Below are 57671 nucleotides of genomic sequence, written 5' to 3' on the forward strand. Positions count from 1 at the left end.
GAGCTTCTCCGCAGACCTCACCCCCGGGGGCGGATACCCGCCGCTTCCGGCAGACTTCGGCTCCCTGATCTCGTTTGAGATCACGTACACGAACACCGATTCCTCGCCGATCATCGCCGGGGCCGAGACCTCGATCGAGTTTGGCGTGACCGCCGCCGAGGGGCTGGCGAAGGACACCAAGATCGACAACGTCGTGGGTGTGACCGGAACCAGCGTCGACGGCACGGACGAGGCCAACGATAAGGCCAAGGACACCCTGACCATTGACGAGCGTCGGGTCGAGCTGAATACCGAGAAGACCATCAGCCCCGGCAAGATCTGGGGCTATAAGGGCGAGGTTGCCACCGTTAAGCTCCCCACCACCGTGGGGTTGAACTCCACGACCAACGCCCAGCAGATCGTCGTGAACGAGCCCGAGCTGGGTGCTAATGGCAACCCGGCCGCCTCTGACTGGTGGGACCACTTCACCCCCACGGCAATTACCAAGACCGATGTCCCCGAGGACACCACCCTGGTGGTGCGGTACTTCGATAAGGTGTCCGGCACCTGGCAGACCCTGCGCGGCGGCACCCTGGAGGGTGCTGACTCGCTGACGGTGATCATCCCCGAGAACCTGCGCGACATCATCGGTGGCCTGCAGTTTGAGTTCACCAACACCGCGGACGGTTTTGCTCCGGAGACCAAGGTGCAGCCGAACATCACGACAGAGCTGAAGGAGAGCCTGCCCGGCACCGATCAGGGCGGGAAGGACATCAGAGTAGAGAACTGCTCGAGCGCGTCCGCCACGGGCGGCCCGGGTGTTACGCCCGCCGAGGCCACGGTGGGAAACCCGTGCCCCGCGATCGACATTCTGGCGCCGACCCCCGGCGAGCACGACCTCCTGGATAAGCACTGGACCTCCCCGGCCGACGGCCTGGTGGTTGCCCGCTCGGGTGATCACGCGATTTCCCGGCTGAACTGGTCTACCGATGGCCGCAGCGGATTCGACCGCGTGGTGATCGCCGATACCCGCGTGAGCCAAGACCTGAGCGCTGGGCCGATTGATCCGGTAGAGAAGACCACCTATCAGGCGTTCAACCTGGTGAAGATCCGGGCGATCACCGCCGAGATGGATCCCCACCTTCGGTTCGACCGCATCGCCGCGGTTCAGCTGTGGAACGGGAGCAGCTGGGCGAACGTCAAGAGCTCTGCCGTCGACGGATACGATCAGGGCTTCCTGCCGGAGCTCGCACTGGATGCGCAGGAGCAGGCGACCACCCTCGCGGTGCGCCTGATCGTGGAGGAGAACGCGGCCGCAAGAGAGGCCTCGAACGAGCCCGATGCCCCTCCGGTGGGCAGCGGTGTCGCCCGCTCAAACGGCAACGACCGGGCGTTGGATCTCGAGTGGGAGGTTCGCGACACCAAGCGGGTACCCGCCGATGGCTCGCAGCCGGTGCTCGGCAGCGAGCTGTACAACACGGACACCAAGGGCGACGTCAACAACATCGCCGGCGCTACCGCCTATGTGGATGGTGCTCCGGTGGCTCACGATCAGGACTCGGACATCATCTCGATCCTCGATCGGCCCCTGAACGTCAGCATCACCAAGGGCTGGAGCGGCGGCCCGCTCGGCATCCCGCCGACCGGCACCGCCACCGAGCTCTACCCGAGCGGGCGGGTAACCATCACCGCCACCAACGCGACGGTGGCCAAGGTGGATACCCTGAGCATCGTAGACCCGTCGCCGGGCGCGCTGACATCCAGCCCGTTCGACACGTTTGACCTTGCCAAGATCGTCAACATCACGGTGCCAAGCGGAACCACCAGCACAGCGGTGCGCTTCATTCGTGTTGGCGGTGCCGACCTGCGGCAGTACACGGTGGCCGAGGCGAAGGCGCTGACCGCGGCCGAGCTGGCCGACGTGGTCGGAATCCAGGTTGCGCACGACGGCCGCATCGTCTCGGCGGGGAAGTCGACGCTGACGATGGATCTGCGTCTGCGTGCCACTCACCGCAGCGATAACACTCCGGTGACCGTGGTGAACTCCCCGGTTGCGAATGAGGCTTCCGCTCGGGTCACCGATCCGGGCGGCGTCGGCGGGGTCCACGAGGTGACGGCGAAGGGCAGCGCTCAGATTGCCCTGGCCGAGCTGCGCATCGGCGTGCTGACCACGAAGTCGTTCGACCCGGCCGTGCAGTACGCGGAGCTTCTTCCCAGCGAGCCCGGTTACGACGAAGCTCCCTGGGATGCCATCACGATGACGCTTTCGGCGCGGCCGAGCGGTTCCGCGCGCCCCGCACAGATGGTGGTCACGGATGACACGCCGACCTTCTGGAACGCCTACCGTTTCGAGGGTTTCAAGACGGACTTCACGCCGGCAAAACCGATCGATCGGGTGAAGGTGGATGCCCTTGTGGGCGGCACGTTTGTGGAGGGCCCGGGTAACACCCTGACCCTCAGCGGAGGGCAGTGGATCGAGGGTGAGGCGGGTACCTCGTTCACCCTGCCGGACAGTGTGAACAACGCCGACGTACAGGGCCTGCGCTTCACGTTTGACCGTCAGGACGGCCAGCAGTGGGAGAACCCCTCCAACCCGAAGCAGGAGATCCAGCTGAGCGTCAAGCGACGCCCCTACCTGGCGAGCAGCACGACCGAACCGCGCATACCGGTGCCGTCGGACGCCCAACCCGCGGCCCCGGGTGAGGGGCTCCGTGAAAACGGTGGACACTTCACCAACACGGTTAACTCCGTGGTGACCGGGGCCGCGGTGTCGGAGGGGCAGCCCGCCCTGACCGCCGAACACTCGACGACCGCACAGGCGTTCTATGAGGCCGGTGGTACCGAGGTGTCGGTCAAGAAGACCCCGATTGGTGCGCAGATTCCCGGCCAGACGATTCCGTTTGTGCTGACCGTGTCAAACCCCGCCCCGGAGTCTGCGGGTATCGCCAAGGCGATCCTCAACCCCGTGATCACCGATGTGCTGCCCCTCGACGATGCGCCGGTGGAGGCGGACCGCAAACCGTGGCTGGTCTTCGACCCGGAGAGCACCGATCCTCGCTACGCGTATGCGTATCAGTCCGGTGCCACCCCCGGGGCTCCCAACCTCCCGATGCCGACGGACCCCGCGCAGATCACCGTGACGGAGTCGCGAAACTCTCAGGGAGAACCGACCGTTCTCGCATTTACGTTCCCAGAGGGAACCGTGCTGATGCCGGGCGAGAGTTACTCCATCACCATCAACATGATGTTCAGGCCCGGAATCAGGGCCGAGCAGCACGTGACGAATACGTTCGAGGTGATGGCGGATGAGCCCTTCAAGTTCTGTAACGGACGGGAGGACGTGGTGTTTGGTTGCGCGGCCGATACCGAGGTGTACCCGTCGGCGATCGGTGCCCTGCGCGGTCAGAAGTTCGTGAAGGCCGATGACACCGAGCTGGGTGTGACCAACGTCACCAACCCGGCCGCGACCTGCGCGCCGACCCTGGGTGACTTCTACTCGGGCGACTGCGTTCCGATCACGAAGCCCCTGGGCACCGAGACCTGGCGCGAGCGGGTGCAGAACACCGGCACGCTCGAGATGGATCGGGTGGTCACGATTGACCGCCTGCCCACCCCGGGCGACCAGGGCGCGCTCGTGCTCCTGCCGCGTGGCAGCCAGTGGCAGCCGCTCTGGACCGGCCCGGTGACCCCGGTGACGGAGGCCGGATACCGGGTGCCCGATGGCGTGGAGTACTACTACTCCACGGCCGACAACCCGTGCGTGGCTGATCTCAGCCCCGCGCATCCGGCCTGCCCGCCGGGAGCATGGATGCCGCTGGCCGAGGGCGTGGACGCGACCACGGTCAAGCACATCAAGACCGTATTCCGCTTCGATGAGAATCACTTCCTGCCCGGTGATCAACTGGGCTACACCTTCCAGACCCGGACCCCGGCGGTCTCGCCGGTGGCCACGGCCGACACCGTGGCGTGGAACTCCATCGCGATCGGTGCCGGTACCGTCCAGACCGATGGCGCCCCGATCGGCGATGTGCTGCCGACCGAGGGCCGCCGAGTGGGTGTGGCGCTCGCCACCGGGCCGCTCGCGGTGGAAAAGACCGTGACCGGGGTCGGGGCCGCACTGGCCCCGGCAGAGTTCCAGCTCACCGTGCTGTGCACCGTGGGGAAGGGCACCGCGTTTGAAACGGAGCTCGACCCGCGCACGATCACGGTGAAGGCGGGGGAGCGCTACCTCCTGCCGGAGCAGCTGCCCTGGGGCGCCGAGTGTGAGGTGCAGGATGTTCCGGGAGCAAACGGTGAGTCTGGATCCTGGTCGCCGAGCGGCCCCGTGACCATCGCGCGCTCGACCGAGGCGGTCCAGGTTGCAACCCTGGCCAACCGTTATGACCACACCGCCCTCGTGGTGGACAAGAAGGTCACGGGTGCCCTGCACGAGAACGGTGAGCCGGTGGACTACGGCTCGTTCGAGTTCTCGGTGGCCTGTACCTTCCTGGGCAACCCGGTACTCGCCGCGGGCTATGAGTCCTCGCCGATGGTGTTCACACTCGAGGCCGGGGATAAGCACCGCCTGGATGGGTTCCCGGTGGGTGCCGGCTGTGCCGTGACCGAGGAGACTCCGAGTGGTGCGGCGGTGTCGATCGAGGTGGCACCGGAGGGCGCGGCCGAGTCCGTCGAGGGCGGTACGGCGAACGTGATCCTGGCGCACGAGTCGGAGTTCACCCCGGCCGTGCAGGTGTCGGTGACCAACTCCTTCCCGCTGGGTGGAATCGACCTGCTCAAGAACGTCGTCGGTGATGGCGTGGCGGCGATTTCGGACGACACCACGTTCGAATTTGATCTCACCTGCCGGACCGAGCAGGAGGAGGTCTATCACGGCCTGCTGACGATGACCAAGGCCGAGGCCGTGGCGCAGAAGCGCGTACACGTCGGGGATCTTCCGCTCGGTGCGCTGTGTAGTCTCGAGGAGACCGATTCCGGTGGTGCCACCGAGAGCGTGGTGAACGTGGAGCGCGGCGTCCGAGTGACCCTGCCCGATAACGATCGCGTCTGGTACGTCGTGGGTGATTCCCGTGCACCCCTGGTCTTCCACGCGGTCAACCGCTTCGCCGCGGGTGAGCTGAGCGTGACCAAGGAGATCGTGGGTGCCGGTGCCGAGCGCTGGGGAACCGGACCGTTCGAGGTCTCCCTCGCCTGCACCCTGGAGGGTGCCGCGGTGAGTGTGCCCGACGGGGCGACCCGCGAGCTGACCGCCGCGAACGGTTTTGCCGCCGGATACTCGGGGCTGCCCGCGGGTGCCGCGTGTGTGCTGAGCGAAACCCGCACCGGTGGCGCGACCTCGAGCGCGATTGTGACCGCCGGCGGCGAGCCCGTCAGTGGCCCGATCACGATCGAGAGCGGTGCGGAGGTCGCACTGCGCGTGATCAACACGTTCGATACCGGTGACCTCGCGGTGATCAAGAAGATCGAGGGCGACGACGCTGAGCGTGCTCAGGATGCCCAGTTCGAGGTGGCCCTTGCCTGCACCGTCGACCGTGACGGCACGATCACCCCGATCGAGATTCCGAACGGTGCCACCCGCACGCTCTCGATCACGGATGGCCTGCGCGCAACCTACACCGAGCTGCCCGTGGGGGCCGCGTGTGAGCTGCGCGAGACCGAGACCGGCGACGCGACGAGCACCGAGATCACCCCGAACGCGGGCGACTCCGCGGTGGGCGTGGCCACGGTGGCCGCCGGCAGCACGATCGAGTTGAGCGTGGTCAACACCTTCAGCAAGACACCGCCGACGATCACCCCGACCCCGAGCCCGACCCCGTCGGTGCCGGGCGGAACCGGAACGCCGAGTGTTCCGCCGACCGTGCCGCCGACGGATGGACCGGGAGGCACCCCGAGTGTTTCGCCGACTACCCCGGGTGGCGAGCTCGGTAACACCGGTGCGCAGCTGCCCTGGCTGTGGCTGATCGGTGCCCTCGGCCTGCTGATCGGTGGCGCGGCACTGCGCATCCGCACCACGAAGCGCCCGGGAACGAGCGCCTAGCGGAAACGAACGAGCGGGGCGGTGGAGAAATCCACCGCCCCGCTCGTTGTTTTCAGTTGTGCGCAAGGCGGGACTTGAACCCGCACGCCCGAAGGCACAGGAACCTAAATCCTGCGTGTCTGCCATTTCACCACTCGCGCTGACGGACACCAGTCTAGCGTGCACGCTGCGCCGATGTCGCGTGCCCGGTAGGATGGATGGATATGTTAGATCTTGATCTGGGCGAGGAAATCGCCGCGCTGCGCAGCACGTTCGCCACCATCAGTGACGTGCTGGACCTCGAGCGGCTCCGCGCGGAAATTGCCGACCTCAGTGAACAGGCGGGCGCGCCGGACCTCTGGGACAACCCCGAGGCCGCGCAGAAGGTGACGAGCGCCCTGAGCCACAAGCAGGCCTCGCTCGGCCGAGTGACCCGGGTGGCCAACGGCCTCGATGACCTCGAGGTCCTCATTGAGCTTGCCAACGAGGAGGGCGACGAAGCCTCCGCGGCCGAGGCCCGCGCCGAGCTCGAGAAGCTGCGCACCGCCATCGGCGACCTCGAGGTTCAGACCCTGCTGAACGGCGAGTTCGATCCGCGCCCCGCCGTGATCACCATTCGTGCGGGCGCCGGTGGCGTCGACGCCGCCGACTTCGCCGAGATGCTGCTGCGCATGTATCTGCGCTGGGCCGAACAGCACAGGTACCCCACCCAGGTGCTCGACACCAGCTACGCCGAAGAGGCGGGCATCAAGTCCGCCACCATCGAGATCGATGCCCCCTACGCCTTCGGCACGCTGAGCGTCGAGGCCGGCACGCACCGCCTGGTGCGGATGAGCCCGTTCAACTCGGCCGGCAAGCGCCAGACCAGCTTCGCGGCGGTCGAGGTGGTGCCTCTGATGGAGGTTACCGAGTCCATCGATATCCCGGATAACGACATCCGGGTCGACGTCTTCCGCTCCTCCGGCCCCGGCGGCCAGTCGGTCAACACCACCGACTCCGCGGTGCGCATCACCCACCTGCCCACGGGCATCGTGGTGAGCTGCCAGAACGAAAAGTCGCAGATCCAGAACCGCGCCGCCGCAATGCGCGTGCTGCAGTCGCGTCTGCTGCTGGTGCAGCGCGAGCAGGAAAACGCCAAGAAGAAGGAGCTCGCCGGTAACATCACCGCGAGCTGGGGCGACCAGATGCGTTCCTACGTGCTGGCGCCGTACCAGATGGTGAAGGACCTCCGTACCGAGTACGAGGTCAACAACCCGAGTAACGTCTTTGATGGCGACCTTGACGGCTTCATCACCGCCGGTATTCGCTGGCGCAAGAGCACCCCGCGCGACTAACCCTCGCGGGGTAATCCCGAGAGTGTGTCCCCCCTTGGCGTGTCAACACGCAAAAAAGGCGGGGCATGCTTAGGCTCGAAACGTCATGATTCGCTATGAGAACGTCACCAAAAAGTATCCCGGGACCAAGCGTCCCGCGGTAGACGGGATCGACCTTGAGGTTGAGCGCGGGGAGTTTGTGTTCCTCGTTGGCGCCTCCGGGTCGGGAAAGTCCACCTGTCTGCAGCTGATCCTCAAGGAGGAGCGGCCCACGACCGGCACGATTCACGTGCTCGGAAACGACCTCGGTTCGATTTCGAACCGCAAGGTGCCCTACTTCCGTCGGCAGTTGGGCGTGGTGTTCCAGGACTTCCGTCTGCTCCCCAACAAGACCGTGTACCAGAACGTGGCGTTTACGCTGCAGGTCATCGGGAAGTCGCGCGGCTTCATCCAGGAGGCCGTCCCCGACGTGCTCAAGATGGTGGGCCTTGACGGCAAGGCCGAGCGCTACCCGCACGAACTCTCCGGTGGTGAGCAGCAGCGCGTGGCCATCGCCCGCGCCGTCGTCAACAAGCCCCCGGTACTGCTCGCCGATGAGCCCACCGGTAACCTCGACCCCGCCACCAGCGCCGGCATCATGCAGCTCCTCGAGCGCATCAACGCCGGTGGCACCACCGTCGTGATGGCCACCCACGAGGCCGGCATCGTCGACAAGATGCAGCGTCGCGTGATCCAGCTGCACGAGGGCCGCATCGTTCGTGATGAGCGCTCCGGCGGATACGGCAACACCGGTATCGTGCCCGAGCTGCGTCCGCAGGAGGTCAAGGGTGAGTCGGCTCTGGCCGCCCAGGCCGCCGTCGTGTCCGCCGCCGAAACCGCCGAGCGCGAAACCCAGGCCCTGCCGGTCGTGCCGGTTGCCCCGGCCCCGGCCGCCCAGAACCCGCACACCGCCGCGATCATCCTGCCTCAGGTAGAGACCCCGGACGCCGCCGACCACCTCGGTATCGCCGAGAGCCTCGGCCTGCGCCGCGCGGAAACCGAGCGTGGCGATGACGAGCAGAACGTAGGACCGGTCAAATGAGAATGTCGCTGATTTGGGGCGAGGTTTTCACCGGCCTGCGTCGCAACCTGTCCATGGTGGTATCGATCATCCTGGTGACCTTCATCTCACTCACCTTCGTGGGTGCCGCCGCGCTCATGCAGATGCAGATCGGGCAGATGAAGGGCTACTGGTATGACCGTGCCCAGGTGGCCATCTACCTCTGCCCCGAGGGCTCGCTGAGCGAGTCCTGCGCGGGCGGTGCCGTCACCGATGATCAGCGGGCGGCGGTGGAGGCTCAGCTCAAGGGGGCCGCACTGACCCCGATCATCGAGAAGTACTACTTCGAGTCCAAGGACGAGGCGTATAAGCGCTTCCAGGAGAAGTTCTCCGGCAACGAGATCACCAAGTATGTGACTCCGGATCAGCTGCAGGAGACCTTCTGGGTCAACCTGAAGGACCCGGCGCAGTCGAACGTGATCACCGAGGCGTTCTCGAGCGTCCCGGGCGTGGAGGAGGTCACCGACCAGCGGAAGTACCTCGACACCATCTTCAGCGTGCTGAACGTCGCCTCGTACACCGCAATCGGTATCGCCGGCCTTATGCTCATGGCTGCCGTGCTGCTGATCGCGACCACCATCCGCCTGTCGGCGTACTCGCGTCGCCGCGAGATCACGATCATGCGTCTGGTGGGTGCGTCCAACAGGTTCATCCAAACGCCCTTTATTCTCGAGGGTGTGATCTCCGCATTCATCGGATCGGTGCTCGCGGGTGGTGCCATCTTCGCGATCGTGCACTTCTTCGTTCAGGGCTATCTGAAGGAGGCCGTGCCGCCCTCGATGTCGAGCCTCGTGGGGCTCGGAGACGCGGCCCTCGTGGTGCCCGCACTCATCCTCGTGGGTATGATCCTGGCGGCGCTGTCGGCGAACTTCGCGATCAAGCGCTACCTAAAGGCGTAATCTCCGGCTCCAACCGGATATACTGATGGGCTGCCTGGGTTTCCCAGGCAGCCCGAGTCATTTATCGGGCCAGCCGTGCCCAAAGAAGGAGGACCCCGTGCCCAAGGAACGTGGGGAAAAGGTTGTTGCCACCAATCGGAAGGCGCGCCACGACTACCTCATCGAGGACACCTTCGAGGCGGGGATGGTCCTCAGCGGAACCGAGGTGAAGTCGCTGCGGATGGGCCGCGCCTCGCTCGTGGATGGCTACGCCTTCGTCGAGGGTGGAGAAATCTGGCTCGACGCCGTACACATTCCCGAGTACTTCCAGGGCAGCTGGAACAACCACAGCGCCCGCCGCAAGCGCAAGCTGCTGCTGCACCGCCAGGAGATCAACAAGATCGCCCACAAGGTTGCCCCGGGCGGATACACGATCATCCCGCTGAAGATCTACTTCAACAACGGCAATGCCAAGGTGGAGATCGCGATCGCCAAGGGTAAGAAGGAATACGACAAGCGTCACGCGCTGCGCGAGCGGCAGGACACTCGTGAGGCCGCGCGGGCCATGGCCACGCGCAACCGTCTCGGCGAGTAGCGTCCGCAACCACGAACGGCGATCCCGATCCGGGGTCGCCGTTCGTGGTTGCTGCCGAACCAGATCGGACTTTTTCCTTGCGCCGCGGGGTGGGGCCCCGCAAAGATACTCTTATGACCGCATCCACCGCATTGCCCGTGCCCGGTACCTACAACTTTCGCGACCTGGGAGGCTATCCGGTTCCCGGCGGCCATACCCGCACCGGCGTGATCTATCGGTCGGACGGCCTGCACTCACTCGGCGACGCCGGTAAGGAGGCGCTGCGCGAGCGGGGCATCCACTCCGTGATCGATCTGCGCGACGATCCCGAGCGCGAAATCATGCCGGATGACCTCGATGGCCTCGACGTTCGCGAGCTGCACCACCCCGTCTTTGAGGGCTCGGTTGATGCCGCCGCCACTCCGGGCCTCGGCCTCGGTGACCTCTACCGTGCCATCGTCTTCCGCCACACCGACGTCGTGAGTGCCGTGCTCACCGAGCTCTCCGATGCCGCCGTCACGCCGTCGATCATCCACTGCACCGCCGGTAAGGACCGCACCGGCGTGCTGAGCGCCCTCGTGCTCCTCACCGTTGGTGTCGACCGCGAGGACGTTCTCGACGACTATGAGGCCACCCAGGACAACCTGGCCGGCGAGTGGGTGGAGGGCATGGCCGCGATGGCCCGTAGCCAGGGTATCGAGGTGACCCCCGAGCTGCAGGACATCATGTCGCTGAGCCCGCGCTCGGTGCTCGCGGGTGTCCTCGATGACCTCGATGCGTCCCCGGGTGGTCTGGAAGGCTACCTCGACTCGATCGGCGTGACCGCCGAGATCCGCGATCGTCTGCGCGATCACCTGGTGGTTCGCGACGCAGCCTAGGGCGTTTTCCATACCGCTGATCGCCTCGCGCGAACGCATTTCCCCGAGCGGGGTTCCTCCGCGTATACTGGAGGCATCCCCTCGGGGATCGTCGGCCTCGGCCGTTGAAAACTCAAGAGCGTGTGACATGACCCATTCTTCACGAATGCGCATGGGGATGATCGGTTTCGACATTGCCTGTAAAACTGCGAGAAGCGGGTCGAGGATTCAGGGTTATCTCGTTAACGATCTCTGAAAAACCAATAAGTGCCAACTCTAAGCGCACTGACTTCGCCCTCGCTGCCTAAGCGAGCCCGAATAGTCCGTCAGTCCGGGTTTGTTTCCGCCCCGGATCCTGGCGTCATTTAGGAAACTTGCTGTGTGCTGACGCCTGAGCGGTACGCGGGACTTAAACTCTGGCTGGGCCTGTCGATCTAACCGCCTTCGGTAAAGATCGGGGCCGAGAAAACGCCTTCGAAGGATACACCCGTAGAAGACGCAGAATTGCAGCAGTGGACCGGGGTTCAATTCCCCGCATCTCCACCATCGGTCATGTCGCATGCTCTTGAGAAGAGTGCTCTTGAGAAGAGTGCTCTTGAGAAGAGTGCTCTTGAGAAGAGTGCTCTTGAGCAGCTCGCTTGCGAGTACAGAAGCCCGGTTCCCGTTGTGGGACCGGGCTTTTGTCGTTTACGCGCCGTGCACCTCGGGGATCACGGGATCGCGGGTCAGAACGATCTCGCGGCCGCTCCAGCGAGTGAGCATGACCTCGAGGTTACTGGTCACCGTCTCGAAGAGGTCCATCTCGGGTTCCAGCCGCCACTGAAGCTCCACTCCGTCGAGCAGCGCAATGAACCCGCGCGCCTCAAACTCGAACCGTTCGGGCGGCACACCGGGGAGATCGCCCGCGGCATGCGCGATCTCCAGCTGGGCCACACACTTGGCGACAAACAGGCGGTAGCGCTCGACCATAAACTCGCGCGCCGGATGGGTGGGGCTGGAAGCCTCGGCGGCGAGGGTGAGGAGGAGGTCGATGAATCCGGGGCGCTGAAGGTGGAACTTCATCAGTGGCGAGTACCAGGTGAAGAATTCGATACCAACACCGTCGTTGGGCATCGCCTCATCACCCTCGTCAGCAAGGTGCTTGAGGATCGCGATCAGCAAGCCCTCCTTGCTCCCAAAATGGGCGATGAGGAGGGCCGCGGTCACGCCCACCTCATCGGCGATCTGACGCAGCGACGCTCCGGCGTATCCGTACTCGCCAAAGACTCGGCCGGCGGTGCGGAGAATTTCTGCGCGGCGTTCGATGCCCTTGCGGTACGGGCCACGTTTGGTGGTCGTCATCCGTGTCCTTTCGTCGTTTCAAAAAAAGTCTTGCACAAAATTGAATATTCGTTCAATATATATGAATATTGAACAAACCTAAAACTTTCGTGTAATGGTGCACAGAGTATCGACGCGAAACAGGGTCCATCGCTATCGAAGGACACATCCCCGTGCAGGACCAACTCACGCCGTCTCATCATTCCGACGCCCCCGCACGCGCCCCCTGGGGCGTGGGCATTCTCGGTGCCGGACCGGTGACCCAGGCAATTCATCTCCCCACCCTCTCCCGTCTCCAGGAGCACTTCACCGTGCGCGCCATCATGGACGTCGACCCGGCCGTGGCCGTCTCGGTGGCCGCCCGTGTGGGGGCGCGCGTCGCCCCCACGATGGCCGATCTGCTGGAGGATCCCGCGGTCGAGGTCGTGGTGATCTGCAGCCCCCATCGCTTCCACGCCGAGCAGGTGATCGCCGCCTGCCGCGCCGGTAAGCGTGCGATTCTCTGCGAGAAGCCCTTCGCGATGACGCCCGAAGAGGCCCGCGAAATCGCCGAGGTCTCGGCCGAAACCGGTGTTCCGATTCTGGTGGGCGCGATGCACACCTATGATCCCGCCTGGCTTGCCGCCCGCGCTGCCTGGGGCGAATTCCCGGCCGGGGTACACACCGTGCGCTCCTCGATCGTGCTCCCGCCCAACGCCTATTTCGAAGACTCGGCCACGGAGGTTTTGGGGCGCCCCGCCTCGGTCCCGGCCGACTTCACCGACCCCGAGCAGGTCGCCGAACGCGTGCTCGGCGGGGTCATGGGCCTGGCAATTCATGATCTTCCGCTGGTGCGCACGTTCGTCCCCGAGGGAACCGAGCTCGAGGTGGTTCGCGCCGCCGCCCTCGCCCCCGGCGGGTATCACATCCTGCTGCGGGCCGGGGCGCTGGACATCGAACTTCACGCCGCACTCACCGACAACTGGGAACCCTCCTGGTTCTTCGAGGCCATCGGTGAGGACTCCTCCATCGCGGTTGATTTTGGTCCGTCGTACATCCACGCTGGATCGGCCGTGGTCACCCTGGCCGAGCGGGGCCGTCGCACCATTTTTGGGCGGGATATCCACAACGGCTACGCGGGGGAGTGGCTACACCTGGCCGAGGTCGCCGCGGGAGCCACCCCCACCCAACCGGCCGAAACCCTGATCGAGGATCTTCGATTCGCCCTGAACATCGCCGAAACGGCGTCACGCCTCGCCCGCAACACAGTGAAGGCAGCCCACGCATGAGCACTCAACTCTCCCTCATTACCGAACCCTCCGCCAGAATTCCGGGCATGATCGACCAGAGCATCGCCGCACTGCCGATTTCTCTGCGACCCGGGGACATCGACTCTGCCGGAACCCACGCCGCATCCCCGGCCTCCTCAAACCCGGCACTCGACGGAACGGATCTGCTGGCCATCGCCGGGGACCCCGGGTGGACCGGCCGTGCCGGCGAGGCGATCGCCGCGGGCTATCGTGGCCTGCTGATCGTGCGCCCCCGTCCCGAGGACGCCGGTGAGCTGATCGCGCTAGCCGCGTCCACTCCGGTGGTAATCCTCACCGACTGGGCGAGCAATGCCGCCGTCGGTGCCCACCATGCGGCGGCCACGGAGCTCATTGCGGCCCGAGCATTCGTGGAGGTGAGCGCCGATCTTCCGCCCGAGGAAGACCTCGAGCTCGCGCTCGCCGCCCAGCTGGCACTGCTTCACGCGCTGGGCGGAGAAATCGCCTCGATCACGCTGCACGAGCACGGTGCGGGTGGATTCCGCGTGGTTGGTGCGCTGGAACAGGGCGGAGAGTTTCAACTCTCGGGCCGCCTCACGACCTCCCGCCCGCGCGGAGCACGGGTGCGTTTGATCGGCGCCGACACCACCGTCGTATTGGAACTTCCCGACCCGGCGATTGCGCTGCGGGCGCGGGTAGACATCTGGTCGCCGGGCCACCACGATGACCGGGCGACGCTGTGGGAAAATGCGCCGCGCACCGCCCTTCGTCGCCTGGTATCCGCCGTTCATACCGGGACGGCAACCGTCGACCTCACCCGCTACGAGCACGAACGTCGCATCCAGATGGGCCTGTTCCCAACCTCGTAGTCACAGACTTTCTCTCCCCTCCCCTCAATGCCGAGATAGTGGGGTGCCCCGCGGGCGCACCCCCGGAAAAGGAAAAATCATGAACAGTATCGAATCGGTCTCCCGGTTCCAGATGTCGCGACGCGGATTCCTCGGAGCACTGGGTGCTGCCGCAGTCATCCCCCTGCTCGCCGCATGCAGCCCCGGCGGTGTCGCCGGGGGCGGAGGCGGTGCTGGCGGCGGCGGTGGTGCCGGCACCATCAAGTTCTGGGACATGCCCTGGGGTCAGGCGAACTACTCGCGTGCCGGGAAGGACCTGATTGCCAGCTACAAGCCCGCCGCGGGTCTGGGCGCAGCGAGCTATCAGAGCATCCAGTGGAACAACTACTATCAGACCTTCAGCTCGGCGATCGCCTCGAACACCGGTCCGGCGGTGAGCTCGGGTTCCGGGTTCCAGGCCTTCCAGTTCGCCGAAGCGGGCAAGATTGCCTATGCGGACAGGGTGGTGGACGCGCTGAAAAAGAGCGGCTCCTATGACGACTTCCTCCCCGGGGTTTTTGACGCGCTGCGCACCAGTCAGGGGCAGGTGGCCATTCCCTGGCAGATGGATCTGCGGGTGCTCTGGTACCGCAAGTCACTGCTGGAAAAAGCGGGTGTGGACGTCCCCACCGACTGGGCCTCCTTCCTGAGCGCGGGTAAGGCGCTGAAAAAGATCGGGGTGGTGGGTTTTGCCACCGGCGCCGGATCGGGCTTCAATCTCGGCGGTCACGCGATTGTGTCGATGATGATCAACAACGGTGGCGGAATGTTTGACACCGAGGGAAACCCCGATCTGGTGACCGACCGCAACATCGAAACCCTCGAGTTTTTCAATGAGATGGTGTCCGAGGGGATCATCGACCCGGCGGCGGTGAGCTACACCTCGGAGAACCTGCTGACCCAGTGGAAGGACCGCAAGGCCGGCATGGGCATCAATACGCCGGGATGGAATGCCTCGGTGGGGGATACCGAGAACGATGTGTTGGTGGGGGAGCCGCTGGTTTCGCCCAACGGCACCAAGGGGTCGCTCTACTACGTCAACAACCTGATGATGTACACGGCAAGCCCCAACCAGGAGGCCTCGGAGGCATTCCTTGAGTGGTATGTGGACAACATGAAGACCTACTGGCAGCAGAAGGTCATCACCGCGATTCCCGTACGCCGCTCGATCGCGGATCTGCCCGAGTTCCAGGAGAACGCGCAGAACGTCAAGATCGTTGATGTCTGGCAGCCGATCTCGCAGACCTACAGCGCGCGCTCAACCAGCTCGTTTGGTGCCCTCGCCGCGGTGGATGGTGGGCAGGGCATGCAGACGTTCTCGCAGACGGTGCTGGCGGGGAAGAGTAACCCCAAGCAGACACTGACAACCTTCCAGGCGGCGATCGAGTCGCTGATGAAGAAGAAGTCATAATGGCGACCTCGACGCTTCCTCCGCGCACGCGGGCGAGAACCAAACCCACCGGCAGGGCTCCGGGGCCCGCCGGGGATCTGCGCCGCCCGCGTCGACGCATCACGCCGATGAACCTCACGCTGGTGCTGTTTGTGGTGCCCTCGGTACTCCTCCTGCTCCTGCTCAACGCGTATCCGCTGGGGTTCGGTCTCAACCAGTCGGTGCGGGATGGCTCGCTGCTGGACGATGGCCAGTTTGTTGGTCTCGCCAACTACACGGATGCGCTGACCAGCACCGCGTTCTGGGAGGCCGCCCGCTTCACCCTGATCTTCACCGTGGTGGGGGTGTTCGGCAGCTGGATCGTGGGTCTCGGTCTCGCCCTGTTGCTGCGGACCCGGACGCCGGCCCGGGGCCTGTTCAAGGTGCTCCTCCTCCTGCCCTGGGTTGTGCCGATCGTGGTCTCCTCGACCGCCTGGAACTGGCTGGTGGCCACCCCGTCGAGCCCGGTACCGCAGCTCTTTGACGCGTTGGGCTGGGGAACCCCGCTCTTCCTCGCGGATCCCACCCTCGCGGCGATTACCGTGTGCATCTTCAAGGTGTGGGTCAGCTTCCCGTTCATGATGATGATGAGTGCGTCGGCACTTGCCAGCGTTGATCCGGTGGTTTACGAGGCCGCGCGGATGGATGGTGCGAGCCCGCGTCAGCAGTTCACCCAGATCACGCTGCCCCTGGTGGCGCGCTCCACCTACATCAGCTGGATCCTGATGACGATCTTCTGCGTCAATGACTTCCCGACCATCTACCTGCTGACCGGTGGTGGGCCGGTTAACGCCACCACGTCGCTGGTGGTCCTGGCCTACCGTTCGGTATTCCAGAACTTTGAGACCGGATCGGGTGTGGCGATCGCCTTCCTGATGACCGCGGTTCTCGTTGCCGTTTCGGTTGTGCTTTACCGTCAGATTCGAAAGGTGGATACCGCATGAGTGCGTCCGTAACCCTGCCCGCGCGGTCGGGAGCTCAGCCGGCCCTCGCCCGGCCCTCCCGTGCTCCCGAGGAAAAGGGAAAGTGGTGGCGGTTTGCGCTGCTGATCGTGCTGACGGCGCTGACCCTGATCCCCATCGCGGTGGTGATCGGTCTCTCGCTGCAACCGAGCGCGGCCAGCACCACCACCGATCCGATCACCCTCGAAAACTTCGCCACCGTCCTGACCGAGACCTCGGTGCTGGTGTGGCTGCGCAACTCACTGGTGGTGACCCTGGCGACCGTTCTGGTTTCGGTGCTGGTGGCGGCACCGGCGGGCTACGTCCTCTCTCGGGGCCGCGGCCGGGTGGTATCCGGGTACTCCCTGCTGCTGTTTGTGATTCAGTCGCTGCCGGTGATTGTGTCGGTGGTTCCGCTGTTCATTCTGTTTGCGGGCTTCGGTCTCTCGGACAGCCTGTTTGGCATCACCCTGGTGTACGTGGGCAGCACCATCGCGGTGGCCACGTGGATGATGGCGGCCTATATTGATTCGATCCCGATCGCCCTGGAGGAGGCGGCCTGGATCGACGGTGCCTCGGTGTTTGGCGGGTTTGTTCGAATCATTCTGCGCAACTCGCTGCCGGGTATTCTCTCCACCGCGATCTTTGCGTTCCTGCTCGCCTGGAACGACTACCTCGTGGCGCTGGTGTTCCTCCGGTCGGAGCTCAGCTTCACCCTGCCGGTCGGTGTGCAGTCGTTTGTGCAGCAGAACATGACCGATTGGGGGTCGATCATGGCGGTCTCGGTCATCATGATGATTCCGCCCATCCTGCTCTTTGCCACCCTTAACCGCTACTTCAGCGTGGGTGGGATCGGCGGATCGCTCGCCGGTCGCTAACCGTCACCCACCAGATCGAAGGAGATCACCATGCTTGCAAACCTTTCAGGATGGCACATGATCGCGCTGGTTGCGATAGTGCTGCTCCTTTTTGGCGCACCCCGGCTTCCCGCGCTGGCGCGCAGCCTGGGGCAGTCTGCTCGGATTCTCAAGAGCGAGATTCGAGAGGCGCCCGCTACACCGGGAGCCGCCGACGCCGCCGCTGAATCGATGACGCCCACGGATTCCGCCGGGACTGGGACTGGGACCGGTCCCGCATCGTCGCATCCCGCGAGCGTGACGCGTCACGAATAGCGTCAACTCACGCCGAACGCCTCGACCCGCAGGGTCGAGGTGTTCGTGTGAGTCGCGGTGGATCTAGCGGCCGACGATGCTGAGCACCTGCTCGTGCAGCAGGCCGTTGGTGGCCAGGGCGCTGCGGCCGGCGATGGTCTCGGTGCCGTCAATCGCGGTGAAGCGTCCGCCGGCTTCGGTGATGATCGCGACGAACGGGGCGATGTCGTACTCCTTGACGTCAAACTCGGAGACGATGTCGATGAGCCCCTCGGCCAGTAGCCCGTAGGACCACATGTCACCGTAGGCGCGGTCGCGCCACACGGTCTCGGCGAGGGTCAGCAGCTGGGGGAGGTAGCCCGCATCGCGCCACTGCCCGATGGACTGGAAGCTCAGCGAGGCATCCTCGATGCTGCGTACCCCCGACACGTGCAACCGGCGCGGGGCGGCATCGCCCTCGACGAGCCAGGCTCCGGCACCCGGTGCCGCATACCAGCGTTTGCCAAAGGCGGGGGCGCTCGCGACGCCCACCTTCGGAACGCCGTTTTCGGCGAGGGAAATGAGGGTGGCCCAGTTGGGTACGCCGCGCAGGAAGTTGGCGGTGCCGTCGATCGGGTCGAGGATCCACTGCCGGGCGGTGCTTCCCTCGGTGCCGTACTCCTCACCCAGGATGCCGTCCTCCGGACGCTCCGTCGCGAGGATCTCGCGCAGCGCGCGCTCTACCGCGAGATCGGCGTCGGTGACGTGGGTGCGGTCGGGCTTGGTGTCCACCCGCAGGTCTCCCGCGCGGAAGCGCTCGAGGGAAATGGCGTCGGCCGCATCGGCGAGACGCTGCGCCAGGGCGAGGTCTTCTTCCGGGGTCCAGGTGGCGTCAAGAGTCATGCAAATCAGCCTAGCGTTTTCCCCCGGGGAACCGCGCAATGCGGCGCGACACGGCGACACACCGGCCGATTGGAAAAGTGCTCGCGGCACTGGTAATGTCTTCTCTTGTCCGGTTCTCCGGGCAACGCACCTCTAGCTCAATCGGCAGAGCAACTGACTCTTAATCAGTGGGTTCTCGGTTCAAGTCCGAGGGGGTGCACCACCAGCCCCGGTCAGAAATGACCGGGGCTTTTGCGTTGCCGGAAAACGGCCACGAGAAACCCGCTGACGCGCTGACGTGGCCGCGTCAGTGTCGCGTCAGCGCCCCCGGGCATTCTGTTCACAGAGTCGTTGAAAGGACACCTGTGAACACACACTCCGAGTGGGCCGTAGAGGCCAATGGGCTCGTAAAAACTTTCGGAAGCAACCGTGCCGTGGATGGCGTTGACCTGCGCGTCGCCACCGGCACCGTCTATGGCGTGCTCGGCCCGAACGGCGCCGGCAAGACCACCACCATCTCGATGCTCGCGACGCTGCTGCGTCCCGACGCCGGATCCGCCCGCATCTTTGGGCACGACGTGCAGCGTGAGGCGCAGGTTGTGCGCCAGCTGATCGGCGTCACCGGGCAGTATGCCTCGGTGGATGAGGGCCTGTCGGCCACCGAGAACCTCGTGCTGTTCTCGCGCCTGCTGGGCCTCGGTCGCCGCGAGGCGCGGATCAAGGCGCAGGACCTACTCGAGGAGTTCGGCCTGACCGAGGCGGCCTCCCGCCCGCTCAAGAACTTCTCCGGTGGCATGCGCCGCCGGCTGGACCTCGCCGCGAGCCTGATCTCGCAGCCCCCGCTGATCTTCCTCGACGAGCCCACCACCGGGCTCGACCCGCGCACCCGCGCACAGATGTGGGAGACCATTCGCCGGCTCGTGGCCGGGGGATCCACCGTGCTGCTCACCACCCAGTACCTGGATGAGGCCGATCAACTGGCCGACCGCATCGCGGTGATCGATCGCGGGCGCGTGGTGGCCGAGGGTACCGGCGATGAGCTGAAGGCCCAGGTGGGCTCGTCCTCCCTGGAGCTGCGCCTCGGCGACCCACTGCTCGCCGATCGTGCCCTGAATATCGCCGAGCGCGTGCTCGGCGTGGCCGGCACCCGCTCGGCCGAGGCCGCCCGCATCACCGTGCCGCTGAGCGACCCCGAGCGCGTCACCGACCTGCTGATCGAGCTGCGCGGAGATGACATCCGCCTGGAGGAGTTCAGCGTGCACAAGCCGAGCCTCGACGATGTGTTCCTCAGCATCACCGGCAAGCCCACCGAGGACACCGCGGAAGACGCCGCGGACTCCACCACTTCGACCCGCGAGGGAGCACACGCATGAGCACCACCACCGCACCGCAGAAGCGCGCGCGCACCAGCGCGGGCACTACCATCGTCCCCGCCCACGAGCGCGCCCTGAAAAACCGGGTGAGCCTCACCGAGACCGTCCGGCACTCGCTGACCATGGCGTATCGCGGGCTCCTCAAGATCCGCCGCACACCCGAGCAGCTGTTCGATGTGACGCTGCAGCCGATCATCTTCACCGTGATGTTCACCTACATCTTCGGCGGCGCGATCTCCGGAGACGTCGCGAGCTACCTCCCGGTGATCATCCCGGGCATTCTCGTGCAGACCGTGATCACCACCTCGATCGTGACCGGAACGCAGCTGCGGGAGGACATGGACAAGGGTGTGTTCGACCGCTTCCGCTCGCTTCCCATTGCGCGCATTGCGCCGCTGTCTGGGGCGCTGCTCGCCGACACCATTCGCTACGCGATCGCCACCACCCTGACCTTCGTGATGGGCTTCATCATGGGGTACCGTCCGCACGGCGGCATCTGGGCGGTCATCGGGGCCGCGCTGCTCGTGATCGTCTGTGCCTGGGCGATCAGCTGGATCTTCGCGTTCTTCGGCGTCATTGCCCGCTCGGCCTCGAGCGTGCAGGGCATCTCGATGATCATCCTGTTCCCGCTGACCTTCCTCTCCAACGCGTTCGTGCCGGTGGACACCATGCCCTCCTGGCTGCAGTGGTTTGTGAACATCAACCCGGTCTCGCACCTGGTGACCTCGGTGCGTGACGTGCTGAACACCGGCGCGTTTACCAGCGAGGCGTTCCTGCCGCTGATCGGCGCCGCGGTGATCGTCGCGATCTTCGCCCCGCTGACCGTGCGGGCGTACATGCGCCGCGCCTAGCGCCGGCCATATCCGGAAATACCGCGCACCCGCACAGCGCACACCGCGCACACCCCGTTTCTCCCGTACCGGGAGGGCGGGGTGTGTGGCGTTTTCCGGCTAGGCGCCGGCCGCGCGCCAGCGGGGGTCGTTCAGGATCGCGACGGCGCGCTCCACCCGTTCCCGCGCGCTCAGGGCATCGGCGGCAGCCATCGCCCGGGATACCGTCTCGGTGCCGGACACCTCCGCGTGGGCGGCCTCGTGAATGGCGTAGCGCAGCGCGGGGAGTTCCTGCCGGGCGGAGAATGCTCGGCAGACCGCGAAGAGTTCGAGTGAGAGATCCGTGACCGCGGGGGTGCTGAGCCCGAGGGTTGAGACCGCGAGCAGTGCCGAGCCCCACACGGGCATGTCGGTGTGGATTCCGCCGATGCGCTGGAGCGCGATGGCGCGGGTGCGCAGGCAGCGGAACATCGTGAGGTCCGGTTCGTGGGCGAGGCCGTGGGCGGCGAGCGAGCCCGCGGCGACCATCGTGTACCAGGCGTAGGCGCGGGCGATCGGGGTGGCGAAGTTCTTTTCCGCGAGCCGGTACTGTTCGAGGCCGCGGGAGCGCTCGCCGTTTTTGAGCGAGAGCTCGGCCCGGCCGGCCCAGGCGACCGAGCGGAAGTCCTCCTCGGCGCTGTTCATGTGCGGGCTGGGCTCCTCGGTGAGGAGGGGTTCGAGCTCGGCCGGTGACTCGGTGTAGATCGCGAGGAGCCAGAGGATGTGGCGCCGGTTCTCGACCAGCCCCAGGGTGGTGAGCCCGGGAAGCGCGAGCTTTGCCCAGGCGATGGAGTCCTCGATGTCGGCAACCTCGCTGGTGAGCTGCGCGAGGACGACCCGGGTCATCGTGAGCGTCCACAGATCGCCGAGGGCGCGGGCTAGCGTTTCGGCCCGCATCGCGAAGTCGATGGCCTCCTGGGCTCGTCCGGCGTTCTCGGCCAGTTGGGCGGCGAGGAGCAGGCCGTAGACGGCAACCTGGGGTTCGGGATCGTTTGCCATTGTGCTCAGCACGGTCATCACGCGATCGGGGGCCGCGGAGTTGCGGAGCATGCGGTAGAACGCCTCGATCCGGCGATCGGTGACCGCATTGGCGTCGATGAGTGTGCGGATGCGGGTGAGCGCGGTGACGCCGGTGCGCAGGTTGTCGAAGAGCCCGAACACTCCGAGGACCACGAATCCGAGCCCCGCGGCGTTTGCGCGCACCCCGGTGTAGCCGCGTTCCACGCGGGGGAGGGCGAGGATGGCGGCGGCGAGTCCGTCGGCGTCGGTGTAGATGCTGAGCCGGGCCTGGTAGAACGACACCAGGCCGAAGATCGCGAGTGCGGCGTCGGCGTTTCCGCGGGCGAGGGCCGCGCGAAGCGCCCACATGAGGGTGTCGAGTTCGAGGCCGACGTGGGCGAATCCCGCGACCTGATCCGGACCGTCGGTGCGGGGGAGCAGTTCAAGGGCGTACGCCTCGGCCCAGTCGATGATGCGGTCGCGCAGCGCCTCCTCGCCGCCGCGTCTTGCCAGCTCGCCGGCACCAAACTCGCGGATGGTTTCGAGCATGCGGAAGCGCAGGGTGCCGGTTTGGGCGTCTTCGGTGACGCGGACGAGCGACTGCAGGACGAGCCCCTCGAGGTCTTCGGTTGCGTCGCGGCCGAGGGCGGCGGAGGCGGCGCGGATACCGAAGCCGTCCGGGAAGACGCTGCAGGCGAGGTACGTTTCGCGCTCGCCGTCGCTCAGGAGGTTCCAGCTCCATCCGATGACCGCGGTGAGGGTGCGGTGGCGCTCCGGCGCCGCGCGGTTTCCGCCGGCGCGCGGTGGATCGAGCACGCCGAGGTTGTGGTCGAGCCCGGTGAGGATCTGCGGCAGCGTGAGCACGCGCGTGCGGGCGGCCGCGAGTTCGATCGCGAGCGGAAGCCCGTCGAGGCGTTCGCACAGCTGGGCGACGAGTTCGGGATCGAAGCTCGCTCCCGGCCGGGCCGCGGCGGCGCGCTCGGCGAAGAGCAGCAGGGCGGGGCCGGGCTGGTCGGCGTCACCGATCGCGAGGCGACCGGGTTCGTAGACGATTTCGCCGGGCAGCAGCAGCGGGGAGCGGGAGGTGGTGAGCACCCGCAGGCTGGGGCAGAGTGAGAGGGCTTCGGCGCTCCAGCGGGCCACGGCCTCGATCAGGTGTTCGCAGTTGTCGAGCACCAGGAAGGTGGGGGTTTGGGCGAGCCTGGTGAGGAGGCGTTCGGCGAGGTCCAGGCGCGGGGCGTCACCGATGCGGGCATCCGAGACGTTGTCGCGCACGCCCACCACGGCGGCGAGGGCGCGGGTGACGTCCTCGGGGGTGCGCACGCCGGCGAGTTCGGCAACCAGGACGCGGGGGATGTGGCCGCGTACGGAGTCGGCGATGGCGTGGGCGAGGCGGGTTTTCCCGAGTCCGCCGGGGCCGAGGATCGTGACCAGGCGGTGCTGGCCGACCGCGGTCTGGAGCGCGCGGATGTCGCGATCGCGGCCGATGAGGGGGTCGACGAAGCCGCGGACGCCCACGCTGAGGAGGGCCTGCTCGGCAGGGGCGGAAGGCTCGGGGTCGGCGATTTCCTCGGGCGGGAGGGTTTGGGTTTCGCCGTCCCGTTGCAGGATACGCGCGTGGGCGGCGCGCAGTTCGGGGCCGGGATCCACGCCGAGGGATTCGGCCAGGCGCTCGCGCAGCCCCGCGTACACGGCGAGGGCGGAGGCCGGTTCCCGTAGGGCATCGAGCACGCGAATGAGGGCGAGGTGATCCTCCTGGTTGAGGGGATCGGCGCGGCACAGCTCGGCGAGGTGGCCGCGGGCCGCGGCGGGGTTGGTGCCGGTCTGTGTGCGGCTCAGCGCCCGCAGCAGGTCGATCCTGGCACGCCGGGCGCGGGCGGCGAGATCCGCGGCCACGGGGAAGGGTTCCAGATCGCCGCCGGGGGTGCCGTCCCACAGGGCGAGGGCGGTCTCGAGGGCGAGGGTGTCTTCGGGGGAACGCAGCGCGGCGCAGACGAGGTCGAGGTCGCTCGTGATGGTCAGCCGGTAGCCCGCGGGCTCGAGTACCAGTGCGCCCGCGGGCAGCAGCCGTCGGGTGCGCGAGACGAGCGCCTGGAGCGCGCCGCGGGAATCCTGTGGCGGCTCCTCCGGCCACAGCTCCTCGGAGAGGTAACCGGGGGAGCGTGCCTCGCCCTCGGCCAGCGCGAGGACCGCCAGGAGCACCCGCGCGCGCTCGCCGGAGACCGGGGTCTCACTCGCCCGAATGGGGCCGAGAACACGCAGAATGGGGGCGGCGAAGGTCACGTGCCGATTATACGTTTGCGCGTGCCCTCACCCGCGGCACCCGGCCGAGGGCGTGCGGGGATGGTGCGGGGTGTGCGGGGTTAGAGCGCGCCGCGGATCTCGTCGCCCACGGGGATCGGCGTCAGGCGCGTGACCACAACCGGCCCGGCGAGCAGGGTTTCGAGCGCGCGGTTCAGCGCGGCAACCGGAAGACCCTCCCCGTGGGCGTCGAGCAGTTCGGTGCTGGTCCACTTTTCGATCATCACGATGTCGCCGTTCGGGTGGTCGTGAATCGCGTAGAGCTCGCACCCGGGTTCGTGGTGGACGGCCTGGATCGCGGGACGCAGGGCGTCGAGAACGGCCGCTCGCTTTCCCTCGGCGGGGGTGAAAACGGCGGTGACAACAACGGCGGACATGGGTTTCCTCACGCGTATAAGACGGTATGTGTGCCTCGATGCTACGCGCTGGGAGCCTGGACGCGCCTGGACGCGCCCGGACGCGCCCGGCGAATAGGAGGTGTCTGGGATTTTGTGTATAGTAAACACGTTGCCAAAACACGTGAGTGTTCAGCGCGCACCTCTAGCTCAATCGGCAGAGCAACTGACTCTTAATCAGTGGGTTCTCGGTTCAAGTCCGAGGGGGTGCACCACCTCAAATCGCCTCGTTTCCTCGCGGAATCGGGGCGTTTTTGTTTCCCTCTGCGCTCGATGGCACACCCTGCGTGTGTCGATTTTTGGCCGTCGGTATTGGGCGCTACTCTGGAGGTATCACGTCGCGTGCGGCGTAGGCACCTCTAGCTCAATCGGCAGAGCAACTGACTCTTAATCAGTGGGTTCTCGGTTCAAGTCCGAGGGGGTGCACAAAGTAGGTCTCATGTTTATTGCGGTCTCCTTACTTTTCTCCGTGGGGTGGAGTTTCCTATGGTGGCTGGCAGTGTGAAAATAGCTGTGTCCTAGGTTTCCAATGTCCGTAGGTAGCGCTAGATTGCTGTTATGACCTGGACACCGCTTGGAGCCGACCCTGCTAAGCATGCTGCGCTTGTCGATGGTGTACCCGTCTGGATGAGCTCTTCTTTACGAGCGTGGTTCGAGGCCGCTTTTCCGATTTTTGACTCTTACGGAATGCGAATAGACGTTGGCGTGAACAAGCTCCGGCGCTTCGATCTTGCTGCCCGCCAAAAGCCAATTTCGGACATTCTCAAGTTGAAGGGACCTGCGAATACGTTCGATAGCCTGGACCCCGGACTCATCCTCGCGCTGATTGATTGGTCGATTATGGACATCAGCGCGAAGCAGCCGTATGAGAAGCACGAGAAACTCAGTGCTATCCTCCGTGATGGTGGCTCCAAATGGAAGGTTGGAATCCGCAACGGCATGCCGGGGCTTGAGGTTCGCGTGCCGCAAGGAGTCCAAGACGCTGCGGACGCAATCATGTCGTCGACGGGGTCCGCGGGAACAATCTTGTCTGAAGCCTGGCACGCCGCATACGGAATCAACCCCGACACGGAGGAGGCCTACGAGAAGGCGATCAAGGCCGTGGAGGAAGCGGGGGCGCACGTCGTTACGCCGAATAACACGAGGGCGACTCTCGGCACGATGGTCCGAGATATGAAGGCGCAGAAAGACTGGAAGCTTGATCTCCCAACTCCCGACGCGGACGTCGCCGTGAAGATGGCGGAGGCGCTTTGGGGCGGACAGGAGAGCCGTCATGGTGGCAATGGCTATCGCAAGCCGAGCCAGGCGGAAGCCGAAGCCGCCGTCATGCTCGCAGTTCCGCTAGTCCAGTGGCTCTCGTCAGGTGTACTTGCGCGCCGATAGCGGGGTCAGTAGGCGCTGAACTGCTCAACAGTGAAATGTGTGCTAGTTCTGCGCGGAAAGCTTGAGCCCCGCCGCTAGTTAGATTTGCACAAGACTTTTTGAAGCTCGGCACGGTTGTCGTTCGCCTGTTCCTCGGCGAAAAGGTCGATCAAGACTTGCCGAAGTTCCTCGTTCTCGTAGCTTTCCTCCGGGAGTAGAACTAAACAAACGAGTTTGAAATACATGGAGACGTCAGAGTCCATCAACTGGCGGGGAATCATCAAGTTGTCGTTGACATCACGTTCAAACGTATCTTGGCTGTAACGTCCAATCTCCAGTTGCTCTTACCCAGGCCCTGGATGGTTGGTGAGAGGTCGCAGCCGTCCAGACTCCCGTCGTCGCAGAACCGTCGACGTTTGACTAGGCACTTGCGTACGGGTAGACGGTCACGCGAGGACGGATGGATCGCATCAGGGATTCCATATAGAAGTGCGTTCTCGACGTCGAGAGCAGGCACGCGAATACTCAAGGCATCTCGCCCGATTTCGTGTCAGGGTAATGTCCGGGCGTTGATCATCGAGTCCTCTTCGAAGTCCTACTTAGAGAAGGGTCTAAACCGGCACATCTCGCACAATCTTCACCTGCCACATTTGCAAATCGCTTACGCAGGTTGGGCCACGTCGGCAACTCCTTTTAGTGCTGAAGTAAGGCATTCCCGATGAAGACGTATGGGGTCCAGATTATGTTTCGAAATCGCGTCGCGCTGTGGCCGCATGCTGCGGCAGAATATGACATATGTCAATGGAAGAAGCGTCAGGAACAGCTGAGGCGGTCTCGCTCGCGGGGGTGTGGATTCAAGCCATAATCGCGCTGGTCACCCTCTGCGGTATCATCGCGTCCATCTGGATCGCGCGGAAGGGGCAGAAGAATGATCTAAAGCTCGCGAAAGGCGAAGCAGACAGGGCCGAGCGGGCTGACGTCGCTAGTCAAGCTGCTTCCGAGCGCTCTGAGGCAGCGAGCCGACTCAGCATCGATACGATGACAAGGATCGCAGATGCACTCGACAAGTTGGCTGCGGAGGGAATCAACCTTAACAATCTACAAGTTTTGGGTGCAGGGATTGCCTCTGCCAAGGTCTCCTGGAGGCTCAGCCATTTTCAAGGTGATATGTATTTGCTCGAGAACACTGGCAAAGCTACTGCTTATGACGTACGTCTCGACGCGGACCCGACCTTGACACGGTTCGGGAAGGAATGGGTGCCGAGTCCAGAACTCAAGTCAGGTGATGTAATGCAGTTCGGAGCCTTACGCACAATGGGCACCCGGGACTCGACGATCACTGTCCAGTGGCGCAACTCTCTTGACGGCGATGAGCAGACTTGGCGCTATCCACTTCCGCCACGCCCGCCGCGGCGCTAGCCAAATCGTCTGATTGGCGGAGGGAAATTGAGATCTTGTCCTTTCATTTCCCGAAATCATCAAGGAGGTTGAGCTTGCGGCGTGCGTTGAGCAGATGCCCAATTGCGTCAATAACGTCTGATAGTTTGCAGGGGTCATCCATCGGATGACCCCATTGAGCGGCTACAATGCACCCTTACCAATAAAAAGATCAGACCGTGATGATGCGACAAACCGCCGCCTATTTCACGCCATCCCCGCGTTGGAAATCTCCGGGAACTTAGAGTGAATCGATAGCCAGATTCATGAGATCAAAGGGAACCAGTGGGGAATTTCATCATCTCCAACGCCATTCTCACCGCCAGTTCCGTCAACGGTCCAGCTCGTGGGTGATAAACGGCAGGAGCGGCTTCGGTTCGACCCAGAGGTAGATGCTGCTTACCTTGCGGTGGGGCGAAGACTATTGACGGGCGAAGCGCACGAGCAGATGGTTGATCTACTCGATCCCAAGCACCCGGGCGACATTGTCCTCGACTTCGATGCCGGAGGGCACCTCATCGGGGTTGAGATTCTGGAAGCGCGCACGCTTTTGCGTACCATGACCCTGAGCGAAGCGCGATGGATCGGGGCCAAAACCGATCCGTCGGTAACGCAAGAGTCTTCGATCGGGGTCAATCAGGTCGACGCAGATCCGTTTGGACTGGCCGACGATGTTCGGCAAAGACGGCTGGTTTACGACCCGGAAGCGGACGCAGCCTACCTCGCCGTGGGGCGTGACGCGCAGAGTGGTGAATCAGACACACAAATCTACGGGATCAGTGATCCGCGCAAGCTGGGGGAAATCATTCTGGGCTTCGACACTGAGGGGCACCTCATTGGGATCGAGGTGTTGGGTGCCTGCGCGCTGCTGCGGGCCCATACCCTGGAGGAGTCGCGCCGATACGCTCCGATGGAAATCTCGGACCTCCCTGATTTCTCGGACCTTTAGTCCACGCCCCTCCCTGCGAGGGTTCGGCTCGGCCGCCGCTATTCTGCCCCGTCGATCTCCGCGAACCGGTGGACCACCGCGAGGTCCTGCTCCCCGAGCCCGGCGTCCACGAGGTCCTCGAAGATTCCGAGGGTGGTGCGGAGTTGGCGGGCGGTGGTGCCGGTGGCGTCGGCCTCGGCCACGGCGGCGGTGAGGTCCTTGACCATGAAGGCGGCGATGCCGGTGGGGGAGTAGTCCTTCGCGATCAGGCGGTCGGCCTTGGTTTCGAGCACGCGGGAGCCCGCGTATCCGCCCTGCAGGAGGGGGAGGAGCGCGGCCACGTCGAGGCCCGCGCGTTCGGCGACCACGGCGGCCTCGGCCACCGCGGTCATGGTGGCGGCCACGATCATCTGGTTGCAGGCCTTCGCGACCTGGCCCGAGCCCAGCGGGCCCAGGTGCAGCGGGGTGCCCATGGTTTCCAGCACGGGCAGGACGCGCGCCACATCGGCGTTATCGCCGCCAACCATGATCGACAGCGTGCCGGCCTCGGCACCCTCGGTGCCGCCAGAGACCGGGGCGTCCACCACGCGCAGCAGGCCGCTGGTTGCGGCATCCAGGCGGGCGGCGAGTTCGCGCAGCCCGGTGGGGGAGATCGAGGAGCAGACCACCAGCGTGTGCGTGGTGTCGATGCCGGCGAGGAGGCCGTCCGGTCCGGTCAGGACCTGCTCGATCTGGGCGAGGTCCGGCAGCATCACCACCACAATCTCGGCCGCGAGGGCCAGCTCGCGCGGGGTGGCCTGGGCGATAGCGCCGGACTCCACAAACGGGGTCAGAGACTCGGGGCGGCGGCTCTGAACGTGCACCGCGGTACCCGCGGGGCGGCGGGCCAGCAGATTGCGCGCCATCGGGGCCCCCATCGAGCCCAGACCGATCACGCCAACGGTTAAATTGCGAACATCATTGATCACCATCATGCGGCCACTATATCGAACTCCGTTCAGAGAGCTGTCCATTATGGCTAGTATGGGAGTGACCCCGCTCACCGTCGAAAGGAAGGTCCGCGTTCCATGAACGAAAACCCCACCCGCCTCCGCGTCGTAGTTGCCACCCCGCTGCCCGAAGAGCTTGCGGCCCTGATTACCGAGCGCGAGCCCCGCATCGATCTGGTGCGCGAGGCCGACCTCCTGCCGCCCATGCGCTTCGCCGCCGACTTCGCCGGTGACCCCGCCTTCACCCGCACCCCCGAGCAGCAGGCCCGCTTCGAGGAGCTGCTGGATTCCGCGGACGTCCTCTACGGCATTCCCGACGTCAGCCCTGCCGCACTCGCGCGCACCGTTGCCGCAAACCCGAAGCTGCGCTGGGTACAGATCATGGCCGCCGGCGGTGGCGGCCAGGTCAAGGCCGCCGATCTCAGCGCGAGCGACCTCGAGCGCGTGACGTTCACCACCTCCGCCGGCGTGCACGGCGGACCGCTGGCCGAGTTTGCCGTGTTCGGCGTCTTCGCCGGTGCCAAGACCCTGCCCCGCCTGCAGAAGCAGCAGGCCGAGCACGCCTGGACCGATCGCTGGGAGATGGGCCAGGTATCCGAACAGACCGTACTGGTCCTCGGCCTCGGCGGCATCGGCGCCGAGGTTGCGCGCAAGCTCGACGCCCTCGGTGCCCACGTCATCGGTACCAGCCGTCGTCCGGTTGATGTCCCCGGCGTCGCGGAGATCGTGCACCCGGACAACATTGGCGAGGTCATCAGCCGCGCCGACTCCATCGTTGTCACCCTGCCCGGCACCGCCGCCACCGAGAAGATGCTGAGCGCCGAGCTGCTCGCGCTCGTGAAGCCCGGCGTGACCGTGGTCAACGTGGGTCGCGGCACCGTGATCGACGAGGACGCCCTCACCGCCGCACTGCAGGACGGCCGGGTGGGCTTCGCCGCCCTCGACGTTTTCGCCGCCGAACCACTCGACACCGCAAGCCCGCTGTGGGATCTCCCCAACGTGCTGGTCAGCCCGCACACGGCCGCGCTGAACGCCGCCGAGGAGCGCCGCATCGCCGAGCTGTTCGTCGCCAACGCCACCGCGATTCTGGACGGTCAGACGCCGCGCAACGTTGTTGATACGGTTCAGTTCTACTAGAAACACCCCCGAAGAAAGCGAATCCAGCGCGCATGTCAGACGCACCCCGCACCGAAAAGACCGCCGCCCCCGCGGTGACTCGAGCCATCGCCATCCTCGATGTGCTGGCGGCCGCCCATGGGCAGCCGCTCGGGATCAGTGAGCTGGCACGCGCGCTGGGTATCGCCAAGTCCTCCACCGCCAACCTCTGTGTGGCGCTCGAAGAGGGCGGGCTGATCCAGCGCGGCGACCTCGGCTACCGGCTCGGCCGGCGCACGGTCGAGCTCGGCGGGGCCTACCTCGCGAGCTTCGACCAGGTGCGCGAGTTCTACCGCGTGTGCTCCACTCTGCCGGATCTCAGCGGCGAGCTGGTCCAGATCGCGGTGCTCGACGGCACCGACGTGCTCTACCTCGCCCGCCACGAGGGGCGCGCCCCGCTGCGCCTGACCGCCGGCATCGGCGACCGCTATCCGGCGGCGCTCACCGCGGTGGGCAACGCGCTGCTCGCCCGCCTGGATGACGACGAGATCCGCGCCCGCTTCGCCGATCCCGAAACGCGCCCCCGGGTCACCGAGGCCTCCACCACCGATCTGGACGCGCTGGTCGCGAAGATTCAGCGCGCCCGCGAGACCGGCTACGGCCTCGACGAGGGCGAGATGTTTGCCACCGTGACCGGCGTTGCCGTGGTCATTCCGCCGCGCAACGCGGGGGATCAGCCGCTGGCTCTCGGTGCCTCCATGCTCGGACTCGGTGCCGACGACGGGCGTCGCGAGCGCGTGATTCGCGCCCTCGGGCAGGCCGCGGGCGCACTCTCCAACCCGCTCCTCGTGGGCGACGTCGCCTAAAGCGTTCAATATGTTGAACTTCGTTCAGCATGCTGTTATGGTGGGGGATGTGGGCACTGCCGCCCACATCGAGGTAACCCTCGCGTCAAGGTAGACGACCCCCACCCCACGGTGAACCCGGGACTCCGCCAGACGCGAGCCGTCCCGAAAGGTACAGACCGTGTCCACATCCCCCGCCGCTGAGGTTCGCGGATCCGACGATCCGGAATACGCCAACAACCTGCGCCGTGCAACGCTCGCCTCCAGTGTCGGAAGCGCCCTGGAGTACTACGACTTCGCCCTCTACGGGCTCGCCTCCGCCCTGATCTTCGGTCAGCTCTTCTTCCCCGCCCTCGGCACCGGTGCCGGCATCGCCGCCGGATTCGCGACCTACGCCGTCGGCTTCTTCGCCCGCCCCTTCGGCGGCATCTTCTTCGGTGTCTTGGGCGATAAGCTCGGCCGCAAGTGGGTCCTGATGGCCACCATCGGTCTCATGGGTGGTGCCTCCACCCTGATCGGCGTCCTCCCCACCGGTGAGCAGATCGGCATCTGGGCCCCCATCCTCCTCGTCTTCCTGCGCGTTCTGCAGGGCCTCGGTGCCGGAGCTGAACAGGCCGGTGCCACCACGCTCATGGCCGAGTACGCCCCCGTGCGCCGCCGCGGCTTCTTCTCCGCCCTGCCGTTCGTCGGCATCATGGTCGGCACCGTGCTGGCCTCGGTCGTCTTCTACCTCCTCGGCCTCGTCGACCAGCAGATCGTGCACGACTGGCTGTGGCGCGTGCCCTTCCTCGCCTCGATCCTGCTGATCGCCGTGTCCGTCTTCATCCGCTACCGCCTGGCCGAGTCGCCCACCTTCGTGCAGCTCGAAAAGCAGGAGCAGGAGCAGCACTCGCCGCTCAAGGAGGTCTTCACCAACTCCTTCGGCAGCGTGCTGCGCGGCATCGGCCTGCGCATGGCCGAGAACGGCGGATCCGCCCTCTACCAGACCCTCGCCATCTCCTTCATTACCGTGTACGTCGGTGTCGAGAGCTGGGTGGGCCCGCTCGCCATCGCCATCGGTGCAACCCTCGGTGTGATTATCCTGCCGCTCGCCGGCGCCCTGAGCGACCGCTTCGGCCGCATGCCCGTCTACCGCGCCGGCGTCATCATCCAGCTGGTTCTCGCCATCCCCGCCTGGTGGCTGATGTCCCAGGGCAACGTGAGCGTCATCATCCCCGTGCTCGCCCTCACCTACACCCTCTCCATCAACGTGATGCTGGGCGCCCAGTGCGCCACCCTGCCCGAGCTCTTCGGAAACCGCCACCGCTACGTCGGCGTCGCCGTCTCCCGCGAGTTCTCCGCCGTACTCGCCGGCGGTATCGCCCCGCTGATCGGTGCCTCGCTGCTGACCGCCACCACCGGATCCTGGATCCCGCTGGCCGGCTACGTCCTGCTGCTCGGCGCCATCACCCTCTGGGCGACCTTCATCACCCCGGAAACCCGCGGCCGCGACCTCACCCTGCACGGCGACGCCCTCTCGGACACCGCCGCGCAGATCGCCGAGCGCCCGCTCGCCACCGCCGGACGCGCATAGTGCGCCGCGCACGACTGCGGGTCGACGGCAGCATCGTCCCCGTCCGCGAGATCGACGGCGCCTGGCACGAGGTGGCCGACGAGTGGGCCCTCAGCCCGGCCCTCACCGGCCGCAGCTGGCCCCTCGAGGGTGCGCACCTCGCCTCACCGAGCGACCCAAGAATCATCCTCGGCATGGCGCACAACGGCTCGGCCGCCGATCGCGCCATTCCCCGGCAGGCATTCATGAAGTCTGCCCGAACCGCGATCGGCTCGGGGGAGCCCATCCGGATCGTCCCGGGACACGGCAACGTCGTGGCCGAGGCTGAACTCGCCGTGGTCATCGGCGTGCACTGCCGCAACGTCAGTGCCGCCGAGGCCGCCACCGTCATCGCCGGATACACCATCGGCAACGACGTCACCGCGACCGACCAGATCGGCCTCGACGAAAAGATGATCCAGTCCAAGAGTGGAGACGGCTTCACCCCGCTCGGCCCCTGGCTCGTCACCGACCTCGACCCCGACGCGGTGCCGCTCGAGCTCTTCGTCAACGGAGAACTCCGCTGCCAGAGCGACACCGACCGGCTTGCCTGGAACATCGCCGAACAGATCGAATACCTCAGCGAATACGTGACGCTGGGGCCCGGAGACGTGATCCTCACCGGCTCGCCGGACACCGCGTCGCCAATCAGACCCGGGGAGACGGTGCGGGCCGCGCTGGACGGCATCGGCATCCTCGAAAACCCGGTGCTTGCTCTCTAAGCTTAGGTGCCGGTACAACAAAACCCCCACTGGAAACAGTGGGGGTTTTGTGATGAAAACTATCCCGAGGTCGGGTTACCGTTCCAGGTCGCGGGCACCATGACCCACAGTAGTTCCGCGCTCTCGTCTCCCAGCACCTTCCAGGAGTGCGGCTCGCGGCCATCGATCGTGAGCGAGTCACCCGCCCCGAGTTCCCACACGGCATCGGCAAAGCTCATCTCGATGCGGCCGCGCACCAGGTACACCATGTCGAGCTCGGCGCTCACCGAGTACGGTGCCTCACCGCTGTGCCCGCCGGGCTCCACGATGGTGCGCACCACCTGCACACGCTTCTCGGTGCGCGGAGACACCAGGAGCTCCAGCATGCCCTCGCCGCCGAGGGTGATCCGCGGGGCATCCGCGCCGCGTACCACCAGCTGTTCGGAGCGCTTAAACAGGTCTCCGACGGCAACGTTGAGTACGTCGCAGAGCGCCACCAGGGTGCTCACGCTCGGCGAGGTCTGGTTGCGCTCCACCCGGGAGATGAAACCCTTGGAAAGACCGGTGGTCTCCGCAAGCTGCTCGATCGTGAGCAGCTGGGCCTGCCGCGCGGCACGAAGTCGGTGCCCGATCGCGGTGCGGGTAGGGTCTGGCGAAACCGGAAGGGCGCGCATAAAACTCCCGAGACGAGGTAGAAAAGTGGGCGTGCGGATATTCCCCGGTCAGTCTAGGTGAGATCGGGGAGGAGCGCAGGAAAACCTAGTCGCGTTCGATCTTCGGGTTGTCTTCGGCAACCGTGCCGATCGCGAGGGCGAGAGACACAACCCAGCCCAGCCAGAGCAGGACGAGACGCCAGTTTCGGGGGCCTGCGGCGGTCACGCGGATCAGGCCCACGGCACCGAATGCGGCGCTGAGGACCCCGAGGTTCAGTAGATACTTACGCATGTGCCCTCATTTCGAACTGGAACGCCACAAGCCTAGCGTGAAACCCCGGCGTGGCATCCCACACCGCCGAGAAACCGAAACATTGGTGGGGTGTGGAGCTAGCGGGTGTGCAGGCCCAGGTGGGTGCGCGCAAAGCGCACGGTCTTGCGCAGGGCCTTCAGCCGCTCCGCATCGCTCTTGGCCCGGCGGGTGTTGATCTCGGCCACCACGGCACCGCTCCAGGACTTTGCCGCCAGATACTCCAGGGTTTCGGACACCGGCTGCGTGCCGGTCCCCGGGATCAGGTGCTCGTCGAAGATCTGACCGTCGTCCTGCGATCCCGAGCCGTCACACAGGTGAATGTGACGAAGTCTGTCACCGAAGTGCTGGGCGAGTTCGAGCCCGCTCTGGCCCGCCAGCGCGGCGTGCGAAAAGTCGAGGGTGACGTTGTCACAGTCCCAGTCGCTGGGATCCCAGCCCGGGGCATAGGCGGCCACGGAGCGGCCCTTTGCCTTCCACGGGAACATGTTTTCCACCCCGATGTTCACGCCCGATTCGGTTTCGATTCGGCGCACGATTTCGAGGAAGTTTTCGGAGTACCCCTTTTGCCAGCGGAAGGGAGGATGCACCACCACGGTGTCCGCACCGACGGCTGAGGCCAGCTCTGCCGAGCGTTCCAGCTTCACCTGGGGGTCCCTACCCCAGACAAAGGTGGTCAGGAGAAGCACCGGGGCATGGATCGACAGGATGGGGAGGTGGTACTTCTTGCTCAGCGCGCGCAGTGCCTCGGCATCGCGGGTTGTGGCCGCGTTTGTCACCATGACCTCGACACCGTCAAACCCGGCCTCCCGGGCGAGCTGAAACGCCCGCTCGGTTTCGAGAGGGTAAACGCAGGACGTGCTCATACCAATCTGGATCATCGAGGTCAGCATAGTCTCCCGAGATGAAAATCAGATGATATTCGCACGGTTATGCCTGATAGCCTGGCTGGCAACCACGGGAGTGAATGATGACATCAGGCAACAACCAGAACGAATCTCGAGACAACTTTGTGGTCGTGGCCAACCGGCTCCCGGTCGATCGCTACACCGACGCAGATGGGCAGCCTGCCTGGCGCACATCGCCAGGCGGCCTCGTCACCGCGCTGACCCCGGTCATGGAGCGCCTCGGTGGCGCGTGGATCGGCTGGGGCGGCGCCGACAGCGAGGACATCGCCCCCTTCGTGCACAACGGCACCCATATCGTGCCCGTCGCGCTCAGCGCCGAGGAGATCGAGAGCTACTACGAGGGCTTCTCGAACGACACCCTCTGGCCGCTGTACCACGACGTCATCGCGCCGCCCACCTACCACCGCGAGTGGTGGGACTCCTACGTCAAGGTCAATCGCCGTTTCGCCGAGGCCGCCGCAGAAACCGCCGCAAACGGGGCCACCGTGTGGGTGCACGACTACCAGCTCCAGCTGGTACCCGGCATGCTGCGCGAACTGCGGCCCGACCTCACGATTGGCTTCTTCAACCACATTCCGTTCCCCGCATACGGTCTGTACTCGCAGCTGCCCTGGCGCACCCAGATCGTCGAGGGGCTGCTCGGGGCCGATGTGATCGGCTTCCAGCGCGTGGCCGACGCCTCCAACTTCACCCGGTCGGTGCGTCGCCTGGTCGGGTACGAAACCAAGGGAACGAGCGTCTACGTACCGCTCGAATCGGACTCCGCCCCGGGTCAAACCGGCGGATACCGACGCGGCGGCCCCACCCGGCACGTGCTCGCCAAGCACTTCCCGATCTCGATCGATTCGGCAAGCTTCGAGGAGCTCGCCCGCACCCCTGAGGTGCAGGCGCGCGCCGCCGAGATCCGGGCGGATCTCGGTGGGTCGGGCAAGATTCTCTTCGGAGTGGACCGCCTCGACTACACCAAGGGCATCCGGCACCGGCTGAAGGCCTACGGCGAGCTCCTGGCCGATGGCCGCATCAACCCGGAGGACGTCACCCTGATCCAGGTGGCGAGCCCGAGCCGCGAGCGCGTCGAGACCTATCGTCAGCTGCGCGACGAGATCGAACTGACCGTCGGCCGCATCAACGGAGACTACGGTCAGATCGGGCACGCGGCCGTGCACTACCTGCACCATGGTTATCCGCGCGAGGAGATGGTTGCGCTCTATCTCGCCGCCGACGTCATGCTCGTCACCGCGCTGCGCGACGGCATGAACCTCGTGGCCAAGGAGTACGTGGCCACCCGGTTTGACCTCGATGGCGTGCTGGTGCTGAGCGAGTTCGCCGGTGCCTCGGATGACCTCACCCAGGCGCTCCTGATCAACCCGCACGACATCGAGGGGCTGAAGGCCTCCATCATGACGGCGATCAACATGCCCAAGCCCGAGCGGGCCAAGCGCATGCGCTCGATGCGGAAAAAGGTGCGTGAAAACGACGTGGAGCGGTGGTCAACCGCATTCCTTACCGAGCTGGAACGCTCGGCCGCCGCCCGCCTCGAGGAGGCGCAGGGCCACCGGGTCGGCGCGGAGCAGCAGTGACTACGCGGCGGCCGGCTGGCCTGGGCGAATCTGCGGGGGCATCGGGAGACACCGGGCTCCCCGCCGCTCTCGGCGACCACCTAGAGCGCCTCGCGGCCGAGCCGCGGCTCCTCGTCGCGCTCGACTTCGACGGCACGCTCGCCCCCATCGTGGACGACCCGATGAGCGCCCGCGCGCTGCCCGAATCCGTCGCTGCGATCGACGAGCTGCGCGCGATTCCCGACACCTTCGTGGCGCTGGTGTCGGGCCGTGATCTGGCCTCCCTCGATCAGCTGTATCCGGGGTCCACGAGCCTTCTCGCGGTGGCCTCGCACGGCGGCGAGTACCGTTTGGGGGAGCACTCCGCCTCCGAGCCCACCGAGGGGGAGCGGGCCCGCGTGGCCGCGCTCATCGCGGCGCTGGAGCGCGCCGCGGCCTCGGTCGAGGGTGCCTGGATCGAGCCCAAACCACTCGGTGCCGCCATCCACACCAGGCTGGCCGATCCGAACACCGTCCCGGCGCTGCACGGTGCCGCGCGCGCCTGGATCCGCCACTCGGACCCAGACCTCAGCGAACGTACGGGAAAAGACATCCTCGAGTTTTCGATTTTGGCGGCCACAAAGGGCGATGGAATTGCACGTTTGCGCGCACATACGGCCGCCGGATCGGTGTTCTACGCGGGCGATGACGTCACCGACGAGGACGCCTTCGCGGCCCTAGAATCCGGCGATCTCGGGCTCAAGTGTGGCCCGGGGGAGACCCGGGCCGAGCATCGCGTGGCGGGCCCCGAGGAGGTCGCCGCGGTCCTTCGTGCACTCGCCCGGGCGCGTGCACGGTGGGCATATGCCAAAACGGTCACGAAATAGGTCCTAGACTCTCTTTATGTCCGAGATTGACCTGAAGCCGCGAAGTCGCGCAGTAACCGATGGAATCGAAGCCACGACGTCACGAGGCATGCTCCGTGCCGTCGGTATGGGAGACGCTGACTGGGAGAAACCCCAGATCGGTATCGCCTCCTCCTGGAACGAAATTACCCCGTGTAACCTCTCGCTCGACCGCCTCGCGCAGGGCGCCAAGGAAGGCGTCCACTCCGGTGGCGGTTACCCGCTCCAGTTCGGCACCATCTCCGTCTCCGACGGAATCTCGATGGGCCACGAGGGTATGCACTTCTCCCTCGTCTCCCGCGAGGTCATCGCCGACTCCGTCGAGACCGTTGTCATGGCCGAGCGCCTCGACGGCACCGTGCTGCTCGCCGGCTGCGATAAGTCGCTGCCCGGCATGCTGATGGCCGCCGCCCGCCTCGACCTCGCCAGCGTGTTCCTCTACGCCGGTTCGATCGCTCCGGGCTGGGTTAAGCTCTCCGACGGCACCGAGAAGGACGTCACCATCATCGACGCCTTCGAGGCCGTGGGCGCCTGCAAGGCCGGCACCATGAGCGAGGAAGACCTCAAGCGCATCGAGTGCGCCATCGCCCCGGGTGAGGGTGCCTGTGGCGGTATGTACACCGCCAACACCATGGCCTCCGTGGCCGAGGCGCTGGGCATGAGCCTCCCCGGCTCGGCCGCTCCGCCCTCGGCAGACCGCCGTCGCGACTACTTCGCCCACCGCTCGGGCGAGGCCGTGGTCAACATGCTGCGCCTGGGCATCACCGCCCGCGACATCCTGACCAAGAAGGCCTTCGAGAACGCAATCGCCGTGGCGATGGCGTTCGGTGGTTCGACCAACGTCGTGCTGCACCTCCTCGCGATTGCCCGCGAGGCCGAGGTGGACCTGACCCTGGACGACTTCAACCGCATCGGCGACAAGGTTCCCCACATCGGTGACCTCAAGCCCTTCGGTAAGTACGTCATGAACGACGTTGACCGCCACGGTGGTATCCCCGTCGTCATGAAGGCGCTGCTCGACGCCGGCCTGCTGCACGGTGACGCGCTCACCGTGACCGGCAAGACCGTGGCCGAGAACCTCGCCGAGCTGAACCCCGACCCGCTGGACGGCGAGGTCATCCGTACCCTGGACAACCCCATCCACGCCACCGGTGGCCTCACGATCCTGCACGGTTCGTTCGCCCCCGAGGGTGCGGTCGTGAAGACCGCCGGCTTCGACGCCGAAATCTTCGAGGGACCCGCCCGGGTGTTCGAGCGTGAACGCGCCGCAATGGATGCGCTCACCGAGGGCAAGATTAGTGCCGGAGACGTGGTGGTTATCCGCTACGAGGGCCCCAAGGGTGGCCCCGGTATGCGAGAGATGCTGGCCATCACCGCGGCCATCAAGGGTGCGGGACTCGGAAAAGATGTACTACTATTAACGGACGGTCGATTCTCAGGCGGCACAACCGGACTGTGCATCGGCCACATAGCACCCGAAGCAGTGGACGCAGGTCCCATTGCATTCGTGCGCGATGGTGATCTCATTCGGGTCAATATCGCAGCTCGCTCTCTTGACCTACTTGTCGAGGAGTCTGAGCTGGCAGCTCGCCGTGAAGGCTGGGCACCGCTTCCTCCGCGCTATACCCGTGGCGTACTCGCAAAGTATTCTAAGCTCGTTCGATCCGCCGCTGAAGGCGCGATCACCGGCTAGGTTTTGCGTCCATAGTCAGATCATCATCGATGAGGAATCATTAGCTATATGTCCACTGACATCCCCTCCGCACGTCCCCAATCCGATTCACCACTGCCCGGCCCCGCCCGCACCGAAGCTCCGGTGCTGACCGGTGCCCAGGCCGTGGTTCGCACCCTTGAGCTGCTGGGGGTGACCGATGTATTCGGTCTCCCCGGCGGCGCCATCCTGCCGGTCTATGACCCGCTGATGGACTCCACCGAGCTGCGCCACATCCTCGTTCGTCACGAACAGGGTGCGGGCCACGCCGCTCAGGGATACGCCGCAGCCACCGGCAAGCTCGGTGTCTGCATCGCCACCAGTGGCCCCGGTGCCACCAACCTCGTGACCGCCATCGCCGACGCCCACATGGACTCGGTCCCGATGCTCGCGATCACCGGTCAGGTGTTCTCCAACCTGATGGGTACCGACGCCTTCCAGGAGGCCGACATCGTGGGTATCACGATGCCGATCACCAAGCACTCCTTCCTGGTGAAGGACGCCAAGGACATCCCGGCAACCCTGGCCGCGGCGGCTCACATCGCCACGACCGGTCGTCCCGGCCCCGTCCTGGTGGACATCACCAAGGATGCCCAGCAGGCGCTGGCACCGTTCAACTGGCCGGTCACCATCGACCTGCCCGGCTACCGTCCGGTCACCAAGGCTCACGGCAAGCAGATCAACGCGGCAGCGCAGCTGATCCTCGAAGCCAAGCGTCCGGTGTTCTACGTGGGCGGTGGCGTGATCCGCGGCCGCGCCTCGGAGGAGCTCCTGGAGCTGGCCGAGCGCACCGGTGTCCCGATCGTCACCACGCTGATGGCGCGCGGTGCCTTCCCGGACTCCCACCCGCAGAACCTCGGCATGCCCGGCATGCACGGTACCGTTCCCGCGGTGCTCGCGCTGCAGGAATCCGACCTCATCGTGGCCCTCGGAGCGCGCTTCGACGACCGCGTGACCGGTAAGGCCGACCTCTTCGCCCCCGAGGCGAAGGTTGTCCACGTGGACATCGACCCGGCCGAGATCTCCAAGATCCGGATCGCGGACGTGCCGATCGTGGGCGATGTGAAGGACGTCATCGGCGACCTCTCCGCCGCCTACGCTCAGGCCCTGCCCGAGACCACCCCGGACATCGCCGAGTGGTGGACCCGCCTCAACGGTCTGCTCGCCGAGTTCCCCCTGGGATACGCGCCGACCACCGACGGTCTGCTCGCCCCGCAGCACGTGATCTCCCGGATCGGTGAACTCACCGGCCCCGAGGGCACGTTCGTGTCGGGCGTGGGTCAGCACCAGATGTGGGCCGCGCAGTTCATCAAGTATGAGCGCCCCAACGGCTGGATCAACTCCGGTGGTGCGGGCACCATGGGCTACGCGGTTCCCGCCGCGATGGGCGCCAAGGTGGCCGAACCCGAGCGCGTGGTCTGGGCCATTGACGGTGACGGCTGCTTCCAGATGACCAATCAGGAGCTCGCTACCTGCCGCCTCAACAACATCCCGATCAAGGTCGCGGTGATCAACAACTCCTCGCTGGGCATGGTGCGCCAGTGGCAGACGCTGTTCTACGACGGACGCCACTCCAACACCGACCTCAACACCGGCCACGACACCGTGCGCATCCCCGACTTCCTGAAGCTCGCGGACGCCTACGACTGCCTCGGCATTCGGGTGGAGCGCGAAGACCAGATCGACGCAGCCATCAAGCTCGCCCTCGAAACCAACGACCGCCCCGTGGTCATTGACTTCGTCGTTTCAGCGGACTCCATGGTGTGGCCGATGGTCCCGCAGGGAGTTTCCAACAGCTTTGTCCAGTACGCCCGGGAGCACGCTCCCGCATTCGATGAGGAGGCCTAGGCCATGTCGCGTCACGTTCTCAGCCTCCTCGTGGAGGACAAGCCGGGTCTGCTGACCCGCGTCGCCGGTCTGTTTGCCCGTCGTGGATTCAACATCGAGTCGCTCGCGGTGGGTGCCAGCGAGGTCGAAGGCCTCTCGCGCATCACCGTGGTCGCCGAGGTCGAGGGTCTGCCGCTCGAGCAGGTCACCAAGCAGCTGAACAAGCTCGTCAACGTGATCAAGATCGTGGAGCTCGACCCGACCCAGTCGGTCGAGCGCGAACACCTCCTGATCAAGGTGCGGGTGGACAACACCACCCGCTCGCAGGTTCTCGAAGCCGTGAACCTGTTCCGTGCCCGCGTTGTTGACGTGGCCACCGACGCCCTCGTGATCGAGGTCACCGGTGACACCGGCAAGACCCAGGCGTTCCTGCGGGTTCTCGAGCCCTTCGGAATCAAGGAGCTCGCACAGTCGGGCCTGCTCGCCATTGGACGCGGTTCGAAGTCCATCACCGAGCGCGTTTTCAAACACTAAATTTCCGTGCCCCATCGGGGAACACGGTCCAACACTTGCGGGTCCGCACCGGCGGCCGCGGGATCAAACAAGGAGAATAACCAGTGACTGAGATTGTCTACGACCAGGATGCCGACCTGACGCTCATTCAGGGCAAGAAGGTAGCCATCATCGGCTACGGCTCGCAGGGCCACGCGCACGCGCTCAACCTTCGGGACTCGGGTGTAGAGGTCGTTATCGGCCTCAAGGACGGCTCCAAGTCCATCGCCAAGGCCGAAGAGGCCGGCTTCACCGTCAAGAACGTGGCTGACGCCGCCGAGTGGGCCGACTTCATCATGATCCTCGCGCCGGACCAGCACCAGCGCTCGATCTACACCGACAGCGTCAAGGACAAGCTGACCGAGGGCAAGACCCTCGCCTTCGCTCACGGCTTCAACATCCGTTTCGGTTACATCGAGGCTCCCGCCGGCGTTGACGTCGTGCTGATCGCCCCGAAGGCTCCGGGCCACACCGTGCGTCGCGAGTTCGTCGCCGGCCGCGGTATCCCGGACATCGTTGCCGTTGAGGTTGACGCCACCGGCACCGCCTGGGACATCGCCCTGTCCTACGCCAAGGCCATCGGTGGAACCCGCGCCGGCGTTATCAAGACCACCTTCACCGAGGAGACTGAGACCGACCTGTTCGGTGAGCAGGCCGTTCTCTGCGGTGGCGTTTCGCAGCTCGTGCAGTACGGCTTCGAGACCCTGACCGAGGCTGGCTACCAGCCGCAGATCGCCTACTTCGAGGTTCTGCACGAGCTCAAGCTCATCGTGGACCTGATGTGGGAGGGTGGCATCGCCAAGCAGCGCTGGTCGGTCTCCGACACCGCTGAGTACGGCGACTACGTCTCCGGCCCGCGCGTCATCACCCCGGAGGTCAAGGAGAACATGAAGGCCGTTCTCTCCGACATCCAGACCGGTGCATTCGCCAAGCGCTTCATCGACGACCAGGACAACGGCGGCAAGGAGTTCCTGGAGCTCCGTGCCAAGGCCGAGTCGCACCCCATCGAGACCACCGGTCGCGAGCTGCGTGCACTGTTCGCCTGGAAGCAGCAGGACGAAGACTACATCGACGGCTCCGCTGCACGCTAGTCTCTAGCTTCTAGCTTCTAGCTTCTAGCTTCTAGCTTCTAGCTTCTCGCTCAAACCCGCCCCGGAAGTTTTCTTCCGGGGCGGGTTTTGCGTGTCCGGATGTCCGCCAGGGGTCGGATCCGTCGCATCACGGGGGAGAGGGTCCGGTAATCTGGACTCATGAGTACCCCCTCCGATGATGACGCGCTGAGCTGGGCCGGCGACGCAACCGATGCCACCCTGGTGGGGCAGACGCCGGTAGCCGCCCCCAAAAAGAAGGCCGCCCCGGCCGCGGAGGTTCCCGCCGCGGGCACCGAGGTGGCACCGGGCTGGCGCGTGGTGGGCGGGCCGAAGGCCGAGGCCGTCGCGGTCTCCACCGGTTCCACCCAGATGAGTTCGGTGCTCCTCCTGGTACACGGCATCCTCGCCGGCGTCTACCTGCTGTACATGATCGGTTGGCTGTTCTCGATGGGTACTCTCCTCTTCGATGGCGCCGACCCGCTGACGACGAGCATGACCTCAATCGGCAAGATTTTCGCCGTACTCGCACCGGCTCTCTGGTTCGGCACGACCCTGTGGAACACCCGTCACTCGGGGTCCCTGCGCTGGCGCATCATCGCCCTCATCGCGGGTGCGATCGTCCTGGCCCCGATTCCCTTCCTGCTTGGAGTGCGCTAATGACCGAATCCACCTCCGGTAAGACTCCTGCCGACACCGATATCGATGCGGATGCCAAAACCCTGCTCCCCGCAGAAGCGGACATTCAGGACAGCTCGGATTCCGAGGGGACGACCGATCCCGACCTCGACGCCGTAGCTCCGAGCCCCGCACCCCCGATGGGAAAGCTGCGCCGCGGCATCCAGATCGCCATCACGGTGGTCTTTGGCCTGCTCTTTGCCTACCAGGTGTGGGGCGGTGTGGGCAGCGCAATCACCCTGCCGCGCCAGGTGGCCGCAATCGGCGGCTCAATTTCGGCCCTCGGCTGGACGATGATCATCCTCAGCATCGTCGCACCGCTGGTGGCGTTCTACGTCTCCTACCGGGTAGGGCGCCGCCGCGGGTGGATCTCGATGATCCTGACCTACCTGGTGGGTGTGGCCGCCTCGTTCGCGATCGCACTGAGTATCGCGGCTGCCTTTTTCCTCACCTAATAGCAGCCGCACGTGAACGATCGTTCACGTGCGGCAAAACGGGCATGAATCACCTAGTAGAGTGTACGTACCTGGCGTCCCGATGATGCGGCGCGAGTCTTCCCAACCCTCGTTCCAGAAGGATTTGTTTTCGTGTCGAAACCCGTCGTCCTGATTGCTGAAGAACTCTCGCCCGCCACTGTCGATGCCCTCGGGCCCGACTTCGAAATCCGTAACGTAGACGGCACCGACCGTCCGGCCCTGCTCTCGGCCCTGGCAGACGCCAACGCCATCCTGGTGCGCTCGGCCACCCAGGTTGACGCCGAGGCCATCGCCGCGGCCCCGCACCTGCAGGTCATCGCCCGCGCCGGCGTGGGCCTCGACAACGTCGACATCAAGGCCGCCACCTCGGCCGGCGTGATGGTTGTCAACGCCCCCACCTCCAACATCATCTCGGCCGCCGAGCTGACCGTCGGTCACATCCTCTCGCTTGCCCGCCACATCCCCGCCGCGCACAACGCGCTGGCTCAGGGCCAGTGGAAGCGTTCGAAGTACACCGGTACCGAGCTGTTCGAGAAGACCGTGGGTATCATCGGTCTCGGCCGCATCGGCGCGCTCATCACCGAGCGCCTGAAGGCCTTCGGCGTCAAGGTTGTGGCCTATGACCCCTACGTCACCTCGGCCCGCGCCCAGCAGCTCGGCGTGACCCTGCTGAGCCTGGACGAACTCCTCGCCACCTCTGACTTCATCACCATCCACATGCCCCGCACCCCCGAGACCATCGGCATGATCGGTGCCGAGCAGCTCAGGGCCATGAAGAAGACCGCCTACGTGGTCAACGTGGCCCGCGGTGGCCTGATCGATGAGGACGCCCTGCACGACGCCCTCGTCGCCGGTGAGATCGCCGGTGCCGGACTCGACGTCTTCGTGAGCGAGCCCCCCACCGACCAGAAGCTCCTGGGCCTGGAAAACATCATCGTGACCCCGCACCTCGGTGCCTCCACCGAGGAGGCTCAGGAGAAGGCCGGAGTTTCGGTGGCAAAGTCCGTGCGTCTCGCTCTCGGCGGCGACCTCGTGCCGGATGCCGTGAACGTTGCCGGTGGCGTCATCGACCCCTACGTTCGTCCGGGCATCTCGCTGGTCGAGAAGCTGGGCCAGATCTTCTCCGCTCTGACCGTCTCGCCGCTGTCCAGCGTTGAGGTCGACATTCGCGGTGAGATCACCAACTTCGACGTTTCCGTCCTCAAGCTGGCCGCGCTGAAGGGTATCTTCAGCCAGGTCGTGAGCGAGTCGGTGTCCTACGTCAACGCCCCGCTGCTGGCCGAGGCCCGCGGTGTTGAGGTGCGCCTGGTCACCGACCCGGTGAGCGAGGACTTCCGCGACGTCATCACCCTGCGCGGCGCGCTGGCCGATGGTTCGCAGATCTCGGTGTCCGGTACCCTCACCGGCCCGAAGCAGATCGAGAAGCTCGTGGCCATCAACGGCTACGACATCGAGGTCCCGATCGCCGAGCACCACGTCGTGATGCTCTACACCGACCGTCCCGGAATCGTCGCCCAGTACGGTGCGCGCTTCGGCGAGGCCAACATCAACATCGCCGGTATGCAGATTGCCCGCACCGAGGCCGGCGGCCAGGCGCTCACCGTGCTGACCGTTGACTCCCCGGTGTCGGAGGAGCTGCTGGAGCAGGTCCGCACCGACATCGACGCCGCGATCGTGCGCGCCGTGGGTATCACCGCGTAACACACGCACAGAAAACGGCGGGGCCGGAGGATTTTTCCTCCGGCCCCGCCGTCGTTGTTCCGTGACGAACTACTTTTCGATTTCCACGACGGGAGACTCCGGGGCGTTGCGGCGCACCGAGTCGATGCCGTTCAGCGCGCCAGACTTCGAGGAATACCCCTCGGACACCGCGATGATCTCGCCGTTACCGGCCTTCAGTCGGAAGCGGTACTGGCCCGCCTTGTCCGTGTAGAGCTCAAACTTTCCCGCCATGATGCCCCTTTCTCCGGTCCGGCGCGGCGCGCCCGAATCCTGATGTCAGAGTAGCGGCGCCTCGCCTGGAAAATTGGCCCCAGTGAGGGGGATGAGTGGGCGAAAGAACTCGGCTCGTTCCCCCACTTCCACGCTCACCGCCGTGTGTAGAGCCTCCCCGCGATTGATTTCCACCGTCCGTCTCGTGAATGGGTCGGGGGATTCCCGCGGCTCGGGATGCTCGAGGGGGGCGTGACCCGGGCGATGCAGAATTGCTCCTCGGCGGTCACGACTCGAAGGCGCAGCTTGGGATACTGAACCTCGCCGAGGCGGCGATGGGAGTCGGGGTCCGTGATCGCGATCTCGCGAAACAGCACAACCCGATCATCCACGGCCACCCCGGCGTCCGTGCCAACGTTGAGGGCGATCTCGTCGCCGCGCAGTATCTCGGCGACCCTCCCGATCGTGATCCGCTGGGCGTCGGGCATCGTGTCCTCCTCAGGCCGGGTTCGCGCGAAGTGCGGATGTACTACTCCACGGGCTGGCTCCCATCTTGGCGTGAACACCGTTGCAATTGCGCACACCCGTGTGAAATCTGCCGCAAAAGTGACGCAGGTCTGACGTTTCTCGTCGCCGCCGCTCAGCGGCTCAGCGCGAGGGAGCGGCGAACCTCGGCCGCGAGATCATACGTGCCGTTACCGCTGAGATACGCCGGCAGCACGTCGTGAGCGCCCAGGAAGCCGAGCTCCTGGCGTTCGCCCGACGCATCGTGCACGGCGAGCACGATGCCGGCTCGCCGCACCATCCCCGCGGTCACCCGGACCGTGCGGATCTCCGCCACGGCGTCGCCCGGGAGTTCGAGAACGAGCCGGGTGTCGGCACGCTCGGTCTGAAAAAAGCGCAGTCGGTTGGGCTCGACCACCAGTGCGAGACCCTCGGCGAGCTCGCGTCGCTCACACTCCGGGCCGCCCAGGCGATGCAGTGCCGGGCCGAAGGAATCGGCCGGGGTGATCCACCACACCAGAGCGTCCGGATAGCGTGTGCGCAGGCCGCCGATCTTGCGTCGGGCGCGAATACTCAGCAGGGCGAGGACGCCGATGCCCGCGGCGAGAACCACGAGGATACCGAGCGCGAGCACGAGGATGCGGGGGAGCGGAAGGACCTGATCGAGCACATCGAGCAGGATAAATACCACCACGATCGCGACCGCTACGGCGAGCACGAGATAGGCGGCAAATTCGATTTGGTTCGAGCGGCGTAGGCGCGCTCGCGGGTGCGGGCGGGTCATTGCTTTTCTCCTCTTCGAGATGGTTGCTGGTTAGTCGGACGGAATCAAACGGTGAACCACAGCCAGGATAGCCTCGGCCGGGACGGAATTGGGCGTGGGAGCGGCACTGTCTTCCGGGGTGCGCAGCACGGAGTCGTAGTACATGCCGTCGCTGATCAGCATGACAGTCTCGGCCAGGACGGGATCGCCGAGCTCGGCTTCGAGCAGCGCGATCGTGTCGTGACGGAATCTCAGGAGGCAGGCGATGGCCCGGTGATCCTCCTGAGCCAGCCGGTTCAGTGCGATGGTGGCGTGGTCAAACATGTCGTCGCTGAACAGCGAGGTGCGGATGAGGCTGTCCACCACGCCGCCCGGGGCCGCCTGCATCTCGGCGAGATAGGTGGCGGAGAGGGCGTCGGCGCGATCGATGAGCCCGAGAATCAGGGCGTCTCGTGAGCCGAAGTGATAGAGCAGACCGCCCTTGGAAACCCCCGCCTGCGCCGCGCAGGCCTCGAGGGTGGCGGCACGCTCGCCCTGGGTGATGAGTAGCTTTTGAAACGCGTCGAGAATGCGGTCTCGGGTCGAGTTTTCGGCGGCCATGCGTCTCCCTTCGGATTAACCAGTTCGTGTTATTGATTCTATACCGTCCAGACGGTACAGTAAATGAGTTCGTAATTGAAGAGGTGAACATGCTTTCCGTAAACCGCACCGCCGCAGACTCTCTCAGCCGCACCCGCCGCTGGACCGCACTCGTTGTGCTGATGCTGCCGGTGCTGCTCGTCTCGGTGGATAACACCGTCCTAAACTTCGCCCTCCCGGCCATCTCGGAGGCGCTGACCCCGTCGGCCACCGAGCTGCTCTGGGTTGTCGACATCTATCCGCTGATCCTCGCGGGCCTCCTGGTCCCGATGGGCAGCCTCGGCGACCGTCTGGGCCGCCGAAAACTCCTGCTGATCGGTTCGATCGGCTTCGGTATCGTCTCGGTCTTTGCCGCGTTTGCCGGATCGGCCGGCCAGCTGATCCTCGCCCGCGCCCTGCTGGGCTTCTTCGGTGCGATGCTGATGCCCTCGACCCTGTCGCTGCTGCGCAATATCTTCACCGACCGCAACGAGCGTCGCCTGGCGATCGCCGTGTGGGCGAGTGCCTTCTCCGCTGGGAGCGCCCTCGGGCCCATCGTTGGTGGCCTGCTGCTCGGTAGCTTCCCGTGGGGCTCGGTCTTCCTGCTGGCCGTGCCGATGCTGCTGCCGCTGGTGATCCTGCTGCCGATCCTGATTCCCGAGTCGAAGGATCCCAACCCGGGCAAGATCGACTACCTGTCGATTCCGCTCGCGCTCGGCACCATGGCGCCGTTCGTGTTCTCGATCAAGACTTTCGCCGAGGGGGCCAACCTGCCCCTGGCGATCATCACCCTGCTGATCGGTATCGCCTGCGGTGTGACGTTCGTGCGTCGCCAGCTGCGCATCGAGAGCCCGATGCTCGACATGACCCTGTTCCGTCGCGGCCAGTTCTCCGGCGCGGTGCTGATCAACCTGCTCAGCGTCGTGGCGCTCGTGGGCGGTCTGTTCTTCGTCTCCCAGCACCTGCAGCTCGTGCTGGGCCTCAAGCCGTTTGACGCCGCTCTCGTGCTCGTCCCGGGTCTCGTGGTGATGATCATTGCGGGTCTCGGTGTTGTGCCGATCGCCAAGCGGATCCGCCCCTCGGTCGTGATCCCGGTCGCGCTGACCACCAGCATCGCCGGCTACATTCTGGTGGCACTCACCGGTGGCGACATCGGTGCCACCGAGATGATGATCGCGTTCTCGCTGCTGGGGCTCGGAATCGGTGCCGCCGAAACCGTCTCGAACGAGCTGATCATCTCGGGTGCTCCGCCCGAGAAGGCCGGTGCGGCTTCCGCGGTGTCCGAAACCGCGTATGAGCTGGGTGCGGTGCTCGGTACCGCCACGCTCGGCACCGTGCTGTCGGCGTACTACCGTGCCGGGGTGGTGCTGCCCGAGGGCCTCACCCCCGAGCAGGTGCACGCCGCGGGGGAGACCCTGGGTGGCGCGGCCAACGTGGCCGAGAACCTTCCGGCGGAGATCGCCGAGGCCCTGCTGGAGTCGGCGCGTCACGCGTTCGACAGCGGTGCCGGTGTGGTGGCCTGGATCGGTGCCGGCCTCGTTGCCGTGGCCGCGATCGTCGGTATCTTCACGCTGAAAAACGCCCGCTAGGCCCCTGCGGCTCGCGAGGAGAGCGCCCCCGGATGCACGCGCATCCGGGGGCGCTTTCCTGTGTGCCCGAACGTGAACACGCGGGGAGTGAGTCCGGGGTGTTTCGCGAGGCCGCGTGCTCGCCGTGAATCCTCACCCGTACGGGAAAAACTCGGGAAACATGCAGGAATGTGGCGTTAGTGTGACATCCGTTCCACGCGTGATCGCGAGAGAGGTACCGCCCGTGTCCACCCCCATCACCACCCAAACCACCGCGCAGCCCGCGGTGGTTTCGCCTCTGCCGATCGCACCCCCGGTGACCAGACGCAGCGTCAGCCTCGCCGTCCTGTTGGGCGCCGTGGGCGCGGGCATCTCTTGGACGGCGAGTGCCATCCCCTCCTACTGGTTTGACGAGATTGCCACCGTGGAGGCCGCGCACCTGGCGCCGGCGCAGCTCTGGGAGCTCGTGCAGCACAAGGACATCGTGCACGGCATCTACTACCTGATCATCCACGGGTGGATCGCCCTGTTCGGCGACTCTCCGATGGCGGTGCGCGGGTTTTCGGCCCTCGCCGTCGGGGCGGGCGTCGCCGGTATGGTCGCCCTGGGGGCCCGGCTCGGGAACCTGCGACTCGGGGTGATCGCGGCGCTGATCTTTGCGATCATTCCGCGCACCACATTCATGGGGGTGGAAGCGCGTTCCTATGCGCTCACCACCGCTATCGCCGTGTGGGCGGTCGTGATGCTCGTGGTTGCCGCTCGGCGGAACCGCTGGTGGCTCTGGGGAATCTACGCGATCATCATGATCGTCTCGATCTACCTGTTTATGTACGGTGCCCTCGTTCTGGTTGCACACGCCGCCTACCTCCTGAGCCGGCATCGGGAGCGCCGTGTCCTGGTGCCCTGGGCACTCTCGACCCTGTTGATTCTGATCTCGGTCATCCCCCTCGTCGTGGCGGGGTATGGTCAACGCGGCCAGATCGCCTGGATTCAGGGCCGCCCGAGCCTCACCTTCGAAACCATCGTGATGGAACCCTGGCTGGATAAGTCCTGGCTCCTTGGAATCTGTGCGGTGGTCGTTCTTGGGCTCGCCGCGATCCGAATCCGGTGGATCCTCACCGGTCAGGGTGCGCCCGTTGTTGTGCTTGCGGCGGTCTGGGCCTTCGGGCCCCTGCTGTTGATCGTGATCGCCAGCCTCGTGTTTGGCCCGCTCTTCACCCCGCGCTACGTGAGCTTCACCACCCCGGGTTTCGCGCTGCTTCTCGCGCTCGCGGTCACCGTGTACTCCCGGCGCTGGATCACCTGGATCCTGGTGGCCAGCCTCGCACTCGCTGCGCTACCCACCTTTGTGGCGCAGCGCGGACCGGAGGGGAAGGGCTATGGAACCGACTTTCAGAGGATCGCCGCGATCATGTCCCGTGATGCTCACCCGGGTGATGCGTTCTACCTGCAGCGCGGGGACGGCGGCTCGCTCTCCACGCGCCTCACCATTGGCGGCTACCCCGAAGCCTTCCAGGGGCTGCGCGACATCGCGTTTCTCCGCAGCGACCTCGTTGATGGATACTTCGACGACCAGACGGTGCCGCCGCGGGATCTGGGGCACCGTCTGGACGGGGTAAATACCATCTGGGTGGCCGAGAAACGCACCCCGACCGCGGAGATCACGAGCCTTATTGGGATTCTCCACCAGCGTGGATTTGTGGCCCGCGAGCGATTCTGGCTCAGCGCTAACGTGGTGGTCGAGTATGTGCGGATGCCGCACCGGCACAGCTCCTCCGTGGCGCACGACCACGCCGCGCCACCGATACATCGCCACACCGCCGCGCTGAGCGAACACCCGGTGACGCACGGTATCCTTGGGCTCTGATGTGCTCACCGAACCGGTGACGTAGCGTCGTGATTCCGGCAGAGAGGACCCGGTTGGCCTCGACCGTTCACACCCCGCTGTTCCGCCGGATTCCGGTCCTGGCTCTCGCACTGGGTCTCATCGCCACGGGCGTCTCCTGGATCGGCAGCGCGGCACCATCATTCTGGTTTGACGAGATCGCGACGCTCATGGCGGGTCGTCTGGATGCGCCGGGGCTCTGGCAGTTCCTTCAGCACAAGGATGCCGTGCACGGGCTGTACTACGCGATCGTGCACTACTGGGTGGCGGCGTTTGGCGACGGTGCGATGGCCCTGCGCGGATTCTCGGCGCTCGCAGTGGGTCTCGGCACCGCCGGCATGGTTGTCCTCGGCGGAAAGCTCGCGTCCACCCGGTTCGGCGTGGTCGCCGGCATCATCTACCTGGTGCTTCCGCGCACCACCTTCATGGGAATCGAGGGGCGCTCCTACGCGCTCAGCGCGGCACTGGCCGTCTGGGGCGTGATCGCCCTGGTTGTGGCCGTGAAGCGCGGCACCTGGTGGGCGTGGACGCTGTATGCCGTGGTGAGCATTTTCACGATCTACCTGTTTATGTACGCGGCGCTGATCCTCGCGGCGCACCTGACGTACCTGCTGTTGACACGGCGGGATCGGCCCACCCTGCTGAGATGGGGGATCTCGGTGCTGGTGATCCTGGCCGCGGTGATTCCGCTCATGCGTGCCGGTTATGGCCAACGCGGGCAGATTGCCTGGCTGGCCGGACAACCCATCGTGAACGCCTGGACCACGCTGGTGGAACCCTGGCTCGACGGCTCCTGGCTGCTCGCCATCCTCGTGATCCTGCTGTTTGTGATCGCCGGGCGCCGCCTCCCCGAAATTCTCGCCCGGTATGGCGCACCCCTGGTGGCGCTCGCCGCGGCCTGGGCGTTTGCCCCGCTGATCCTGATGCTGATCGCGAACTCGCTGGTGGGGCCGCTCTATACCTCGCGCTACGTGTCATTCACGACCCCGGGATTCGCGCTGCTACTCGCGCTCGCCGTCTCGGTGTTCTCGCGGCGCTGGATCGCCGGGGTGCTCGTGGCCGTGCTCGCCCTGGCGAGCCTGCCCACGTTTGTGGCGCAGCGCGCTCCCTATGCCAAGCAGAGCGGTGTCGACTTTCTGCAGACCGCCCAGACCATCGCCGAGCACGCCTCCCCGGGGGACGCCTTCTTCCTGCAGAACGACAAGACCAGAACCATCCGGCCGCGGCTTACGATCGCCGGATATCCCGCGGCCTTCGCCGGGCTCGACGACATCGCGTTCGTGCGGAGCGACCTGGAACGCGGCGAGTTCAACGACGTGACCCTGCCTCCGCGCCACCTGGGGGAGCGGCTGCGGGGTGTGGACACCGTCTGGGTAGCCGGCGCCAAGCGCACCACCCCGGAGATCCGGGACATGCGGCGGGTGCTGGCCGAGGGCGGGTTTATCGAGCGGGCAACGTACCCGCTGAACCGCACCGAGGTCACCGAGTATGTCCGGGAGGGCACCCGTTGAGCGCACAGCAGAAATTACAGCAGAAGGCTCAGCTGCCCGTGCCGGTGCCGCCCCGCACCACCTCGGTGTCCGTCTGGATCGCCTTCGTCTTTCTGAGCACCCTCGCCTCGATCCCGCGCTATCTGGTGCTGGTAGACCAGGTACGCGCGTCGACGCGTAAGGAACTGCTCGCGCTGCTGCGCGATGAGGCCCGGGCGGATCAGGTTGCGGTGCTCAGCGTCGTGGGTGTGGCGGTGTTCTTTGTGGTGGTGCTGATCGTGGTCGCGTGCACGGGCAACGCGCTCGAGCGCCGGTATGCCCGTCGTTCGTGGAGCCTCGGCCCAGTGGATTTTGGTACCGGTGTGGTGACGGCCGCGCTGATGACGCTGCCGGTGCAGCTGCTGTCCGGGTTCCTCGGTTTTGGCACCGTGCCGCCGCTGGCGATGGTCTACGTCCTGATCGTGGCGGCAATCCTGCCGCCCCTGTTGCTGCGCCCCGAACGCCTCGCGCAGGGGTATGCGGTCACGCTGCCGCTCGGCGTCCTCCTGCTCCTGCAGTAACCGCGTACGCGCGGGCTGTTCGGCACGAGTAAGGTGGATTCAACAACACCCACCACAGGCTGAGCAGGAGCAAAATGTCGCGCAGTGTCAAACTCGCCGTGATTCGCGGCGATGGAATCGGACCCGAGGTTGTGGCCGAGGCGGTGAAGGTCCTGGACGCGGTTGTCGCAGGCTCTGAGCTGAGCATCGAAAAGACCGAGTTTTCGCTCGGAGCGGCCCGCTACCTCGAGACCGGCGATGTCCTTACCGACACCGACCTGGAATCCATTGCGAGCCACGACGCCATTCTGCTGGGTGCCATCGGTGGCGTCCCCGGAGACCCCCGCCTGCGCGACGCCAACATCGAGCGGGGCCTGCTGCTCAAGCTGCGCTTCAGCCTCGATCACTACGTGAACCTGCGCCCGACCAAGGTGTACCCGGGTGTTCCGAGCCCGCTGGCCAACGCCGGCAATGTCGACTTCGTGGTTGTCCGCGAGGGCACCGAGGGGCCGTACGTGGGTAACGGCGGCGCGATCCGCGTCGGCACCCGCGCCGAGGTCGCCAACGAGGTCTCGGTCAACACCGCCTACGGTGTCGAGCGCGTTGTGCGTCACGCCTTTGAGATTGCCACCCAGCGTCGCAACAAGTTGACCCTGGTGCACAAGATCAACGTGCTCACCTTCGCCGGTAAGCTCTGGCAGCGCATCGTCACCGAGGTTGCCGCTGAGTACCCGCAGGTAGCCGTGGATTACCTCCACGTCGACGCCGCAACTATCTTCCTGGTCACCGACCCTGCTAGATTTGACGTCATCGTCACGGACAACCTCTTTGGCGACATTCTCACCGATCTGGCCGGCGCAATCAGCGGCGGCATCGGCCTGGCTGCCTCGGCCAACATCAACCCCGACGGCACCTTCCCCAGCATGTTCGAGCCGGTACACGGGTCCGCTCCCGACATCGCTGGGAAGCAGATCGCCGATCCTACCGCGGCGATCCTGTCCACCGCACTGCTGCTGGAACACCTCGGTGCCCCCGAGCTCGCTCACCGCGTGGTCCGCGCGGTAGACGCCGACATTGCCGGCCGAAGCGGGTCCGCCCGCACCACCGCCGAGGTTGGCGACGCCATCGCCGCCCTGGTTACCGCAGCACAGTAACGTCCGAAGGAATTCTCACATGGCTCACGACACCACCACCGCCCCGCTCGCTTTCTCGTTCGAGGCCAACCCGTCACCGCGCAGCACGGAAGAGGTCGCCGAGATCCTCGCGAACCCGGGCTTCGGCAACCACTTCACCGACCACATGGTCCAGATCGACTGGACGGTTGAGAACGGCTGGGCCGACGCCCGCGTCATTCCCTATGGCCCGCTGATCCTCGACCCCGCCTCCTCGGTGCTGCACTACGGCCAGGAGATCTTTGAGGGTCTGAAGGTCTACCGTCACGCCGACGGCTCCATCTGGACCTTCCGTCCCGACCAGAACGCCGAGCGCCTGCAGCGCTCCGCCGCGCGCCTGGCCCTGCCGCAGCTCGCCGTGGCCGACTTCGTGGAGTCGGTCCGTCAGATCGTCAAGGCCGATGAGCGCTGGGTGCCGAGCGCCCCCGACACCAGCCTGTACCTGCGTCCGTTCACCATCGCCAACGAGACCTTCCTCGGCGTGCGTTCGGCTCACAAGGCCAGCTACCTCGTGATCGCGAGCCCCGCCGGTGCCTACTTCACCGGCGGCATCAAGCCGATCTCGATCTGGCTCTCGACCGAGTACTCCCGCGCCGGCCGCGGCGGGACCGGTGCGGCCAAGTGTGGTGGCAACTACGCCGCCTCGCTGCTCCCGCAGGAGGAGGCGTACCGCAACGGTTGCGCCCAGGTCATGTTCCTGGATGGCGAGACCGGCACCCGGATCGACGAGCTCGGCGGCATGAACGTGTTCTTCGTCCGGAACGACAAGACCGTCGTCACCCCGGAACTCACCGGCAGCATCCTCGAGGGTATCACCCGCGCGAGCATCATCCAGCTGCTGCAGGACCGCGGCTACACGGTTGAGGAGCGCGCCATCGGCATCGATGAGTGGCGTGCGGGCGAGGCCGACGGCACCATCACCGAGGTGTTTGCCTGCGGTACCGCCGCGGTCATCACCCCCATCGGCCAGCTGAAGTCGCACGACTTCACCATCGGTTCGGAGAACAGCGAGCCCGGTGAGGTCACCATGAGCATCCGTGAGGAACTCACCGACATTCAGTACGGTCGTCGCGAAGACCGCCACGGCTGGATGGTTCGCGTAGACGGCTAGTCCACGCACCAGCAGACACCGCCCCGGCTCGGAGATTCGAGCCGGGGCGGTGCCGTAGAGGTTTAGGATGGACGCATGAAGATCGCACGCTTTAGTCACGACAATCGCATCGCCTACGGCATCATCGACGAGCACGAGATCGTGGTTCTCGATGGTGACCCGATGTACGCGGGGTTTGAAACCATCGAGGAGCGCGTGCCGCTGAGCGAGGTCACCCTGCTGGCCCCGGTGATTCCCCGCTCGAAGATCGTCGCGGTGGGCAAGAACTACCGCGATCACGTGACCGAGATGGGTGGTGCCGACGCCGTGGCCCCGGCCGAGCCGCTGCTGTTCTTCAAGCCGAACACCTCGGTCATCGGCCCGGAAAACCCGATCGTGATCCCGCCGATCACCAAGCGCGTGTCCTATGAGGCCGAGCTCGCCATCATCATCGGTTCGGTCGCGAAGAACGTGCCCGCCGCCGATGCCGACAAGGTCATCTTCGGTTACACCATCGCCAACGATGTGACCGCGCGCGACCTCCAGGAGAGCGACGGCCAGTGGGCTCGCGCCAAGGGCCTCGACTCCTTCTGCCCGATCGGCCCGATCGTCGAGACCGAGTTTGACCCGACCGGCAAGCGCATCATCTCGCGCCTGAACGGCGAGGTGCGTCAGGATGGCGTGCTGGATGACATGATCCACGACATCCCGAAGATCATCGAGTTCGTGAGTGCGGCCTTCACCCTGCTGCCCGGCGACATCATCCTTACCGGCACCCCCGCGGGTGTGGGCGAGATGGTGCCCGGCGACCGCGTGGAGTGCGAGATCGAGGGTCTCGGTATCCTGAGCAACCCGGTGCGCTAACGCACGCATAAAACATCCCGCACGCCCCGTCTCACACACGACGGGGCGTGCGTTGTTTTGTGGGGCTGCCGACGACAGTGTGTCGCTATCTTCCGGCGATCGAGGCGGGGATACGGGGGTCGGTTCGCGGTAGACTGAATCCGATGTCTACCTCTCTCTCACACCTCGTAACCACGGCCACCGGCACGGACGTTCGCGTCCGCTTTTGCCCGTCGCCCACCGGCACGCCGCACGTCGGCCTGATCCGCACCGCGCTGTTCAACTGGGCCTACGCTCGACACACCGGCGGTAAGCTCATTTTCCGTATCGAAGACACCGATGCGGCTCGCGACAGCGAGGAAAGCTACCAGCAGATTCTGGACGGCCTGCGCTGGCTCAAGATCGATTGGGACGAGGGTGAGGGTGTCGGCGGAGAGCACGGCCCGTACCGCCAGTCGCAGCGCTCGGAGATCTACGCCGATGTGATCGAGAAGCTCAAGGCTTCCGGGCACCTCTACGAGTCGTTCTCGAACGCCGAGGAGATCGACGCCCGCAACGAGGCCGCCGGCCGTGCCAAGCAGCTCGGTTACGACAACTTCGACCGCGACCTCACCGACGAGCAGAAGGCCGCGTTCCGTGCCGAGGGTCGCGAGCCCGCGCTGCGCCTGCGCGTGCCGGACACCGACCTCAGCTTCGACGACCTCGTGCGCGGGGAGATCACCTTCCCGGCCGGTTCGTTCAGCGACTTCGTGCTGGTGCGTCCGAACGGCCAGCCGCTCTACACCCTGGTGAACCCGGTGGATGACGCCCTGATGGGGATCACCCACGTGCTTCGCGGCGAAGACATTCTGCCCTCGACCCCGCGTCAGATCGCGCTGTATGCGGCGCTGATCGAGATCGGTGTGGCCACCGCGATTCCGCGTTTCGGTCACCTGCCCTACGTAATGGGGGAGGGCAACAAGAAGCTCTCCAAGCGCGACCCCGAGTCGAACCTCTTCCTGCACCGCGACCGCGGCTTCATCCCCGAGGGTCTGGTCAACTACCTGGCACTGCTGGGTTGGGGCCTCTCGGCCGACCGCGATGTCTTCAGCATCGAGGAGTTCGTGGCGGCGTTTGACGTGACCGACGTCAACCCGTCGCCCGCGCGCTTCGACCTCAAGAAGGCCGAGTCCATCAACGGTGACCAC

At 65.6% G+C, this 57671-nt stretch carries 50 protein-coding genes, 4 tRNA genes and 1 other RNA gene (2 of these 55 running past the window's edge); 42 read left to right on the forward strand and 13 right to left on the reverse strand.

What is annotated here, in order from left to right; genetic code table 11:
• Positions 1 to 6013, forward strand: the 3' portion of a protein-coding gene (locus tag D9V32_RS06475; RefSeq protein ID WP_183086204.1) for a DUF5979 domain-containing protein. Its footprint begins 1316 nt before the window's first position; 6013 of the gene's 7329 nt are visible here — the last part of the coding sequence; the start codon falls outside the window, past its left edge; the stop codon is at positions 6011 to 6013.
• Between the two features lie 59 nt (positions 6014 to 6072).
• Here the strand turns inward: D9V32_RS06475 and D9V32_RS06480 are convergent.
• Positions 6073 to 6153: transfer RNA gene (locus tag D9V32_RS06480), tRNA-Leu, on the reverse strand.
• Between the two features lie 63 nt (positions 6154 to 6216).
• Here D9V32_RS06480 and prfB point away from each other — a divergent pair.
• The 6 genes from prfB (at position 6217) to ssrA (ending at position 11259) form a co-directional block, all read left to right on the forward strand.
• Positions 6217 to 7326, forward strand: a complete 1110-nt coding sequence (gene prfB / locus D9V32_RS06485) for a peptide chain release factor 2 (protein ID WP_121648079.1) — start codon at positions 6217 to 6219, stop codon at positions 7324 to 7326.
• An 85-nt stretch (positions 7327 to 7411) separates the two neighbouring features.
• Complete coding sequence (gene ftsE, locus D9V32_RS06490) at positions 7412 to 8386, forward strand: cell division ATP-binding protein FtsE (RefSeq protein WP_121648080.1); 975 nt, start codon at positions 7412 to 7414, stop codon at positions 8384 to 8386.
• Positions 8383 to 9303: a permease-like cell division protein FtsX gene (ftsX, locus tag D9V32_RS06495; protein ID WP_121648081.1), complete on the forward strand. Its 921-nt coding sequence runs from the start codon at positions 8383 to 8385 to the stop codon at positions 9301 to 9303. The genes ftsE and ftsX overlap by 4 nt, the downstream gene beginning before the upstream one ends.
• A gap of 97 nt (positions 9304 to 9400) precedes the next feature.
• A complete protein-coding gene (gene smpB, locus D9V32_RS06500) occupies positions 9401 to 9877 on the forward strand; it encodes an SsrA-binding protein SmpB (protein WP_121648082.1) in 477 nt (158 codons plus the stop codon).
• Between the two features lie 113 nt (positions 9878 to 9990).
• Positions 9991 to 10734 carry a tyrosine-protein phosphatase gene (locus D9V32_RS06505; protein ID WP_121648083.1) on the forward strand — a complete coding sequence of 248 codons (744 nt, stop codon included), beginning with the start codon at positions 9991 to 9993 and terminating at the stop codon, positions 10732 to 10734.
• Positions 10735 to 10887: 153 nt separating this feature from the next.
• Positions 10888 to 11259: a transfer-messenger RNA gene (ssrA, locus tag D9V32_RS06510) on the forward strand.
• Between the two features lie 141 nt (positions 11260 to 11400).
• Here ssrA and D9V32_RS16575 read toward each other — a convergent pair.
• On the reverse strand, positions 11401 to 12054 hold the full coding sequence (locus tag D9V32_RS16575; RefSeq protein WP_121648084.1) for a TetR/AcrR family transcriptional regulator: 654 nt from the start codon (positions 12052 to 12054) through the stop codon (positions 11401 to 11403).
• Positions 12055 to 12206: 152 nt separating this feature from the next.
• Between D9V32_RS16575 and D9V32_RS06520 the strand changes: the two genes are divergently transcribed.
• From D9V32_RS06520 to D9V32_RS06545, 6 genes are all read left to right on the forward strand, one after another.
• The gene (locus D9V32_RS06520; RefSeq protein WP_245982120.1) at positions 12207 to 13301 is read left to right on the forward strand and encodes a Gfo/Idh/MocA family protein; all 1095 of its coding nucleotides are present in this window, start codon (positions 12207 to 12209) and stop codon (positions 13299 to 13301) included.
• Positions 13298 to 14149, forward strand: coding sequence for a hypothetical protein (locus tag D9V32_RS06525; RefSeq protein WP_121648085.1), 852 nt, complete (start codon positions 13298 to 13300; stop codon positions 14147 to 14149). Before D9V32_RS06520 ends, D9V32_RS06525 begins: the two co-directional genes overlap by 4 nt.
• A gap of 79 nt (positions 14150 to 14228) precedes the next feature.
• Positions 14229 to 15578 (forward strand): ABC transporter substrate-binding protein, encoded by a 1350-nt coding sequence (locus D9V32_RS06530; RefSeq protein WP_121648086.1) that lies wholly within the window; start codon positions 14229 to 14231, stop codon positions 15576 to 15578.
• Positions 15578 to 16540, forward strand: coding sequence for a carbohydrate ABC transporter permease (locus D9V32_RS06535; RefSeq protein WP_121648087.1), 963 nt, complete (start codon positions 15578 to 15580; stop codon positions 16538 to 16540). Before D9V32_RS06530 ends, D9V32_RS06535 begins: the two co-directional genes overlap by 1 nt.
• On the forward strand, positions 16537 to 17415 hold the full coding sequence (locus D9V32_RS06540) for a carbohydrate ABC transporter permease (protein WP_121648088.1): 879 nt from the start codon (positions 16537 to 16539) through the stop codon (positions 17413 to 17415). The genes D9V32_RS06535 and D9V32_RS06540 overlap by 4 nt, the downstream gene beginning before the upstream one ends.
• A gap of 57 nt (positions 17416 to 17472) precedes the next feature.
• Complete coding sequence (locus D9V32_RS06545) at positions 17473 to 17709, forward strand: twin-arginine translocase TatA/TatE family subunit (RefSeq protein ID WP_425462001.1); 237 nt, start codon at positions 17473 to 17475, stop codon at positions 17707 to 17709.
• Positions 17710 to 17772: 63 nt separating this feature from the next.
• Here D9V32_RS06545 and D9V32_RS06550 read toward each other — a convergent pair whose 3' ends face one another.
• Positions 17773 to 18570, reverse strand: a complete 798-nt coding sequence (locus D9V32_RS06550) for an inositol monophosphatase family protein (RefSeq protein WP_121648090.1) — start codon at positions 18568 to 18570, stop codon at positions 17773 to 17775.
• 126 nt (positions 18571 to 18696) lie between these two features.
• On the opposite strand from D9V32_RS06550, the gene D9V32_RS06555 reads away from it, so the two are divergent.
• From D9V32_RS06555 to D9V32_RS06565, 3 genes are all read left to right on the forward strand, one after another.
• Positions 18697 to 18772 (forward strand) — tRNA-Lys (locus D9V32_RS06555).
• A 142-nt stretch (positions 18773 to 18914) separates the two neighbouring features.
• A complete protein-coding gene (locus D9V32_RS06560) occupies positions 18915 to 19922 on the forward strand; it encodes an ATP-binding cassette domain-containing protein (protein WP_121648091.1) in 1008 nt (335 codons plus the stop codon).
• Positions 19919 to 20773 carry an ABC transporter permease gene (locus tag D9V32_RS06565; RefSeq protein WP_121648092.1) on the forward strand — a complete coding sequence of 285 codons (855 nt, stop codon included), beginning with the start codon at positions 19919 to 19921 and terminating at the stop codon, positions 20771 to 20773. Before D9V32_RS06560 ends, D9V32_RS06565 begins: the two co-directional genes overlap by 4 nt.
• 99 nt (positions 20774 to 20872) lie before the next feature.
• Here D9V32_RS06565 and D9V32_RS06570 read toward each other — a convergent pair whose 3' ends face one another.
• Together D9V32_RS06570 and D9V32_RS06575 are read right to left on the reverse strand one after the other, a co-directional pair.
• On the reverse strand, positions 20873 to 24073 hold the full coding sequence (locus D9V32_RS06570) for an ATP-binding protein (protein WP_121648093.1): 3201 nt from the start codon (positions 24071 to 24073) through the stop codon (positions 20873 to 20875).
• An 80-nt stretch (positions 24074 to 24153) separates the two neighbouring features.
• A complete protein-coding gene (locus tag D9V32_RS06575) occupies positions 24154 to 24468 on the reverse strand; it encodes a putative quinol monooxygenase (protein WP_121648094.1) in 315 nt (104 codons plus the stop codon).
• A 157-nt stretch (positions 24469 to 24625) separates the two neighbouring features.
• Between D9V32_RS06575 and D9V32_RS06580 the strand changes: the two genes are divergently transcribed.
• The 5 genes from D9V32_RS06580 (at position 24626) to D9V32_RS06605 (ending at position 28234) form a co-directional block, all read left to right on the forward strand.
• Positions 24626 to 24701, forward strand: a tRNA-Lys gene (locus D9V32_RS06580).
• A 138-nt stretch (positions 24702 to 24839) separates the two neighbouring features.
• A tRNA-Lys gene (locus D9V32_RS06585) sits at positions 24840 to 24912 on the forward strand.
• 132 nt (positions 24913 to 25044) lie between these two features.
• A complete protein-coding gene (locus D9V32_RS06590) occupies positions 25045 to 25869 on the forward strand; it encodes a hypothetical protein (protein ID WP_147440415.1) in 825 nt (274 codons plus the stop codon).
• Between the two features lie 774 nt (positions 25870 to 26643).
• Complete coding sequence (locus tag D9V32_RS06600; protein WP_121648097.1) at positions 26644 to 27267, forward strand: hypothetical protein; 624 nt, start codon at positions 26644 to 26646, stop codon at positions 27265 to 27267.
• Between the two features lie 364 nt (positions 27268 to 27631).
• Positions 27632 to 28234 carry a DUF2283 domain-containing protein gene (locus D9V32_RS06605; RefSeq protein WP_121648098.1) on the forward strand — a complete coding sequence of 201 codons (603 nt, stop codon included), beginning with the start codon at positions 27632 to 27634 and terminating at the stop codon, positions 28232 to 28234.
• A 38-nt stretch (positions 28235 to 28272) separates the two neighbouring features.
• On the opposite strand, the gene D9V32_RS06610 is transcribed toward D9V32_RS06605, so the two are convergent.
• Positions 28273 to 29187, reverse strand: coding sequence for an NAD(P)-dependent oxidoreductase (locus D9V32_RS06610; protein ID WP_245982123.1), 915 nt, complete (start codon positions 29185 to 29187; stop codon positions 28273 to 28275).
• A 93-nt stretch (positions 29188 to 29280) separates the two neighbouring features.
• Between D9V32_RS06610 and D9V32_RS06615 the strand changes: the two genes are divergently transcribed.
• The 4 genes from D9V32_RS06615 to D9V32_RS06630 all read left to right on the forward strand — a co-directional run bounded on the left by D9V32_RS06615 (position 29281) and on the right by D9V32_RS06630 (position 33455).
• The gene (locus D9V32_RS06615) at positions 29281 to 30339 is read left to right on the forward strand and encodes a D-2-hydroxyacid dehydrogenase (protein ID WP_121648099.1); all 1059 of its coding nucleotides are present in this window, start codon (positions 29281 to 29283) and stop codon (positions 30337 to 30339) included.
• Positions 30340 to 30371: 32 nt separating this feature from the next.
• Positions 30372 to 31163, forward strand: coding sequence for an IclR family transcriptional regulator (locus tag D9V32_RS06620; RefSeq protein ID WP_121648100.1), 792 nt, complete (start codon positions 30372 to 30374; stop codon positions 31161 to 31163).
• Between the two features lie 160 nt (positions 31164 to 31323).
• Positions 31324 to 32715, forward strand: coding sequence for an MFS transporter (locus D9V32_RS06625; RefSeq protein ID WP_121648101.1), 1392 nt, complete (start codon positions 31324 to 31326; stop codon positions 32713 to 32715).
• Positions 32715 to 33455 carry a fumarylacetoacetate hydrolase family protein gene (locus D9V32_RS06630; RefSeq protein WP_121648102.1) on the forward strand — a complete coding sequence of 247 codons (741 nt, stop codon included), beginning with the start codon at positions 32715 to 32717 and terminating at the stop codon, positions 33453 to 33455. Before D9V32_RS06625 ends, D9V32_RS06630 begins: the two co-directional genes overlap by 1 nt.
• 59 nt (positions 33456 to 33514) lie before the next feature.
• On the opposite strand, the gene D9V32_RS06635 is transcribed toward D9V32_RS06630, so the two are convergent.
• The 3 genes from D9V32_RS06635 to D9V32_RS06645 form a co-directional block, all read right to left on the reverse strand.
• Complete coding sequence (locus D9V32_RS06635) at positions 33515 to 34108, reverse strand: helix-turn-helix domain-containing protein (RefSeq protein WP_121648103.1); 594 nt, start codon at positions 34106 to 34108, stop codon at positions 33515 to 33517.
• 85 nt (positions 34109 to 34193) lie between these two features.
• On the reverse strand, positions 34194 to 34379 hold the full coding sequence (locus D9V32_RS06640) for a hypothetical protein (protein ID WP_121648104.1): 186 nt from the start codon (positions 34377 to 34379) through the stop codon (positions 34194 to 34196).
• A 98-nt stretch (positions 34380 to 34477) separates the two neighbouring features.
• On the reverse strand, positions 34478 to 35278 hold the full coding sequence (locus D9V32_RS06645; RefSeq protein WP_121648189.1) for a sugar phosphate isomerase/epimerase family protein: 801 nt from the start codon (positions 35276 to 35278) through the stop codon (positions 34478 to 34480).
• Positions 35279 to 35364: 86 nt separating this feature from the next.
• Here D9V32_RS06645 and D9V32_RS06650 point away from each other — a divergent pair, with 86 nt between their 5' ends.
• From D9V32_RS06650 to serA, 9 genes are all read left to right on the forward strand, one after another.
• A complete protein-coding gene (locus tag D9V32_RS06650; protein ID WP_220700665.1) occupies positions 35365 to 36885 on the forward strand; it encodes an alpha,alpha-trehalose-phosphate synthase (UDP-forming) in 1521 nt (506 codons plus the stop codon).
• The gene (otsB, locus tag D9V32_RS06655; protein WP_183086206.1) at positions 36882 to 37730 is read left to right on the forward strand and encodes a trehalose-phosphatase; all 849 of its coding nucleotides are present in this window, start codon (positions 36882 to 36884) and stop codon (positions 37728 to 37730) included. The genes D9V32_RS06650 and otsB overlap by 4 nt, the downstream gene beginning before the upstream one ends.
• Positions 37731 to 37746: 16 nt before the next feature.
• Positions 37747 to 39441: a dihydroxy-acid dehydratase gene (ilvD, locus tag D9V32_RS06660; RefSeq protein ID WP_121648107.1), complete on the forward strand. Its 1695-nt coding sequence runs from the start codon at positions 37747 to 37749 to the stop codon at positions 39439 to 39441.
• A gap of 48 nt (positions 39442 to 39489) precedes the next feature.
• Entirely contained in the window at positions 39490 to 41307 is a 1818-nt protein-coding gene (locus tag D9V32_RS06665) for an acetolactate synthase large subunit (protein WP_121648108.1), read from the forward strand.
• Positions 41308 to 41310: 3 nt separating this feature from the next.
• Positions 41311 to 41820: an acetolactate synthase small subunit gene (ilvN, locus tag D9V32_RS06670; protein WP_121648109.1), complete on the forward strand. Its 510-nt coding sequence runs from the start codon at positions 41311 to 41313 to the stop codon at positions 41818 to 41820.
• 83 nt (positions 41821 to 41903) lie between these two features.
• Positions 41904 to 42929 (forward strand): ketol-acid reductoisomerase, encoded by a 1026-nt coding sequence (gene ilvC, locus D9V32_RS06675; protein WP_121648110.1) that lies wholly within the window; start codon positions 41904 to 41906, stop codon positions 42927 to 42929.
• 159 nt (positions 42930 to 43088) lie between these two features.
• The gene (locus D9V32_RS06680) at positions 43089 to 43586 is read left to right on the forward strand and encodes a hypothetical protein (RefSeq protein ID WP_121648111.1); all 498 of its coding nucleotides are present in this window, start codon (positions 43089 to 43091) and stop codon (positions 43584 to 43586) included.
• Positions 43586 to 44059 (forward strand): hypothetical protein, encoded by a 474-nt coding sequence (locus tag D9V32_RS06685; RefSeq protein WP_121648112.1) that lies wholly within the window; start codon positions 43586 to 43588, stop codon positions 44057 to 44059. Before D9V32_RS06680 ends, D9V32_RS06685 begins: the two co-directional genes overlap by 1 nt.
• 132 nt (positions 44060 to 44191) lie before the next feature.
• Entirely contained in the window at positions 44192 to 45781 is a 1590-nt protein-coding gene (gene serA, locus D9V32_RS06690) for a phosphoglycerate dehydrogenase (RefSeq protein WP_121648113.1), read from the forward strand.
• Positions 45782 to 45850: 69 nt separating this feature from the next.
• Here serA and D9V32_RS06695 read toward each other — a convergent pair whose 3' ends face one another.
• The 4 genes from D9V32_RS06695 to D9V32_RS06710 all read right to left on the reverse strand — a co-directional run bounded on the left by D9V32_RS06695 (position 45851) and on the right by D9V32_RS06710 (position 47879).
• Positions 45851 to 46033 carry a YegP family protein gene (locus tag D9V32_RS06695; RefSeq protein ID WP_121648114.1) on the reverse strand — a complete coding sequence of 61 codons (183 nt, stop codon included), beginning with the start codon at positions 46031 to 46033 and terminating at the stop codon, positions 45851 to 45853.
• 134 nt (positions 46034 to 46167) lie between these two features.
• Positions 46168 to 46500: a hypothetical protein gene (locus D9V32_RS06700; protein WP_121648115.1), complete on the reverse strand. Its 333-nt coding sequence runs from the start codon at positions 46498 to 46500 to the stop codon at positions 46168 to 46170.
• Positions 46501 to 46652: 152 nt separating this feature from the next.
• The gene (locus D9V32_RS06705) at positions 46653 to 47300 is read right to left on the reverse strand and encodes a hypothetical protein (protein WP_121648116.1); all 648 of its coding nucleotides are present in this window, start codon (positions 47298 to 47300) and stop codon (positions 46653 to 46655) included.
• A gap of 30 nt (positions 47301 to 47330) precedes the next feature.
• Positions 47331 to 47879 carry a TetR/AcrR family transcriptional regulator gene (locus D9V32_RS06710; protein WP_121648117.1) on the reverse strand — a complete coding sequence of 183 codons (549 nt, stop codon included), beginning with the start codon at positions 47877 to 47879 and terminating at the stop codon, positions 47331 to 47333.
• A gap of 89 nt (positions 47880 to 47968) precedes the next feature.
• On the opposite strand from D9V32_RS06710, the gene D9V32_RS06715 reads away from it, so the two are divergent.
• The 8 genes from D9V32_RS06715 to gltX all read left to right on the forward strand — a co-directional run.
• Positions 47969 to 49486 carry an MFS transporter gene (locus D9V32_RS06715; RefSeq protein WP_121648118.1) on the forward strand — a complete coding sequence of 506 codons (1518 nt, stop codon included), beginning with the start codon at positions 47969 to 47971 and terminating at the stop codon, positions 49484 to 49486.
• A 223-nt stretch (positions 49487 to 49709) separates the two neighbouring features.
• Complete coding sequence (locus tag D9V32_RS06720; RefSeq protein ID WP_183086207.1) at positions 49710 to 51332, forward strand: glycosyltransferase family 39 protein; 1623 nt, start codon at positions 49710 to 49712, stop codon at positions 51330 to 51332.
• A gap of 53 nt (positions 51333 to 51385) precedes the next feature.
• A complete protein-coding gene (locus D9V32_RS06725; protein WP_121648120.1) occupies positions 51386 to 52861 on the forward strand; it encodes a glycosyltransferase family 39 protein in 1476 nt (491 codons plus the stop codon).
• On the forward strand, positions 52858 to 53400 hold the full coding sequence (locus tag D9V32_RS06730; RefSeq protein ID WP_121648121.1) for a hypothetical protein: 543 nt from the start codon (positions 52858 to 52860) through the stop codon (positions 53398 to 53400). The genes D9V32_RS06725 and D9V32_RS06730 overlap by 4 nt, the downstream gene beginning before the upstream one ends.
• 74 nt (positions 53401 to 53474) lie before the next feature.
• Positions 53475 to 54533 (forward strand): 3-isopropylmalate dehydrogenase, encoded by a 1059-nt coding sequence (locus tag D9V32_RS06735; RefSeq protein WP_121648122.1) that lies wholly within the window; start codon positions 53475 to 53477, stop codon positions 54531 to 54533.
• A gap of 19 nt (positions 54534 to 54552) precedes the next feature.
• Positions 54553 to 55662, forward strand: coding sequence for a branched-chain amino acid aminotransferase (locus D9V32_RS06740; protein ID WP_121648123.1), 1110 nt, complete (start codon positions 54553 to 54555; stop codon positions 55660 to 55662).
• Between the two features lie 75 nt (positions 55663 to 55737).
• Positions 55738 to 56505, forward strand: a complete 768-nt coding sequence (locus D9V32_RS06745) for a fumarylacetoacetate hydrolase family protein (RefSeq protein ID WP_121648124.1) — start codon at positions 55738 to 55740, stop codon at positions 56503 to 56505.
• A gap of 143 nt (positions 56506 to 56648) precedes the next feature.
• Positions 56649 to 57671: the 5' portion of a glutamate--tRNA ligase gene (gene gltX / locus D9V32_RS06750; RefSeq protein ID WP_121648125.1), read on the forward strand. It continues 492 nt past the right edge of the window; 1023 of the gene's 1515 nt are visible here — the first part of the coding sequence; the start codon lies at positions 56649 to 56651; its stop codon lies beyond the right edge, outside the window.

The sequence above is a fragment of the Mycetocola tolaasinivorans genome (assembly GCF_003667565.1).
In the GTDB taxonomy this organism is placed as follows: Bacteria; Actinomycetota; Actinomycetes; order Actinomycetales; family Microbacteriaceae; genus Mycetocola; species Mycetocola tolaasinivorans.

Bases quoted from the DNA above. Each gene is read 5' to 3' on its own strand.
- D9V32_RS06700 (WP_121648115.1), bottom strand. From the start codon at position 46,500: ATGCCCGACGCCCAGCGGATCACGATCGGGAGGGTCGCCGAGATACTG.
- D9V32_RS06590 (WP_147440415.1), top strand. From the start codon at position 25,045: ATGACCTGGACACCGCTTGGAGCCGACCCTGCTAAGCATGCTGCGCTT.
- D9V32_RS06695 (WP_121648114.1), bottom strand. From the start codon at position 46,033: ATGGCGGGAAAGTTTGAGCTCTACACGGACAAGGCGGGCCAGTACCGC.
- D9V32_RS06535 (WP_121648087.1), top strand. From the start codon at position 15,578: ATGGCGACCTCGACGCTTCCTCCGCGCACGCGGGCGAGAACCAAACCC.
- prfB (WP_121648079.1), top strand. From the start codon at position 6,217: ATGTTAGATCTTGATCTGGGCGAGGAAATCGCCGCGCTGCGCAGCACG.
- D9V32_RS06645 (WP_121648189.1), bottom strand. From the start codon at position 35,278: ATGATCCAGATTGGTATGAGCACGTCCTGCGTTTACCCTCTCGAAACC.
- ftsX (WP_121648081.1), top strand. From the start codon at position 8,383: ATGAGAATGTCGCTGATTTGGGGCGAGGTTTTCACCGGCCTGCGTCGC.
- D9V32_RS06615 (WP_121648099.1), top strand. From the start codon at position 29,281: ATGAACGAAAACCCCACCCGCCTCCGCGTCGTAGTTGCCACCCCGCTG.
- D9V32_RS06685 (WP_121648112.1), top strand. From the start codon at position 43,586: ATGACCGAATCCACCTCCGGTAAGACTCCTGCCGACACCGATATCGAT.
- D9V32_RS06650 (WP_220700665.1), top strand. From the start codon at position 35,365: ATGATGACATCAGGCAACAACCAGAACGAATCTCGAGACAACTTTGTG.
- D9V32_RS06540 (WP_121648088.1), top strand. From the start codon at position 16,537: ATGAGTGCGTCCGTAACCCTGCCCGCGCGGTCGGGAGCTCAGCCGGCC.
- D9V32_RS06505 (WP_121648083.1), top strand. From the start codon at position 9,991: ATGACCGCATCCACCGCATTGCCCGTGCCCGGTACCTACAACTTTCGC.
- D9V32_RS06620 (WP_121648100.1), top strand. From the start codon at position 30,372: ATGTCAGACGCACCCCGCACCGAAAAGACCGCCGCCCCCGCGGTGACT.
- D9V32_RS06735 (WP_121648122.1), top strand. From the start codon at position 53,475: ATGTCGCGCAGTGTCAAACTCGCCGTGATTCGCGGCGATGGAATCGGA.
- D9V32_RS06610 (WP_245982123.1), bottom strand. From the start codon at position 29,187: ATGATGGTGATCAATGATGTTCGCAATTTAACCGTTGGCGTGATCGGT.
- D9V32_RS06565 (WP_121648092.1), top strand. From the start codon at position 19,919: ATGAGCACCACCACCGCACCGCAGAAGCGCGCGCGCACCAGCGCGGGC.
- D9V32_RS06710 (WP_121648117.1), bottom strand. From the start codon at position 47,879: ATGGCCGCCGAAAACTCGACCCGAGACCGCATTCTCGACGCGTTTCAA.
- D9V32_RS06745 (WP_121648124.1), top strand. From the start codon at position 55,738: ATGAAGATCGCACGCTTTAGTCACGACAATCGCATCGCCTACGGCATC.
- ilvD (WP_121648107.1), top strand. From the start codon at position 37,747: ATGTCCGAGATTGACCTGAAGCCGCGAAGTCGCGCAGTAACCGATGGA.
- D9V32_RS06665 (WP_121648108.1), top strand. From the start codon at position 39,490: ATGTCCACTGACATCCCCTCCGCACGTCCCCAATCCGATTCACCACTG.
- D9V32_RS06545 (WP_425462001.1), top strand. From the start codon at position 17,473: ATGATCGCGCTGGTTGCGATAGTGCTGCTCCTTTTTGGCGCACCCCGG.
- D9V32_RS06715 (WP_121648118.1), top strand. From the start codon at position 47,969: ATGCTTTCCGTAAACCGCACCGCCGCAGACTCTCTCAGCCGCACCCGC.
- D9V32_RS06575 (WP_121648094.1), bottom strand. From the start codon at position 24,468: ATGTCCGCCGTTGTTGTCACCGCCGTTTTCACCCCCGCCGAGGGAAAG.
- ilvN (WP_121648109.1), top strand. From the start codon at position 41,311: ATGTCGCGTCACGTTCTCAGCCTCCTCGTGGAGGACAAGCCGGGTCTG.
- D9V32_RS06640 (WP_121648104.1), bottom strand. From the start codon at position 34,379: ATGCGTAAGTATCTACTGAACCTCGGGGTCCTCAGCGCCGCATTCGGT.
- D9V32_RS06740 (WP_121648123.1), top strand. From the start codon at position 54,553: ATGGCTCACGACACCACCACCGCCCCGCTCGCTTTCTCGTTCGAGGCC.
- D9V32_RS06635 (WP_121648103.1), bottom strand. From the start codon at position 34,108: ATGCGCGCCCTTCCGGTTTCGCCAGACCCTACCCGCACCGCGATCGGG.
- D9V32_RS06680 (WP_121648111.1), top strand. From the start codon at position 43,089: ATGAGTACCCCCTCCGATGATGACGCGCTGAGCTGGGCCGGCGACGCA.
- D9V32_RS06600 (WP_121648097.1), top strand. From the start codon at position 26,644: ATGTCAATGGAAGAAGCGTCAGGAACAGCTGAGGCGGTCTCGCTCGCG.
- D9V32_RS06525 (WP_121648085.1), top strand. From the start codon at position 13,298: ATGAGCACTCAACTCTCCCTCATTACCGAACCCTCCGCCAGAATTCCG.
- D9V32_RS06705 (WP_121648116.1), bottom strand. From the start codon at position 47,300: ATGACCCGCCCGCACCCGCGAGCGCGCCTACGCCGCTCGAACCAAATC.
- D9V32_RS16575 (WP_121648084.1), bottom strand. From the start codon at position 12,054: ATGACGACCACCAAACGTGGCCCGTACCGCAAGGGCATCGAACGCCGC.
- D9V32_RS06550 (WP_121648090.1), bottom strand. From the start codon at position 18,570: ATGACTCTTGACGCCACCTGGACCCCGGAAGAAGACCTCGCCCTGGCG.
- D9V32_RS06530 (WP_121648086.1), top strand. From the start codon at position 14,229: ATGAACAGTATCGAATCGGTCTCCCGGTTCCAGATGTCGCGACGCGGA.
- ftsE (WP_121648080.1), top strand. From the start codon at position 7,412: ATGATTCGCTATGAGAACGTCACCAAAAAGTATCCCGGGACCAAGCGT.